This window comes from Cupriavidus sp. a3, from assembly GCF_051015765.1.
In the GTDB taxonomy this organism is placed as follows: domain Bacteria; phylum Pseudomonadota; class Gammaproteobacteria; order Burkholderiales; family Burkholderiaceae; genus Cupriavidus; species Cupriavidus oxalaticus_A.
In genome coordinates this window covers 2,368,542-2,425,793 of record NZ_CP170644.1, presented here as the reverse complement: position 1 = coordinate 2,425,793, position 57,252 = coordinate 2,368,542, and the positions used below count along the sequence as shown (strand labels likewise).

Annotated in this window: 50 protein-coding genes (2 of these 50 running past the window's edge); 20 read left to right on the top strand and 30 right to left on the bottom strand. The window is 65.0% G+C overall.

Annotation, left to right across the window (positions count from 1 at the left end):
• The 8 genes from ACAD63_RS32835 to ACAD63_RS32800 form a co-directional block, all read left to right on the top strand.
• Positions 1–21, top strand: the 3' end of a protein-coding gene (locus tag ACAD63_RS32835; RefSeq protein WP_368671143.1) for a DUF1839 family protein. It extends 963 nt beyond the left edge of the window; 21 of the gene's 984 nt are visible here — the last part of the coding sequence; the start codon falls outside the window, past its left edge; the stop codon is at positions 19–21.
• Positions 18–809, top strand: a complete 792-nt coding sequence (locus tag ACAD63_RS32830) for a hypothetical protein (RefSeq protein WP_434034333.1) — start codon at positions 18–20, stop codon at positions 807–809. The genes ACAD63_RS32835 and ACAD63_RS32830 overlap by 4 nt, the downstream gene beginning before the upstream one ends.
• Before the next feature lie 296 nt (positions 810–1,105).
• On the top strand, positions 1,106–1,828 hold the full coding sequence (locus ACAD63_RS32825; RefSeq protein WP_133097171.1) for a Crp/Fnr family transcriptional regulator: 723 nt from the start codon (positions 1,106–1,108) through the stop codon (positions 1,826–1,828).
• 179 nt (positions 1,829–2,007) lie between these two features.
• Positions 2,008–4,347, top strand: a complete 2,340-nt coding sequence (locus ACAD63_RS32820) for a polysaccharide biosynthesis tyrosine autokinase (RefSeq protein WP_255519752.1) — start codon at positions 2,008–2,010, stop codon at positions 4,345–4,347.
• A gap of 410 nt (positions 4,348–4,757) precedes the next feature.
• On the top strand, positions 4,758–5,009 hold the full coding sequence (locus ACAD63_RS32815) for an acyl carrier protein (protein ID WP_029045129.1): 252 nt from the start codon (positions 4,758–4,760) through the stop codon (positions 5,007–5,009).
• Positions 5,006–6,205, top strand: a complete 1,200-nt coding sequence (locus ACAD63_RS32810; RefSeq protein ID WP_195428023.1) for an acyl-CoA dehydrogenase family protein — start codon at positions 5,006–5,008, stop codon at positions 6,203–6,205. Before ACAD63_RS32815 ends, ACAD63_RS32810 begins: the two co-directional genes overlap by 4 nt.
• A 10-nt stretch (positions 6,206–6,215) precedes the next feature.
• Positions 6,216–7,220, top strand: a complete 1,005-nt coding sequence (locus ACAD63_RS32805) for an amino acid--[acyl-carrier-protein] ligase (protein ID WP_195428024.1) — start codon at positions 6,216–6,218, stop codon at positions 7,218–7,220.
• Between the two features lie 138 nt (positions 7,221–7,358).
• Entirely contained in the window at positions 7,359–9,950 is a 2,592-nt protein-coding gene (locus tag ACAD63_RS32800; protein WP_434034332.1) for a glycosyl hydrolase 2 galactose-binding domain-containing protein, read from the top strand.
• 25 nt (positions 9,951–9,975) lie between these two features.
• On the opposite strand, the gene ACAD63_RS32795 is transcribed toward ACAD63_RS32800, so the two are convergent.
• Positions 9,976–10,998 carry a DUF1839 family protein gene (locus ACAD63_RS32795; protein WP_371704794.1) on the bottom strand — a complete coding sequence of 341 codons (1,023 nt, stop codon included), beginning with the start codon at positions 10,996–10,998 and terminating at the stop codon, positions 9,976–9,978.
• A 344-nt stretch (positions 10,999–11,342) separates the two neighbouring features.
• Here ACAD63_RS32795 and ACAD63_RS32790 point away from each other — a divergent pair, with 344 nt between their 5' ends.
• A complete protein-coding gene (locus tag ACAD63_RS32790; RefSeq protein ID WP_434034331.1) occupies positions 11,343–11,963 on the top strand; it encodes a sugar transferase in 621 nt (206 codons plus the stop codon).
• Positions 11,964–12,032: 69 nt separating this feature from the next.
• Entirely contained in the window at positions 12,033–12,734 is a 702-nt protein-coding gene (locus ACAD63_RS32785; RefSeq protein WP_135703363.1) for a phosphatase PAP2 family protein, read from the top strand.
• A 29-nt stretch (positions 12,735–12,763) separates the two neighbouring features.
• Here ACAD63_RS32785 and ACAD63_RS32780 read toward each other — a convergent pair whose 3' ends face one another.
• The 5 genes from ACAD63_RS32780 to ACAD63_RS32760 all read right to left on the bottom strand — a co-directional run bounded on the left by ACAD63_RS32780 (position 12,764) and on the right by ACAD63_RS32760 (position 19,064).
• On the bottom strand, positions 12,764–13,432 hold the full coding sequence (locus ACAD63_RS32780) for an acetyltransferase (RefSeq protein ID WP_133097164.1): 669 nt from the start codon (positions 13,430–13,432) through the stop codon (positions 12,764–12,766).
• 86 nt (positions 13,433–13,518) lie between these two features.
• Complete coding sequence (locus ACAD63_RS32775) at positions 13,519–15,741, bottom strand: polysaccharide biosynthesis tyrosine autokinase (RefSeq protein WP_135703365.1); 2,223 nt, start codon at positions 15,739–15,741, stop codon at positions 13,519–13,521.
• Positions 15,738–16,202, bottom strand: coding sequence for a low molecular weight protein-tyrosine-phosphatase (locus ACAD63_RS32770; protein WP_135703366.1), 465 nt, complete (start codon positions 16,200–16,202; stop codon positions 15,738–15,740). The genes ACAD63_RS32775 and ACAD63_RS32770 overlap by 4 nt, the downstream gene beginning before the upstream one ends.
• A 13-nt stretch (positions 16,203–16,215) precedes the next feature.
• A complete protein-coding gene (locus ACAD63_RS32765) occupies positions 16,216–17,367 on the bottom strand; it encodes a polysaccharide biosynthesis/export family protein (RefSeq protein ID WP_195428072.1) in 1,152 nt (383 codons plus the stop codon).
• Positions 17,368–17,651: 284 nt separating this feature from the next.
• On the bottom strand, positions 17,652–19,064 hold the full coding sequence (locus ACAD63_RS32760) for a glycosyltransferase family 4 protein (RefSeq protein WP_434034330.1): 1,413 nt from the start codon (positions 19,062–19,064) through the stop codon (positions 17,652–17,654).
• Positions 19,065–19,395: 331 nt separating this feature from the next.
• Here ACAD63_RS32760 and ACAD63_RS32755 point away from each other — a divergent pair, with 331 nt between their 5' ends.
• Positions 19,396–20,748: a polysaccharide deacetylase family protein gene (locus ACAD63_RS32755; protein WP_255519747.1), complete on the top strand. Its 1,353-nt coding sequence runs from the start codon at positions 19,396–19,398 to the stop codon at positions 20,746–20,748.
• 89 nt (positions 20,749–20,837) lie between these two features.
• Here the strand turns inward: ACAD63_RS32755 and ACAD63_RS32750 are convergent, their stop codons facing one another.
• From ACAD63_RS32750 to ACAD63_RS32695, 12 genes are all read right to left on the bottom strand, one after another.
• The gene (locus ACAD63_RS32750; protein ID WP_434034329.1) at positions 20,838–22,391 is read right to left on the bottom strand and encodes a hypothetical protein; all 1,554 of its coding nucleotides are present in this window, start codon (positions 22,389–22,391) and stop codon (positions 20,838–20,840) included.
• Between the two features lie 51 nt (positions 22,392–22,442).
• A complete protein-coding gene (locus tag ACAD63_RS32745) occupies positions 22,443–23,399 on the bottom strand; it encodes a methicillin resistance protein (protein ID WP_434034328.1) in 957 nt (318 codons plus the stop codon).
• A gap of 73 nt (positions 23,400–23,472) precedes the next feature.
• Entirely contained in the window at positions 23,473–24,702 is a 1,230-nt protein-coding gene (locus ACAD63_RS32740) for an O-antigen ligase family protein (RefSeq protein ID WP_195428029.1), read from the bottom strand.
• Positions 24,703–24,986: 284 nt separating this feature from the next.
• Complete coding sequence (locus ACAD63_RS32735) at positions 24,987–26,099, bottom strand: glycosyltransferase family 4 protein (RefSeq protein ID WP_133097157.1); 1,113 nt, start codon at positions 26,097–26,099, stop codon at positions 24,987–24,989.
• 70 nt (positions 26,100–26,169) lie between these two features.
• On the bottom strand, positions 26,170–27,630 hold the full coding sequence (locus ACAD63_RS32730) for a lipopolysaccharide biosynthesis protein (RefSeq protein WP_167884558.1): 1,461 nt from the start codon (positions 27,628–27,630) through the stop codon (positions 26,170–26,172).
• Entirely contained in the window at positions 27,627–28,742 is a 1,116-nt protein-coding gene (locus ACAD63_RS32725) for a DegT/DnrJ/EryC1/StrS family aminotransferase (RefSeq protein ID WP_135703371.1), read from the bottom strand. The genes ACAD63_RS32730 and ACAD63_RS32725 overlap by 4 nt, the downstream gene beginning before the upstream one ends.
• A 47-nt stretch (positions 28,743–28,789) precedes the next feature.
• Positions 28,790–29,371, bottom strand: coding sequence for a UDP-2-acetamido-3-amino-2,3-dideoxy-D-glucuronate N-acetyltransferase (gene wbpD, locus ACAD63_RS32720; RefSeq protein WP_133097154.1), 582 nt, complete (start codon positions 29,369–29,371; stop codon positions 28,790–28,792).
• Between the two features lie 7 nt (positions 29,372–29,378).
• Entirely contained in the window at positions 29,379–30,329 is a 951-nt protein-coding gene (locus ACAD63_RS32715; protein ID WP_195428030.1) for a Gfo/Idh/MocA family oxidoreductase, read from the bottom strand.
• A gap of 18 nt (positions 30,330–30,347) precedes the next feature.
• The gene (gene wbpA, locus ACAD63_RS32710; protein ID WP_133097186.1) at positions 30,348–31,664 is read right to left on the bottom strand and encodes a UDP-N-acetyl-D-glucosamine 6-dehydrogenase; all 1,317 of its coding nucleotides are present in this window, start codon (positions 31,662–31,664) and stop codon (positions 30,348–30,350) included.
• A 474-nt stretch (positions 31,665–32,138) separates the two neighbouring features.
• Positions 32,139–33,260 carry a GNAT family N-acetyltransferase gene (locus tag ACAD63_RS32705; RefSeq protein ID WP_195428031.1) on the bottom strand — a complete coding sequence of 374 codons (1,122 nt, stop codon included), beginning with the start codon at positions 33,258–33,260 and terminating at the stop codon, positions 32,139–32,141.
• A gap of 17 nt (positions 33,261–33,277) precedes the next feature.
• Positions 33,278–34,318, bottom strand: coding sequence for an ATP-grasp domain-containing protein (locus tag ACAD63_RS32700; RefSeq protein WP_135703374.1), 1,041 nt, complete (start codon positions 34,316–34,318; stop codon positions 33,278–33,280).
• Positions 34,319–34,627: 309 nt separating this feature from the next.
• Positions 34,628–35,284, bottom strand: a complete 657-nt coding sequence (locus ACAD63_RS32695) for a sugar transferase (protein ID WP_133097150.1) — start codon at positions 35,282–35,284, stop codon at positions 34,628–34,630.
• A gap of 348 nt (positions 35,285–35,632) precedes the next feature.
• Between ACAD63_RS32695 and ACAD63_RS32690 the strand changes: the two genes are divergently transcribed.
• Positions 35,633–36,967, top strand: coding sequence for an NAD(P)-binding domain-containing protein (locus ACAD63_RS32690; RefSeq protein ID WP_133097149.1), 1,335 nt, complete (start codon positions 35,633–35,635; stop codon positions 36,965–36,967).
• A gap of 350 nt (positions 36,968–37,317) precedes the next feature.
• Here ACAD63_RS32690 and ACAD63_RS32685 read toward each other — a convergent pair whose 3' ends face one another.
• Positions 37,318–39,333: a polysaccharide biosynthesis protein gene (locus tag ACAD63_RS32685; protein WP_133097148.1), complete on the bottom strand. Its 2,016-nt coding sequence runs from the start codon at positions 39,331–39,333 to the stop codon at positions 37,318–37,320.
• A 463-nt stretch (positions 39,334–39,796) separates the two neighbouring features.
• Between ACAD63_RS32685 and ACAD63_RS32680 the strand changes: the two genes are divergently transcribed.
• Positions 39,797–41,050 carry a DegT/DnrJ/EryC1/StrS family aminotransferase gene (locus tag ACAD63_RS32680; RefSeq protein ID WP_135703375.1) on the top strand — a complete coding sequence of 418 codons (1,254 nt, stop codon included), beginning with the start codon at positions 39,797–39,799 and terminating at the stop codon, positions 41,048–41,050.
• A gap of 127 nt (positions 41,051–41,177) precedes the next feature.
• Entirely contained in the window at positions 41,178–42,212 is a 1,035-nt protein-coding gene (locus ACAD63_RS32675) for a GNAT family N-acetyltransferase (RefSeq protein ID WP_135703376.1), read from the top strand.
• A gap of 58 nt (positions 42,213–42,270) precedes the next feature.
• Here ACAD63_RS32675 and ACAD63_RS32670 read toward each other — a convergent pair whose 3' ends face one another.
• The 4 genes from ACAD63_RS32670 to ACAD63_RS32655 form a co-directional block, all read right to left on the bottom strand.
• Positions 42,271–43,203, bottom strand: a complete 933-nt coding sequence (locus ACAD63_RS32670; RefSeq protein ID WP_135703377.1) for a glycosyltransferase family 2 protein — start codon at positions 43,201–43,203, stop codon at positions 42,271–42,273.
• Positions 43,204–43,278: 75 nt separating this feature from the next.
• Positions 43,279–44,232 carry a helix-turn-helix transcriptional regulator gene (locus ACAD63_RS32665; RefSeq protein ID WP_135703378.1) on the bottom strand — a complete coding sequence of 318 codons (954 nt, stop codon included), beginning with the start codon at positions 44,230–44,232 and terminating at the stop codon, positions 43,279–43,281.
• Positions 44,233–44,934: 702 nt separating this feature from the next.
• On the bottom strand, positions 44,935–45,249 hold the full coding sequence (locus ACAD63_RS32660; protein WP_133097143.1) for a YXWGXW repeat-containing protein: 315 nt from the start codon (positions 45,247–45,249) through the stop codon (positions 44,935–44,937).
• Positions 45,250–45,330: 81 nt separating this feature from the next.
• Positions 45,331–45,456 (bottom strand): hypothetical protein, encoded by a 126-nt coding sequence (locus ACAD63_RS32655; protein WP_255519748.1) that lies wholly within the window; start codon positions 45,454–45,456, stop codon positions 45,331–45,333.
• Positions 45,457–46,033: 577 nt separating this feature from the next.
• Here ACAD63_RS32655 and ACAD63_RS32650 point away from each other — a divergent pair.
• Positions 46,034–46,171, top strand: a complete 138-nt coding sequence (locus ACAD63_RS32650) for a hypothetical protein (RefSeq protein WP_165971554.1) — start codon at positions 46,034–46,036, stop codon at positions 46,169–46,171.
• 65 nt (positions 46,172–46,236) lie between these two features.
• Positions 46,237–46,680, top strand: a complete 444-nt coding sequence (gene cynS, locus ACAD63_RS32645) for a cyanase (RefSeq protein ID WP_133097142.1) — start codon at positions 46,237–46,239, stop codon at positions 46,678–46,680.
• On the opposite strand, the gene ACAD63_RS32640 is transcribed toward cynS, so the two are convergent.
• Positions 46,674–47,993, bottom strand: coding sequence for a cyanate transporter (locus ACAD63_RS32640; protein ID WP_255519749.1), 1,320 nt, complete (start codon positions 47,991–47,993; stop codon positions 46,674–46,676). The two genes, cynS and ACAD63_RS32640, sit on opposite strands and share 7 nt — an antisense overlap.
• A gap of 10 nt (positions 47,994–48,003) precedes the next feature.
• Positions 48,004–48,471 (bottom strand): nucleoside deaminase, encoded by a 468-nt coding sequence (locus ACAD63_RS32635; protein WP_135703380.1) that lies wholly within the window; start codon positions 48,469–48,471, stop codon positions 48,004–48,006.
• Positions 48,472–48,621: 150 nt separating this feature from the next.
• Here ACAD63_RS32635 and ACAD63_RS32630 point away from each other — a divergent pair, with 150 nt between their 5' ends.
• On the top strand, positions 48,622–49,512 hold the full coding sequence (locus tag ACAD63_RS32630) for a LysR family transcriptional regulator (RefSeq protein WP_133097139.1): 891 nt from the start codon (positions 48,622–48,624) through the stop codon (positions 49,510–49,512).
• A gap of 8 nt (positions 49,513–49,520) precedes the next feature.
• Here ACAD63_RS32630 and ACAD63_RS32625 read toward each other — a convergent pair whose 3' ends face one another.
• Complete coding sequence (locus ACAD63_RS32625; RefSeq protein ID WP_135703381.1) at positions 49,521–49,712, bottom strand: hypothetical protein; 192 nt, start codon at positions 49,710–49,712, stop codon at positions 49,521–49,523.
• Between the two features lie 267 nt (positions 49,713–49,979).
• On the opposite strand from ACAD63_RS32625, the gene ACAD63_RS32620 reads away from it, so the two are divergent.
• Positions 49,980–50,675 (top strand): phosphoribosyltransferase, encoded by a 696-nt coding sequence (locus ACAD63_RS32620; protein WP_135703382.1) that lies wholly within the window; start codon positions 49,980–49,982, stop codon positions 50,673–50,675.
• 22 nt (positions 50,676–50,697) lie between these two features.
• On the opposite strand, the gene ACAD63_RS32615 is transcribed toward ACAD63_RS32620, so the two are convergent.
• From ACAD63_RS32615 to ACAD63_RS32600, 4 genes are all read right to left on the bottom strand, one after another.
• Positions 50,698–51,279, bottom strand: coding sequence for a 3-isopropylmalate dehydratase (locus ACAD63_RS32615; RefSeq protein WP_434034327.1), 582 nt, complete (start codon positions 51,277–51,279; stop codon positions 50,698–50,700).
• A 62-nt stretch (positions 51,280–51,341) separates the two neighbouring features.
• Positions 51,342–52,655, bottom strand: a complete 1,314-nt coding sequence (locus ACAD63_RS32610; RefSeq protein ID WP_368671144.1) for an aconitase/3-isopropylmalate dehydratase large subunit family protein — start codon at positions 52,653–52,655, stop codon at positions 51,342–51,344.
• A gap of 2 nt (positions 52,656–52,657) precedes the next feature.
• The gene (locus ACAD63_RS32605) at positions 52,658–53,707 is read right to left on the bottom strand and encodes a tripartite tricarboxylate transporter substrate binding protein (protein WP_133097134.1); all 1,050 of its coding nucleotides are present in this window, start codon (positions 53,705–53,707) and stop codon (positions 52,658–52,660) included.
• A gap of 90 nt (positions 53,708–53,797) precedes the next feature.
• Complete coding sequence (locus ACAD63_RS32600; protein WP_133097133.1) at positions 53,798–54,580, bottom strand: GntR family transcriptional regulator; 783 nt, start codon at positions 54,578–54,580, stop codon at positions 53,798–53,800.
• Positions 54,581–55,291: 711 nt separating this feature from the next.
• Here ACAD63_RS32600 and ACAD63_RS32595 point away from each other — a divergent pair.
• Positions 55,292–56,797, top strand: a complete 1,506-nt coding sequence (locus ACAD63_RS32595) for a hypothetical protein (protein ID WP_195428036.1) — start codon at positions 55,292–55,294, stop codon at positions 56,795–56,797.
• Positions 56,798–56,985: 188 nt separating this feature from the next.
• Positions 56,986–57,252: the 5' portion of a hypothetical protein gene (locus tag ACAD63_RS32590; protein WP_133097131.1), read on the top strand. It continues 168 nt past the right edge of the window; only the first 267 of its 435 coding nucleotides appear in the window; the start codon lies at positions 56,986–56,988; its stop codon lies off the right edge, out of view.

Below are 57,252 nucleotides of genomic sequence, written 5' to 3'. Positions count from 1 at the left end.
TTCGGCGAGTATGCGCCATGACCGCCGCTGCCGAGGCCACGGGCCGGCGAGCCGCCGCCCTCATTCCGGCCGCCGTTCCGTCCGTCGACGTCACACCCCTCACCGCCTTCACCGACGTTGCGGGGCGCGCGCCTTGCGGCCCGTGGCGATGGCTGCAGACGCTGCCCGGCGCGGCACCGTCGCCCGCGGTGCTCGACGATGGCGCGTGCTGGCTGCCGGCGCCGGTGCCCGGTTCGGTTGCGATGGCCATGCAGGCGGCGGGCCGCTTGTGCGAAGGCGCGCCGGTGCCGCTGCACTGCCACGACTACTGGTACCGGCTGCGTTTTGCCGGACACGGACCGCGGCTGCTGCGGCTGCGCGGCCTGGTTCGCGGCACCGAAGCGTGGGTCAACGGGCGCCAGGTGATTGCCGTGGATGATGCGATCGGGCATGGCACTGAACTGCACGAGTTGCACGCACCGCATCAGTTGTACGAGGCCGCGATCGAACTGTCGGGCATGAACACGATCCACCTGTGCTTCCGCGCGCCGCGCGTGCTGCATCCCGCCGCGGCGGCAGTGCGTGGCTGGCGCTGCACGGTGGTGGCCGCCGCCGGCCACCTGGCCGGTTTTCTTCCGCGCGCCTTGCCGTTGGATGAGGTCGGGCCATGCCAGCCCGTCGAATTGCTTGCGCCCATCACGCTCTTTACGCCATTTGCGCCCCTTCCGGCACCGCTCGTTTCCGCCGGCCGCCCCGCGCTTCCACCCGTCTCCGACTTTTGCAGGAGGGCCCGGCACCTGCCGGCGCCGCTGCAGCGCGCTGCACGCTGATTGCGCCGTGGCCGGGCATCCGCTCGGCTTTCCGGCCAACCTCCCGATGGATGAGCGCTTCCCAACCATTCGCCTACTGTCGCAGCGCCTCGCCATGACGCTAAATAGAGTCACTGGCTTGCAGTCAGCGCCGCAGCAGGGTCAACGGCGCAGCCAGGCAGTCGGAAACCAGTCATGCCGGTCCATGCCGGCGCTGAACGGGGACCGGCAAGGCTGAAGCCCGTTTTCCCGAGTGGCGTTCGCCGAGCCGGCTGGACGTTGTTCCCGAAAACGGGTTTGGACAGGGGGTACGAAAAATGATTACGCATCGGTCGGAACTGCATGTCAATCACCTGCTCAGCGCGTTGCCGCGTGGCGAGTGGGAAGCGCTGGCCCAGCATTTCGAGCTGGTCCGGCTGCGCGCCGGGGAGTTGCTCACCGATTCCGGCCAGCGCATCGTCCACGTCTACTTTCCAACCACGGCAGTGGTTTCGCTGCTGTCGCTGCTCGAAGACGGCGCGACCGTCGAGATCGCCGCGGTCGGCCATGAAGGGCTGGTCGGGATCCCGGTGGTCACCGGCGGCGACACCATGCCCAGCCGCGTCGAAGTGCGCAGCCCCGGCCTGGCCTACCGCATTCCCGCACGCATGCTGCGCGCCGAGCTGCCGCGCCTGCCCACGCTGCAGCGCGTGACGCTGCTGTACGTGCAGGCGATGCTGACGCAGATCGCACAGACCGCCGCGTGCAACCGCCACCACTCGCTGAACAAGCAGCTGTGCCGCTGGCTGCTGCTGGCGATCGACCGGCTCAGTTCCAACGAGCTGGTGATCACGCAGCAGGTCATCGCCAACATGCTCGGCGTGCGCCGCGAAGGCGTGACCGAGGCCGCGGGCAAGCTGGAGGACCTGGGACTGATCCACCACAGCCGCGGCCATATCACGGTACTGGACCGCTGCGGCCTGGAGAAGCATTCATGCGAATGCTACAAGCTGGTCAAGCGCGAATATGACCGGCTGCTGCCCGCGCTGGCCAGCGCCTGAACGGCGCTGCCAGCTGCCCCTGGCGGCGTGAGGTGGCCACGCGCGGCGCAGGACGCCGCGCTGATCCCATTTGAGGAGCGGTACCCGTGAGCAGACTGTCATATGCCAGTGCACCGGCGGAAGGTGCGGCCCCCCGGCGCGAAGCCCAGCCCGCCAGCACGCGCCAGGCGCGCGCGCTGATGGACCATATGGGCTGGATCGTCGCCGCGGGCGTTGTCGGCGCCGGCGTCGGCGCGCTGGTGGCGCTGTCCGAGCCGCCGCAATACCGTGCGCAGGCGCTGGTGCAGGTGGAGGGCCGCGACGGCGGCGTGCGCAGCGTGGCGCAGACGCAGGGCGCCGCCGGCTTCGACGCGGGGCTGCTCAAGAGCCGCGCCGTGGTCGGGCCCGTGGTGGAGCGGCTGCGCCTGGATATCACCGCGCAGCCGCTGCGCGCGCCGCTGGTGGGCGCGCTGGTCGACCGCTTTTCCACGCCCGGCCACGTGCGCGGCACCTGGCCCGCAAGCCAGGGCTATGCCTGGGGCGGCGAACGCCTGGTGGTCGACACCATGACCGTGCCCGAGGACCTGGTGGACCAGCCACTGGTGTTCGAGACGCGCCGCGACGGCGCCTACCGCCTTTTCGACCATGACGTGCTGCTGCTCGAGGGCCGTGTCGGGGAGACCGCCAGCGGCAACGGCATCACGCTGCGCGTGGACCGCATCGAGGCCGCGCCCGGCACGCGCTTCGCACTGACGCGGCATGACCTCGCGCGCACCGCCGAGGCCGTGCGCAAGGGCCTCCAGGTCGAGAGCGAAGGCGCGCAGATGTCCGCGAGTCAGGGCAGCGCACCGGCGCAGCCGGGCGGCACGGTGCGCGTGGGCTGGCAGTATGCGGACCGCCAGCTTGCTGCCGAGCTGGTCAACGGCGTCACGCGCGCCTATATCGACGGACAGACCACCAAGCGCCGCGAGGACGCCGCCGGCACGCTGGCCTTCCTGTCGAACGAATTGCCGCGCGTGCAGGCCGAGCTGACCCGTGCGGAAGAGGCGCTGACGCGCTACCGCGCGCGTACCGGCTCGATGGCGCCCAGCCGCGATGCGCAATCGTTCCTGAACAACAGCATGGAGTACCAGCGCCAGATCGCCGCGCTGCGGCTGGAGCGCACACGGCTGCTGCAGCGCTTCACCACCGAGGCCAATGAAGTGCGCATGGTCGACAGCCAGATTCAGCAGATGACGCGCGAGCGCGCCGAGATCGATGCGCGCATGCAAAGCCTGTCGGCCTCCGAGCGCGAATCGGTGGCGCTGACGCGCGACGTCAAGGTGGCCGAGGACATGTACATGGCCCTGCGCACCAAGGTCGAGCAGCTGTCGCTGATGCTGTCCGACAGCTCCAGCCAGCTGCGCGTAATCGACGCCGCGATCGCGCCGGTGACGCCGGTGGGGATCGGCACGTGGCCGTTCGCTTCCGTGGGCGCGCTGCTCGGGCTGTGCCTGGGCGTGGCCGGCATCAACCTGCGCCAGCGCCTGCGCCCGTCGGTGGCCAGCGCGGCTGATGCCGAAGAGCGGCTTGGCATGGCGATGCTCGGCGACATCGCCTTCAGCAACGAGCAGGCCGATCTGGAGCGCCAGATCGAAACCAAGCGCAGCCTGGGCATTGCCGCGGGCTTCACGCTGCCGACCGAGGCGCGCCTGGGCTGGCCCGAGCCGGGCACCGAGGTGATCGATGCCGTGACCGCGGCCGCGCCGGAGGACAAGCGCGCGCGCGCCGAACGCCTGCTGCGCCAGGGCCTGCACGACCAGTACCTGCTGGCGCGGCGCGCGCCGCATTCGCTGGCGGTGGAGGGATTGCGTACCTTGCGTGCGGCGCTGCACTTCGCGCTGCGCGATGCGCCCAATTGCCTGGTGGCGATCACCAGCCCGGCCAGCGGCGCGGGCAAGACCTTTACCGCGGTCAACCTCGCGGTGCTGTTTGCCGAGGCCGGCCAGCGCGTGCTGCTGATCGACGCGGACCTGCGCCGCGGGCGCGTGGCGGACTGGTTCGACCAGCCGGTAGAGCCGGGCCTGGCCGAAGTGCTGGCCGGGCGCGCCGCGATCGCCGACGCGGTCAGGCCGAGCGTGGTCAGCGGCCTGTTCCTGCTCAACCGCGGCGCGGCGCCGGCGAATCCGTCCGAGTTGCTGATGCTGCCGGCGCTGGCGGAAACGCTGCGCCTGTGCGCGGGCCGCTTCGACCTGGTGCTGGTCGATACTCCGCCGGTGCTGGCGGTGGCGGATGCCACGCTGGTGTCCAACCTGGCAGGCTCCACGCTGGTGGTGGTGCGCGCTGACGTAACCGCGGCGGGCCAGGTTGACGACGCCCTCAAGCGCCTCGCGCATGCCAACGCGCGGCTGGCGGGCGGGATCCTGAACGGGGTCATGCCACGGCGCAGCAACAGGTCGGACTTCAATACCATCAATCCCTATCTGGGCATGCCCTTGCCCAAGGCGGAAGCGAAGCGCCCGGCATTGACCAGGCAAGTCAATGGAGCGGAGAAAGCCTGAAGCTGGAGCTCAGGGTCGCGGGACGTGCCAGTTTCTGCGCGACATACGCACGAGCGCATGCAGCAACGCCGGCAAAGCGTTACGCAGAAACGGGTACGTCCGCATCGCGTGACGGCCCTCGGTCGGTGCCGCCTCCGCGCGGAGCTGCTCCATTGGTAGCGCTATGGCAAGAAGATCCTGACAGGGTCTTCGCCCCGAGGCCTGGATGTCCCTTCGTGCTTTCCCGCGCAAAGACCACGCATTGCCCTCGCAACTGCAGCCGGGCTTCTCCGCCCGGAGCTCGCCGTGCCCGGGCAGCCTTGCAGGCGTGCCGGCACCGCAGCCCATTGGTACGGAAGCGTACCGATTCGAGCCCGAAGTTCAGGCTAAATGGCTCAACACCATGCTTCCCCAAAATCTGGAGTCCCAGCATGAGAGCAGCCATACGTACCATCCTCTCGGAAGTGGCTCGTCTGAACGTGCCAGTTGAATCGTTGGACGACCACGCCGATCTGTATGAAGCAGGACTGTCGTCGCTGGCGACCGTGCACGTCATGATCGCGATCGAGAACGCTTTCGGCATCGAAATCCCCGATCGCATGCTGACCCGCCAGCTGTTTCGCAGCATCGGCGCACTGGCGACGGCAGCCGAGCAACTCAAGAATGAGCAGGAGGCGGCATGAGCCCCGCGCTTGCCAGCGTTGAGCTGGCACCTCCGCGCGCCGAGATTGCCGATGCCGCGCACTGGCTGGCGGCGGCCAGGCTGGTCGCCGCAGAAGCAGCACGGCATGCAGACCAGGTCGACCGGGACGCAAGCTTTCCCTGTCAGGCCTTCACGGTATTGCGCGAGCACAAACTGCTGGGTGCCATGGTGCCGACTGACCTTGGCGGTGGTGGCGCGCCGCTCGAGACGATCGCGGCGGTTTGCCGCGTGCTCGGCGCCGCCTGCGCTTCGACGGGCATGATATACGCGATGCACCAGATCCAGGTGGCATGCCTGGTCAACCATGCCGGCAACAGTGCATGGCACGCGCAACTGTTGCAACGGCTTGGCGGCGAACAGTTGCTGCTCGCATCGGCCACCTCCGAAGAGGCTATTGGCGGTGCGTTGCGCAACAGCGGATGCGCGGTCAACGTCGACAACGGCAACCTCCATTTGCTGAAGATGGCGCCAACCATCTCCTATGGCGCCCACGCTGACGGAATTCTCGTGACGGCACGTCGACACCCCGATGCCGCGCCCACGGACCAGGTCATGGTGAGCGTTCTGAAGCCGGACTACACGCTGGACAACCTCTCCGCATGGGACACCCTGGGCATGCGGGGCACGTGCAGCAACGGCTTCCGGCTCGAAGCGCGCGGCCATACCGATCAGATCCTGCCGGTGCCGTTCGGCGAGATTGCGGACGTTACGATGACCCCCGTGTCGCATATCCTGTGGTCTGCCGTGTGGACAGGCATCGCGGCGGACGCGGTCCAGCGTGCCAAGGCACTGTTCCAGGGCCAGGCCCGTGCCCGACCCGGCACGCTGCCGCCATCGGCAACGCGCGTGGCTGAGGCCGTAGCCATCATCCAGATGCTCGATGGCCGCCTGGAGCTGGCGCTCAGCCACCAGCGCCAGCGGCAGGCAAGGCAGGGCGTGTCGGCGATGTTCAGCCTGGCGGCGGAAATGAATGGTCTCAAGACCAGCGTGTCGGTGCTGGCGCTCGAGGCAGTCCAGATCGCGATGCTGGTGTGCGGCATGGCGGGCTACAAGCATGGCACGCCGTTCAGCCTGGGACGCCACCTTCGGGATCTGTGGTCGGCGCCCCTGATGATCAACAACGATCGCATCCTGACCAACACCGCCAATCTGCTGCTGGCGGACCGGACTGCCTGAGGATCCGAGCATGGACGACACCAGCAACACTTGCACGCCCGACGAGAACGCATCACCTGTTGCGGGTGATCATTTTTTCCACGCCGTACCGGTGCGGGATCCGGACCTCGGCCGTCGTGCCTACCGGCAGGCGCTCATCGATGCCCGCGTGCTCTTTCCGACCAAGGTCGATGGCATTTATGGTCGCAGCGCGCTGTTCGAAGGCATTGCCGATGGATTGAACCTCGCCATCGGCAAGCTCGGAGCCGACCAGCATGCGGAAGTGATGCGATTTCCTCCCGCGATGCCGCGCGAGGATTTCGAAGCGAGCGAATACCTCAAGAGTTTTCCGCAACTGGCGGGGACGGTGCATTGCTTCTGTGGCGGCGAACGGGAACATCACCGTCTGCTCGCCCGTGTGGAACACGGTGAGGACTGGGCGGAGCAGCAGCGACCGACCGAAGTGGTGCTGGCACCCGCCGCGTGCTATCCGGTCTACCCGGTAGTGGCCGACCGCGGGCCGATGCCCCGTGGCGGCCTCGTGGTCGACGTGCTGACGTATTGCTTCCGCCATGAGCCCTCCATCGACCCCGCACGCATGCAGATGTTCCGCCAGCGCGAGTACGTGCGGCTCGGGACAGCCGAGCAGATTGTCGAATTCCGCCAGACATGGATGGAGCGTGGCCAGAAGCTGGCCAGCATGCTCGGGTTGCCGCACGAGGTGGATATTGCAAACGATCCGTTCTTCGGTCGTGGCGGCAAGATCGTCGCGGACAGTCAGCGTGAACTCAAACTGAAGTTTGAGCTGCTGGTGCCGATCAACGATGGCGCGCCCCCGACCGCTTGCATGAGTTTCAACTATCACATGGATCATTTCGCCCATGCGTGGCCGCTGCGCACCGATGACGGGGCGCTGGCCCATACCGGCTGCGTGGGCTTCGGCATCGAGCGCCTGACGCTGGCTTTACTGCGCCATCACGGCTTCGAACTGGCGCGCTGGCCGCAACGCGTGCGCGATGTGCTCGGAGGCATCTAGTCCAACGCCGCGAGCATTCGATCGGAACCGCGCAGAGTGTTGCCGGCTGATGCCGCTGGAGCCAATCTGCGAGGCAGTCGGCTGTGATCCGCCAGGCTGGCATCCCGGCCCTGCCGGGTTACGCGATGAAGGCAGTCCATGATGTCCCAAGGTTACCCGGACACAAACACCTCGATGCCTGATCCGGAGTCATTCCCTGACATCCGATCGGGCATCCCCATTGGCAACGCCGTGCTCGGTGGCGAGTGGACGTGGATACAGACGGACGCCGGTGCAGCCGACAGTCCGGCGGGCCTGGATGGCACGGCGGGCTGGCTGCCGGCCCCGGTTCCTGGCACGGTGGCCAGCGCGCTGCGCGCCGCCGGCCGCTGGGACGACTCCGCGCCGCCGCCACTGCACCTGCATGACCATTGGTATCGTGTGCGCTTTGCCGGGCGGGGCAGGCACGTGCTGCGCTTTAACGGACTCGCCACAGTGGCCGAAGCCTGGCTCAACGGAAAACTCGTGCTGGGTGTTCAGCATATGTTCGCCGCGCACGAGGTCGAGGTCGACCTGGACGGAGACAACCTGCTGTATCTCTGTTTTCGGGCGCTGCATCCATGGTTGCGCAAGCGGCATGGCGCAGTGCGCTGGAAGCCCAGAATGATCGTGCCCCCCACCTTGCGTACGGTCCGCACGACCCTGCTTGGCCATATGCCGGGCTGGTGCCCGCCGGTGCATGCGGTGGGGCCCTGGCGTTCCGTAGAGTTGCTCGATCCGGCAAGCGACGACATTCTTCACGGCGTGCGCGCTGACATGTCGGCGCAAATGCCGGAAGGACACGGCGTCGTCTCGCTGCGGCTGCATTTCCCGGGGGCAGCGCCGGCTTCGGGGTCGTTCGAGGCAACAGACGGTGAGGGTTGCCGCCATCCCGGCACACTCTCGCGCATTGACAGGCACACCCTTGCGGGCACGCTACGGGTCGAACAACCGAAGCTATGGTGGCCTCATACGCACGGCGAGCCACACCTCTACCGTGTCGATGCAACCGTCGACGGGCGCGCCATCGAATGCGGCCGGGCCGGTTTTCGCACGGTATCGCTCGACGGTGCGAGCGCATCGGCTTCGTCCGGGCCTTCGCGGTTGTCTGAGCCGTTTGCACTGTGCATCAATGGCGAGCGGCTGTTTTGCCGCGGGGCCTGCATTTCCAGCATCGATTTGCCTGGCCTCGCAGACACTGATGAAGCCTCCCGGTACTGGCTGACGCTTGCGCGCAACGGCGGCATGAACATGGTGCGCATCAGCGGTGTCACGTGCTATCCGGGTGAAGCCTTCTATCGGGTTTGCGACGAACTGGGCTTGCTGGTCTGGCAGGATTTCATGTTCGCCAACTTCGACTATGGCAGCATCGGACCCGGCGTTGGCCTTACCGATGACTTCCAGCGCGAAGTCACCGGGTGGCTGACATCGACCCGGGCGCATCCAAGCGTTGCGGTGCTTTGCGGCGGTAGCGAGGCGGAGCAGCAGGCGGCAATGCTGGGTACCTCGCGTGGCGAATGGAAGCAACCGCTGTTCGAGGAGTTGATCCCGGGCCTGGTTGCCGCGCATCGTCCGGACGTGGTCTATGTCAGCAATTCGCCAACCGGAGGGGCCTGGCCGTTCCAGCCGGACAGCGGTGTCTGCCACTATTACGGCGTGGGGGCCTACGAACGTCCGTTGACGGATGCGCGGCTGGCACAGGTCCGCTTCGCCTCCGAATGCCTGGCCTTTGCCAATGTTCCCGGTGATCGAACGCTGACAGAGCACGGACTGTTGCTGCCGCTGTATTCCCCGCGCTGGAAAGCCACGGTGCCGCGCGACGCGGGTGCACCGTGGGATTTCGAAGATGTCCGCGATCACTATTTGCGCGCCTTGTACGATGTGGATCCGCCGCGCTTGCGGTATGAGCAGCCCCAACGCTATCTGATGCTGTCGCGGGCGGTGACGGCGGAGGTGATGACCGAAGTCTTCAGCGAATGGCGACGGGTGGGATCGGGTTGTTCCGGCGGCCTGATCTGGCAGCTGCAAGACCTGACGCCTGGCGCAGGCTGGGGTATTGTCGATGCGTGCGGGCGCCCCAAGTCGGCATGGCATGCGCTACGCCAGGTCTGGCAACCAGTGCAGGTGCTGATTACTGATGAGGGGCTCAATGGACTGCACCTGCACGTGCTGAACGAAATGCCGCAGCCACGCTCTCTGCTGCTGGTCCTTCGCTGCCTGCGTGATGGCGCGATGGTGGTGGCTGAAGCCCGGCACAGCCTGCGGCTGCCGGCGCGCGGGTCGGAGCGTATCGAGGCGTCCGCACTGCTCGATCGCTTCTTTGACTTCACGTATGCCTATCGCTTCGGCCCGCCGACGCATGACGTGGTACTGGCGACGTTGCTTGCCGGCGACAGCGGCGAGCCACTGAGCCAGGCGGTGTACCTGCCCGACCGCCGTGCCACCGCGCTCAAGGCGCCTGGGTTGCGGGCGCAGCTAGAGCAGGTTGGCGACGAGTGGTGGCTGACGGTGTCAGCGGAGCGCTTCGCGCGCTGGGTGCACATCGAGGACGTTGCCTACCAGGCTTCGGAGAACTGGTTCCACCTTGCACCGGGAAGCAGCCGGCGAGTTCGACTCGTGCACGAGCGCAAGGGCGCGGCGCAAGCTGTTACCGTTCCCTCAGGCGAAATCTACGCTGTGAATGCTGACCATCCGCTTGGCTATGATGGTTAGCGACGCCTGCCGGTCGCGTGCTGGCTCAGCCGAAAGCCGATAGCAGTCCTGCCATGGCCTTGTCATGGCAGGACTCCAGGCTATCCAGGCAGTCCGCGCAGAGGTCGGCGCGCCGGCGTGCCACTGCCCGCGCCAGTCGGAACTGCAATACCTTGCTCTCGGTTGCGATGGCGCGTGCGTCGTCTGCGACGGCCAGGGGCGTCTCGTGCCCATGCTCGCTTAGCCAGTACAGCCAGTGATGCAGCATCTCGAAGTTGGCGCCCAGCTGGCGCGGGAAGTTGAAGGTGTACAGGTGAAAATAGGATTCGTCCCTCGCCAGCAGGGCGTCCATATGCTTGCCGAACACCTGTCGCCAGCGACCTACCGGATTGCCTGCGGGGCGCCTGGCGAGGTGGTATCGCATCAGTGCCACCGAAGCATCGACCAACGCGGACGATTCGAGCGGAGGCCGCACGCGTTTTGCATATTCAGCATAGGGGAACAGGATGTTTGCGTTGCCTGCGAGCTCGGGCAAGAGCCGCATCAGGCCGCGATAGTCCTCGCCCTGCGCGTTGTGGTAGCCCAGGCTGTGGTAGTACCAGACACGCTCGGCCTGGTTGTCGATACGGTTGATCGCTATCGTGGTCTTGACGTGCTCGCGCCGGTAGGCGGTGGCATGCGTGTCGGGCAGGTAAAAGCTGTCGACTTCGACCAGTGCGGTATGACCGCGTTCGACCTGCGCCGTGACGTGTGCCTGCAGCGTGTCATAAACGGCCATTTCCTGCACGCTGATCCCATACAGCGTTTCCAGATCCATCTGCGGGTACTTGAAGAAGGTGAAGTGATCGCCTTCAAAGTCTTGTGCAACGGTGAACGCGAGTCCTGCGCGCGGTTCGAGCCCCCAGCCATGCAGCAATTCCACCCACAGGTCGATATAGCAATTGGTTTCCTGCCAGATGGCTTCGGAACCATGCAGAGCGTGGGGATGCGCGGTCGCCGGCAGGGCGGTTCTCAGCCCGCCTCCACCTTCGCCGCTTGCTGTCGAGACTTTCATGTCGGTCCTCTGCACCTTTCATTGTGCTGGCTTGCGTACGGACTTCCGATTCTGGCGTGACGGCACCTGCCATTCGGTGCGCTCTCAAACAGACTTGAAGAACTGGTGAGGCAAGCCGAGGAAAATGGGTCGCGGGAGTGCTCGCTGGCGCCGTGGCAGAGCCGGCGGCTGAAGTGTGAGATAGCCAACGGTGCAAAGGGGCGCCGCGGGGCATAGTCACTGCAGGCAATCCTCCGCATTGAGTGCCCGTGGATGGATCGTTGCCATGGGCAAAGCAACCGAACCAAGAGCATGAAGCCTGTCAGCGGCGCTCCCCTTGCGCCATGCCCAAATGAGTGCGGTTTCTCGGAGCCATTGTGATGAAGCGCATCTTTGATGTTGTCCTGGCCTTGCTGGGCATGCTGCTGCTTGCCATTCCGCTTCTGCTCCTGGTTTGCGTAGTGCGCGTGCGTCTGGGCAACCCGGTTTTCTTCCGGCAAATCCGGCCGGGGCTTCATGGCGAACCATTCCACATTCTCAAGTTTCGTACCATGACGGATGCTCGCGGACCGGACGGCGAACTGCTGCCTGATCCGGAGCGGCTGACCAGACTTGGGGCGTTTCTTCGCTCCACCAGCCTCGATGAGCTGCCGGAGCTCTGGAATGTACTCAAGGGTGACATGAGCCTGGTTGGGCCACGGCCGCTATTGATGGAATACCTGCCACGCTACTCTCCAGAGCAGATGCGCCGCCACATGGTCCGTCCCGGCATTACCGGACTCGCACAGATCAGTGGACGCAACGCGATCAGCTGGGAAGAAAAATTCCGGCTGGACGTCTGGTATGTGGATCACGTTTCGGTGTGGCTGGACATCGTGATCTTGTGGAAGACCGTCATCAAGGTAGTAGCGCGCGAGGGGATCAGTGCCGCGGGAGAATTCTCCGCCCCTCGCTTCATGGGAAGCAAACGGAGCGCCTCGGATGCCGATATCGCGCGATGAACTGGAAACGGGTGGCGACATACGCCGGGGCGCACGGGTAAGCGACCATTCGACAACTTGAGGCTCCTGATGCAGCTATCCTGGATGCTCATTGTCCATAGTGGCGGCGCGTCACTGGCGGTCCCCCTGGCGGGCCTTGTTGCGCTCCGTCTGGCCTACCTGGGATTGTGGGAGCGCGCGTGTTACTGGCTCATGTCGCTGGTGGGCGGTGCAGCCGTCATTCTTGCAGGGAAGCTGGCGTTCGAATTCAATGGGTGGTCAATGCCATCGGTGAACGTGTACAGCGTAAGCGGGCACGCCATGCTCACTGCATCGGTCTACCCGATGCTGGGCGCGATACTGGGATCGGCATGGGGCAAGCGAACGGCCAGGATCGGCCTGTCTGCCGGTGTACTCGTGGCCGTACTGGTGGCGATTGCCCTGATCGTCGGACACTATCACACGCTTGCTGAAACCCTGATCGGTATGACTGTCGGATTTGCCGTGGCGTGGATCAACTTGCATCCATTTCGTCAGCCCGCTCGTCAGCGTGCGCGCCCCGGTCGGACGCCGATGCTTGCGAGGCTGGCGCTTTGCGGGTTCCTGTTCGTCTTTGTGCTGGCAGCGACACGTCCCGTCAAGGGTCGATTGTGGTCACATGGAATGGATTGGTTCGGCGTCACCGAGCGCTATTCCAGGTACATCGATACCGATCCGGTCTCCGGCCAGATCGTGGTGACGGTCGTGAAATGCCGGGTGCCGTCGTACCGCGTATGTTCTGAAACCTTTTGAGCTGGGCCCCGAGCTGTTCGAGCTGTTCATCACTGATCGCGAATCAGGCGTGAGGTCATCTGGAAACTGCCGGTAGTGATGAACTGCCGGTCCTTGGCGCTGGTCGAAACGCAGGTGTGAGAATCGACAACGCATTCCGCGCCGATGCTGACGCCCGGAAAGAGCGTCGCGCGTGTCCCCAGGAAGCACCGCGGTCCGATGGCGGCGTTGCCGTTGAGGACCGCATGAGGAGAAAGCACGGAGCACGCACCCACCCGGGCACCGTGCCCAATTCCGCTGGAGACATTGGCCACCACGCCGTCCTCCACCACCGCGCCCCGGCTGATGACCGCAAACGGAAAAATCAACGAGCCGACGCCCAGGTGGGAGGAGGGCGAGACGAGGGCCGTACCGTGGACATAGATCGGAACCTCGATCCCGCTATGCAGGAGCCATGACAGCACCTCTTGCCGTGCCAGGGTGGCACCGATCGCTACCAGCACTGCCTGGCGCGGCGTTGGCCGGTACTGACGAATCGACCCCAGATGTGGCAGGTCTATGCCCTCCGGAACCTTGTCTGGCGTGTCATCGATGAAGCCCGCTACCGTCGGTCCGCCGCACAGCGCTTCTGCCTGCAGATAGTCATAGAGTTCCAGCCCAAGTCCGCCTGCGCCGGCGATGACCACGGACGAGACGGCATCCGCATGAACGAGTGGCATGACTTGTTTGCCCTCAGCGAAGCAGAGTTCGAGTTCAGCGGCCGACGGCTGGACGGAAACTACACCAGCCGCCGCCGTCGCCCTGGCTAAGCCCGCTTGGTCTGTCCATTGCCGTAATCGGCGAGATAGCGATACTTGCCAAAGTAGCTATGGGACCGGTACCAGCGACCCTCGATCAGAAGCCCGTTGAACAGCACGCCCTTGACATCGGCGCCAGCCTGCCGGATCGCGCGTTGCGCCGCAACCAGTTCGCCGGTCGTGGTCTTCTCGGCGCGCGCCACCAGGAACACGGCGCCAGCCTTGCCTGCCAGGATGCCCGCGTCGGCAGCCACAAGCACTGGCGGCGTATCGATCAGCACCAGGTCATAGCGCGCTTTGAGCTGCTCAAGCACGGAGTCCATGGCGGGGCTCAGCAGCAGATCTGTCGCGTGTGGTGGTTGCGAGCCGGTCGGTATGAAGTCCAGGCCGGGCACCACTTGCCGCTGCAATACCTGCTCCAGCGGCGCGCCCATCAGCAGTTCCGTCAAGCCAGGGCCGCGCTTGACATCAAAGGAACTCTGCAGGCTACCGCGGCGCAGGTCGGCATCAATGAGCACCACGCGGCTTCCGGTCGCGGCAATTGCGGCAAAGTTAGTACAGACAAAGGATTTGCCGACGCCCGGGGCAGGCCCGGTGATCACTACCGTCGGGCTGTTGCTCCCGGCCATGGCGAAACGCAATGCGGTACGGAAGCTGCGCAGACTCTCCACCGTGGGATCGTCCGGTTGCTGGAGTGCCAGAAGGCCGGCGCCGGGTGACAACTGTGACTGTTGTTTGCTGAAGGGGATGGTCGAGTAGACAGTCATCCCTGTCTGCCGCTCGATCTCGTCCGGGTCTGCCACGCCGCCCTCGAGCGTATGGCGCACGAAGACCACCAGCAGACCAGCAACCAAGCCCAGCGCGAGCGATAGCCCGGCAATCAGCGCGCGGTCCGGCCGGACCGGCTTGAGCGGTACCTCCGCCGGGTCGACAATCCGCGCCGTTCCTACCTTGCTCGCCTTGATCAGCTTTAACTGCTGGACCTCGTTCAGCAGGGACTGCAGCAGCTCGGTGCTGACCTTGACGTCGCGCATCAGCCGCAACACGTTCTGCTCCACGTCCGGCAGCTTCTGGATCCGCCCGGACACTCCGTTCAGCTGGGCGGTCAGGCCGGAGATCTGGCTGTCGACGAGTGCGACGGCCGGATGAGTTGAAGTAAAGCGCGCAGCCAGTTCCTGGCGCTTTTGCTGCAACTCCTGCAGCTTGGTCTGAATCTGCACCGACTGACCCAGGATCAGCTTGGACTCCTCGCCGAGGTCGATCGTGCCGCGTTGATTGCGCATCGCGTTATATCGGGTCTCGGCCGTGTCGACCTGCTGCCTGAGCAGCGGCACCTGCTGCTCGAGAAATGCGAGGGACTTTTCGGCTTCGGCGGCTTTGCGGCGGATGTTCTGTTCAACATAGGCATTGCCGACTTCGTTGAGGATAGCCGCCGTCATGTCTGGCGAGGCACCTTCCAGAGCCACGCCGATCACGCCGCTATCCTTGCCGCGTTCGCTGATCGTCAGCTTCTCCTGCAAGCGCGCGATGCCAGCAGCGCGCGCCAGGCGACGCAGCACGAACTGGGTACCGGGACGCCCGTCCAACTGGCTTACCAGCATGGTGACCGCGCCGTTGGCAGTGGTGATCGTCAATGGCGATCCCACTTTGCCGGTAGCCTCGACATCGTCGCTGGCAAACCGCACCCTGTACTCGTTGTCACCCAGCGCGGTCAGCAGGATCTTGCGCTCCTCCATCGACGCAGGAACGTCGAGTTGGGACACGGCAATCGATTCATGGCCCCACGCAAAGCCACCCCATCCAAACAGCCCAGGGTGCGACCGTTCAGGATTGAAGCTGGCGATTACCGGGCCAATCACGGGGAAATAGCGCGGTGCGGCTTCGATATACAGGTGCAGGTTGTCGACAGCCTTTCCGACCACCATCCGCGAGCGCAGGAGTTCAATCTCCGCGGAAGCGGCGGGTTTGGCATCGGGTCCCGGTGAGATGGAGGCTATGAGCTTGCTGACGTGGCTACCACCCGAGTCCTCCACTTGCACCGTCATGTTCGTGCGGTAGACGGGCTTGGCCAGGAGGGCATAGGTAAGGCCGACCACGAGGACCACGCCGACGACGGACAGGAAGGTCTTTCGATAGCGGGCCAGCAAATCGAGATAGGCGGTAAAGTCCACGGCCGATTGATGCTCGTCCCCGCCAGCGGGAGCTTGATCCCCGGTACTGACCGTTCTCATGATACCTCTCCTTGAGCATCAGTTGGTGCAACCTCTGCCAGCCGTGCAGACCATGAAGCAATGCCCTGCTTGATCAGTTCCAGAACGATATAAAACATGCTTGGCGAGCATCCGTACGGATCCGGCACATCCGTGGACGTGGATTCGCAAATCCGGTGGGTCTTCCCGCGTGCCAGCGGGAAAACCCGTTCAAGCTCGTCGCGTTGCTCGCTGTCCATCACGAGGATCAGGTCCGCAGCTGCCACAAGTGCGTCGTTCACAGCGCGGGCGCGGTGACTGGCAATATCGAGGCCCTCGCGCGCAAGCAGCCTGACAGCGCTTGGGTCCGCGGGTGCGCCGACCGGCGGAGCGAGTCCGGCCGAAGCTACCTCGCATGCGGGCAGAAGTTGGCTCAGCAGGCAGGCCGCCATGGGGCTGCGACAGACGTTGCCGATGCAAATCACCAGGATCGAGCGAGTCATGTTTCGCATCCCGCTATTTGATTGCCGTGGCAGTACTGAACACAGGCTGCGTGCTCGGCAACAACTGGTTGATCACACGGCTCCAGCGGACCACCTCACGTGCGTCCACATAGACCACATCTTTCGGTTCCAGCTCGAAGCCCTCGGCGATAGCCAGCGCCGCCGGAGAGTTGCTGTTCAGATGGAAGATGTTGGGTTCGCCATCGGCCGCCTTGCGGATGACGTAGATCTGTTCCGCATTGGCCGAACTCGGATTGACACCGCCGGCATCGCCAAGTGCTTCGTTCAGTGTCATCCGTCCATTGCGCATGAGCAGGGAGGCCGGGCGCACCACTTCGCCGGTGACGAAGATCTTGTTGTCCTCGCGCTGTTCCACGCGGACGATGTCGCCCGAGCGCAGCAGAATGCGGGACGGATCAATACCCCTGGCAAGCAGCGCAGGAATGTTGACATACCAGCTACGCTCGCCGCGGGTAACGCGGATGCGGCTGTTGTCACCGGTCAGATTCAGCACGCCGCCGGCGCGATTGAGCGCTTCCACCAGCGTCATGGGCGCGTCATCGATGGCCTGCATGCCAGGCGTCTTGACTTCTCCGTCAACATAGACACGCTGGCTACGAAAGCCGAGCACCCGCACCGTCATCTGGGGGTTCCTGACCACTCGCGACAGAACCCGCGCCATCTGGTCGCGAACCTCGTTTGCTGTCTTCCCACCCACCTTCATGACGCCGGCGTAGGGGAATTGGATATCGCCCTGTGCGCTGACCACATAACCCGGCACGTTGGCGCCGCCGCTGGACTGCGGGATTTCGAAGGCGGCGCCGATGCTGTAGGTCTGCGTGGGAAACACCAGTTCCGGATGGTCCCACACCACGACCGAGATGATGTCGCCAGGGCCGATCTGATAAGGCCGCGGTGTGGCGAACAGTTCTTCGACCCGCTCATTGTCTGTACGAACCTTGCTGCGTTGGGCTTTCACCAGATCGAGGGTGATCGGTGTCACCTTGGGTACGACATCGGGACCGATTGCGCTCACCACTGCATTGGTGCCGAAGTACATGCCCGGCGAAGCAGAGCAGGCTGCAAGCAGGCCGGTGGCGACAAGTATCGACAGACTGGAAGCGATGTTGTGGCGATGGGTAGCCAGGATGATTCGGGAATGCATGCGCCAATTGACTGGTCTCACGGCGGTCTCCTTACTGATGGCAGCGGACAACGCATCGCATCTGCCATGCCCTGATGCTTTGCATCGTAGGAGGGGCAGCTCCATGCTTCGGTGCGTTGTCGCACGTTGAATGTTCGGACGTGAAAGCTGTACTGCCGCGAGCGCCAGCCTTCGCCCAGTGGGCCCCTCCGTTCGCTGCATCTCGCTTCCTGCAGTAAAGGTGCAAAGGCCAGCACTGGTCTTCCAGCCCGTGTGCAATGCACGGAGCCTCGATATCGACCAGGTCAGGACACCGGGTTGGCCTGAGGTCTGCATGCTTCGTCCAGCACACCAGCCAGGCGCTGCGCCAGCAGCTGGAAGCTGTGGTTGCGCTCGACATATTCGCGGCCGGCGCGCCCCATACGCAGGCGAGCCTCGAGCGGCGCTGCGGCGATGCTGATGATGGCGTCGGCAAGCGCCTCCGGCTGCTCCGCGGCCACTGTCAATCCCGCCGTCGAGTCGGCCACCGGATTATTGGAGGCATTGGAGGCAATGACGATGGGCCGGCCCGCAGCCAGGTAGTCAAACAGCTTGTTCATGCTGATGCCGTACCGGTACAACTGTGGCAGGTCGCGCACGGCGATGACAAAGGCATCGGCCTCCATTGCCACAGCCGGAATGCGGGTCTTCGGTACGGGGGGCTCAAAGATGACATTGCACAAGCCGAGTTGCTGCGCCTGCGCCATCAGCGCAGGCTTGAGGCCGCCATCTCCAACCATGCGCAGGATGATGTGCCGCCCCTCTGGCCGCTGCTGCACAAGCTTCATTGCCTGCAGCACATTGTCCAGGCCGTTGGCTTGCCCGTGGGCGCCGAAATACATCAGCGTAAAACGCTCGGACGGCGCGACGGTGCGTGCAGGCGTGGGCGGCGGGAACAGCGACAGGTCCACGCCGTTGGGTATCCAGGTTATGCGCTCTTTCGGGATGCCCAGCGGCGCGATGTACTCCCACGCGTGCGGCAGCAGCACGACGATGCGAGTGGCACGCCGATACAGCCAAAGCTCGAGCTTGCGCAGCGCCCAGGTAAGGAAATCCCCTTCGCGCAGGCGACCCATGTCCACGAGCGTCTGCGGCCACAGGTCACGCACCTCGAACACGAACGGGACCTTGAAGCGGTGCGCCAGCAAGGCGCCCGCCGCCGCGGCGAAGGGGTGTACGCTGGAGCCGATCACCACGTCGGGACGCGGCAGGCCACGCGTGGTCCGCCGCCGCAAGGCGCGCCAGCTGTAGGCCAGCATGTTGAGGATGCGGCCAGCGCCATTGCCTTCGTATGTGGGCGTACGTACCCAGAGGAAAGACACATCGCGAATACTGTCAAGGCGCGACAACCTGCCCGCCTCCAGATGCCGTTCCCTTGCGCCGACCGTGTTGGCCGCGATAACGGTTGCCTGCCAGCCGGACGACCTCAGGTGCTCTGCCAGGTGGAAGTGTCTCGTACCGCCGGGGCTGCTGCCGGGTTCCAGGGCATAGTGATTGAGAATCCAGACGTGCTTCATGGAGGGACCGGATCGTTGGATGCTGGCGCACATGTCATTGGCGGGCTTCGCCCGGTTGGCCGACCCGGCCCGCAGGGTGGGCCACCAGGGCAGACGCGGGCCTGACAATAGCTGATCCTGCCGCGACCGCATGTGGACGCGCAGGGCCATGGTCAGGGCCATGGTCAGGGCCGGATGAGTACTTTCCCATCCGCCCGAATACATCTAATCAGAGTCCGACGCCCCGTGAAAGCGCATAGCGTGGCCCAGACCACACTGCCCGGCATCGCACCGCGGCAGCCTCGCGGGTGCGGCAGGAAAGCGCGCGCGCCTTGCGTTCGGCGTCACACCCAGCTTCATTGCGGGCACGGTAGCGAGTCCCGATAATCTTCTCTGTCAGCGCAGTCGGCTGTGGCTCGGCCATCCGGTTTGCCATGTGCTGTCCATGCCCTGCTCAAAGCCGTGCACAGACGTCGTTCAATCAGACGCCGGCATTCTCACTCTGGAATTCCCTATGAAGCACATGACTGAGGAAACCCTCTCCTGGCTGCAGCGGATTCTCGCGGAGCGGTTTGGCCATGGTTTTCAGTTGCAAGGTACCGACGCGGGCTTTGTCCGCTTGAGCCTTGCTGGTTGCGGCGAGGGATCGATCGAGATTGCCGCTGACCCCGTCACCTTCAAGCGCGCGGACTCGGCGCTCGCCTTTACAACCTGGGATGCACTTGCCGAGGGGTGGCAGACGGCCCTGCGCGGACCTTTGCCGGCGCCAGGCCTCGCGCGCGCTCCGTCGCCGCTGATCGAGTCGACGCCGGCTGGCTATCGAATCCACTATGACGTTCTCGGTCTTTGCTACTGGATGCTGTCGCGCCAGGAGGAGGTTGGCCGCACCGACCTGGATAAATACAGGCGCTTCCCGGCGAGCGGCTCGCATGCCCACAGGCATGGCTACCTGGAGCGACCGGTGGTGGATGAGTGGTTGCATATCCTTGGGCAGGTGATCAGGCGACAGTGGCCAGAACTGCAGCTCAGGCAGCTTCGGCCCGGCATGAAGGTGTCGCATGACGTGGATGTTCCCAGTCGTTATGGTTTTGGCTCCGCGGCGCGAATGCTCCGCCGCATGGCCGGCGACATTCTGATTCGCCGGGACGTACGGAGCGTGCTGCAGGCCCCGGTCATCAGGATGAAGACGCGCACCGCGCTGCATCCCGGCGATCGGGTCAATACCTTTGACTGGATCATGGATGTTTCCGAGCGCCATGGACTGGTCAGCGCCTTCTACTTCATCTGCGGCCGCACCCACCCAGGCATGGATGCCGACTACGAGCCGGAGCATCCTGCGATACGCGGATTGATGCAGCGTATCCATGCCCGTGGTCATGAGATCGGCCTGCATCCGAGCTTCAATACCTATCAGGCCCCCGGCGCGGTGCAGGCGGAGGCAATCCGGCTGCGGCGGGTATGCGAGCAAGAGAAGATCGAGCAGGAGGTCTGGGGCGGACGCATGCACTATCTGCGCTGGGAGCACCCGACCACGATGCTCGGTTGGGAGCAGGCGGGCATGACCTACGACAGCACGCTCAGCTATGCCGACCACGCCGGATTCCGCTGCGGCACCTGCTTCGAATATCCGGCCTTCGATCCGGTGGCAGGCAAGGCCCTGAACCTGCGCATTCGCCCGTTGATTGCCATGGAAGGCACCGTCATGGGTTATATGGGGCTTGGAACCGGCGAGGCGGCATGGAGCAAGTTCCGGGAGCTGAAGGACACCTGCAATGCGGTGAATGGCTGCTTTACCATGCTGTGGCATAACTCGTCGCTCGGCAAAGCCGAGGAGCGCGAGTTGTACCAGGCTGTCGTCGCCCACTGACAAGCTGTCGCGTCAGCGAGCCACGATCGCCCCACCCCTGCCGCCCGGCCGCGCGCGATGGAAACGAGCGCGGCGGTTGGCTCGTCCCTTCAGCGCGCGCCGCCGCGGCGCACCAGCGTAGGCCAGAACATCATCTCGGCAAGCATGCGCCCGCTGTCGCCGGGCTGCCTGGCAAAGCCGGGGTAATGGGCTGCAACGAAGTCCCGGTCTTCCTTGCGCGACGACTGGGTAATGTCGTACAAGCGCACACCCAGCGCGTGCATGGCTGGCCAGGTTGCATAGCCACCGGTGGGGAATGACTCAGACAGGCCATACGGTGGATAGCCCTCCGCGCAACTGCCGGTACCGTTGTCGTAATTCACCCGATACCAGCCGTTGGCGCCACTGAAGTAGTTGGCGAACAGGGGGCGAGCCCGATCCTGATTCCAGACGCGAAGACTGAACTGGCGTGCAAAGGCAGCCATGGTGTCTTGCGAGGGCAAACTCGCCGGGTCTATACCGTAGACCTGGACCATGGCCGCACGATTGCGCTCGATGGCATCAAAGAAATGTACCAGCCGTCGTGCGTGGCTGATGTCCCAGCCGATGTTGGCGACCGGCGCGAAGCGCTCGGCTGGAATATGCGTCTGCGCCGTGACCAGCTCGGGTCTGGCCGGATCGCGCTTGCACACCACGGGCTTGTCCCGCCCGGTGTAGGAGGCATACCGGTTTGTGTCATAAAGCCGCCAGAATCCCGCATCAAGATCGGCCACCCTGATGCCCTTGCCGGTCTTGCCCTCCGGGTCAGGAAGCGCCTGTACAGTAGTACGAGCCGCAACCAGGCGCAGCAACAAGTCCAGGTGTGCTTTCATGGTGGCAATACTGCCGTCATTCAGGCCCATCGCCTGGGCAAGCCGAGGCCGCGCGGCCAGCATGCCGGCCAGATCCGCGTAGATGGCAATCTGCCAAAGCTCCTTGTCGGTCAGGAACAATTCCGACGAGGTATTTTTTACATCCTCCGGCCTGGCGGCGATCCGCTTGCGCAACGCGTCCTGCGCCGCAGGCGTGTTCCAGCGTTCCAGGTGCTCGCGCGCGATGCGTGCCGTCTGCTCGACAAAGTCGTTGGGAGCCCCCGTCCGAACCTCGCGGCTCATGCCGTTGGCAAGGCTGCTCGCGAAGGCCAGGAACTGGGTGCTGTTGAGCAACACCTCGGTATTGCGCAGCCGGATGCTGTGGCTGCACTCGGGGCCACCGCGGCATATCCAGGCCCGCCCTGGCTGGTCGCCGGGCGCGGGTGCAAGCTGTGCATAAGTGCTGGCAACCAGGCCGGCCAACTGGGCCTGGCGCGCGCTGCGCTGGCAACGTTGTGCCATGGCCAGCAAGTTATGAAAGAAGACCTCTAGGTGATATAGCGCATAGGTGTCGCCTTGCTTCACCAGCCGTTCCGCGATCAGCTGCTGTTGCACGAAGACGAACCCGCCTTCGTCCCAGCGGCGCCAGACCAGGCCTTCGACAGGGCCACCGCATTCCAGCGCGGCCGGCATCACACCGCCAGACTGCGCCTGCGCCGCTGGCACGGTACAGGCCAGCAGTACAACCAGGCTACCGGCGCGCAGCAGAGCGCGCGCAAGAGGTCGACGGGCGCGTGCGTTGTGCTTGCTCATGCCAGCATCTCCTTGTAAAAGCGCGGGCGCTTTGCTTTCCCGGCGGCACGGCTATCGGGAACGCATGAGCTGATACAGCGAGAGCGCCCTGGATGGTGTCTTGGTAATGAGGAAATACGGTCTCTGAACAGCACCGAAGCCTCGGAAGAAGCGTTCCACCGATTCCAGCATGGAGCCAGAGAAGTCATAGACCTTGGTTACCGTCGAGGCGAACCTGATGGTTTCCCAAATGCAGTAGCTGCCGGCTCCGGTATTGGATGGCATGTCCCGGTTTGCGCCTCCCATCAGGCCATATGCGCTCTGCTCGTCCCACACGAGATAGGCGCTGTAGTGAGGCCGTCCCTGCTCATCCTCGACGATAAAGATCCTGCGTCTGCCCCGCTCCTTGCACGCAGCGTCGATTCGCCTCGCGACGTTATCGGAATAGCCTCGGCGCCATCTTGGGTCAATGCCGACATTGCGGTTCAGTGGCAGGAATTCATCAATGTTGTCGGTGTGGCGCACGCGAAGATTGAAGCGGTCGCTTGCTTTCCGGATGTCCTGTTTCACCGTGGGTTGCATGGCGCTCCAAAGCGATGTCTCGTCACTGAGGTCCGGAAGAATGTAGGTATATCTCGTGGTCTGCCGATAGCCTTTCCAGAAGAAGGGCAGCCAGTTGGTATTGTTGTAGTCCCAGGCCTGCACGAAATGGTCGAACCTCGGCAGTTGTTCGATCAGATTCGTCATCAACTCCTTCTGTTGGCTCAGTAATTTTGTCGGCTTTGCATCCTTGCACGCGAGCCATGGTCCCAATCCGTTTCCGGCGGGAGGCTGGGTAAGGATGACAAAGCCATACCTTGTCTTCTTGACGTAGGGCATGGCTGCGATTACCTTTCCTGCCCGCTCCACCAGGGCCACGCTCCAGCGGTCGGCCCCGACCGTCGCGTCAAGCCACCAGGCCCGGCTGGACAGCGGGATTGAAAGTTCGGTCTCGCAGAGCTCCCTGTATTTGCTCTGATTGATGTCCATACGCCTCAATCATCGATGAATATCAGTTGCCGCTGTACAGGCCTTGCCTGGTGACCAGACTGGCGGATACCTGTCAGGATCGCGCAGCTTGCTGACCTGGGCACCGCGCAAGCGCAGGCCGGCTGCCCGCCCGCTCGCGCTTGCGCAGTGCGCAGGCCATCGCGCCCCATGCCAAGGCGAAAATCGGGTCGTTGACGGATTTGGCGGTGGCCGCCAAGGTCACGGTATAGACGCTGAATGCCAGCGCGAGCGCAACTTCCGGATTCGCGGCGTAGCCCTTCCTGGCCAGCCTGGCTGATTGCACCAATGCATAGCCGAGCAAGAGTACGAAGCCCAGGAAGCCCACCAGCCCGAAGCTGACCCACGCGGAGAGCGCGTTGTGCGCGTAGCTCCCGATCTCGCCGAGATACAACTGGGAAGCGTAGCTGCCGAGCAGCGGATGCTCTGCGATTGTCCTGACCGCGTACTGCTGCAATTCGTTTCTTGCCTGATAGGAAGTCGATTCCCTGATCTCCAGAAGCTGGAGGATGCGCGAGCTGCCTTCGAAGACCTGGAAGCTGACAGCCAGATAGGCGAGTCCGGCTATGCCAAGCGGAACCCAGACCAGCGTGGTCCGCGATGCGCCGTCCCGAAGCCCGAAGAGAACTGCGGCTACGACGAGGAAGGCCATGAACTCGCTGCGCGCCCCGAGCAGGAACAACAGCGGTACGGCAATCACTACCACCAGTGCGGCACGCAATCCGCGATGCAATGCGAGCGCTGCCAGGGCGGCAATGGCGGCAGAACGGGCCAATCCCTGATAGCCGGAAACCCGCACGGCGTCACCGGCAATCTTCTCTGTATCGTAGAACTGGCCATTCGAGTTCCACGCGGCGATGGCCAGGAATACGGGCAGTGAAATAGATATTATCCAACGCAGCCACTTCTCGTTCAGATCGAGGTTCCTTACCGACATGTAGACCACCAGCCACATGAGTATCGTGCTGAGGTTATACATATAGAAGTCGAAGGACTCCTGCACTCCTGTACCAAGCAGGTAGTGCAGGCTTGACCATGCCAGGACAAAGAGCACATACAGAACGAAAGCACGATCGATAAACAGAGTCGGCTCGCGCCCGCGTACCAGTGCACCGAAACCGAAAATCACCAGCGGGATGCCGAGGACTACCGACATGGGGCCGAAGAAGCCACCCAGCACCGGCGGAAAAAAGGCGCCGGCCACCGCGGTGTGGTAGTAGAAATAGCCCGGAAACAGCGTGAGGAAGACTACGCTGCCAAAGAGCGAGAGGTTGCCGTGCTTCATGACCGCTCTGCCGCCTCCCTGTTAGTCGTCATTGCGGATTCCGGATCGCCGTCCCCTTGCAGTCCATCAGCCAGTGAAAGTCTGCCCCCCAGGCAAGCGGTGGATCTAGCCTTTCCGGATGCAAGGCTCAGCCACGGATATCCGCTCGCGCTCCATCCATCTAATCAAATTTGCCGCTACTTTGATAGCGCAGTGCGTGAGCCAGCCCACACCGGACAATGCGCAAGCCCGAAGCCAAAGCCATTCCTCGGCCGAGTCGCTGAAGCGGCGAACCGGCCACGCACTTAGGCCAGGATCCGCTCGTAGAAATGAAACAGCTTGTCCTGCTCGTTCGCCCAGTTGTATTTCCTGGTCACGGTGCGGCGGCCGTTCTCGCCCATGCGGCGCGCCTCATCGGGATGCGTCACCAGATAGTCGACGGCATTGGCGATTGCCTTCGGATCCAGCGGATCCACGCACAGGCCGCTTTCGCTTTCCTCGACGATTTCGCGCCAGAGCGGAAAATTGGAGGCAATGGGCGGGATCCCGGCCGCCATGTACTCGAACATCTTCACGGGCAGTGCATCGAGAAAATTGATGAGCGGGTGCAGCGTCACCAGGCCGGCCACCGACCGCGCCAGCACGCCCCGCACCCCGTCCCGGTCCAGATAGCCGAGTTCGTTGACGCGGGACCAGCCGCTGGCCGCCCTCACCTCCGATTCCAGTGCCTGGTCGCCGAACCGGCCGGCCAGATTCAGTCGCGCCGCGGATTGCACCTGCTCGAGCGCCATGACAGTCTCGCGGATACCGCGAGTTGAGCTGATGCTGCCGACATAGCAGATTTCCGCTCGCTTGGATTCCCACTGCACCGGGCCGCCAAGTTCGCCGAGAATCGGGTAATTGTTGATGTCGACGGTGCGAGGATTGATCGGCAGGAAATTGTCCCTGATAAAGGGGGTAGCCGCGACGATGCCGTCGAATTCGCGACAGGCACGTCTCTCGTATATGGCAAAGGCACCCGCCAGCGCGCGCAATCGCCTCGGCCCCAGGTAGGGTTTGCTGAGCAACTGGCGGGGCACGTCCTCATGCGAATCATAGATGACGCGTTTACCCATCTTCTTCAGCTTCAAGCCAACGGGAATCAGCTCGGGGTCGTGCAGGTGGTAGACGTCGGCATTCAGCGTGAGCGCCCGGCGCAGCACGCGTGTCGTGGTCCGGAAGACGCGGTTTAAGCGCCCCGCCGAGCCGCCGACATCGGTGATGAAAACCCCGTCCCGGCTTTCATCCCCTTCGCCGTCGGCCACCACCAGCGAGACCCGATAGCCGTTGGCCGCCAGGCTACGGCAATGCTTGAGGAAGATGCGGTCATCGTAGCGCGGATGAACCGAGGTGAGGTGGGCTACGTTAGCAACTTGCACTTGAAACTCCGTCTACAACGCCACGACATGCATCCGGCACAGAGATGTCTGGTCCGCTAGCGGATCGAGGCTACCGTCGTTCATCGTCAGTTCGCGTCGGGCGCAGCGTGCGCCGCATCCAGAACGCAGACAGGGCCAGGAAGTAAGCGGCAGAAACCAGGGTCCGCCAGTCGGGTTCGCCGCTGAACAGCAGTATCGAAGGCAGTGCCCAGGCGCAGAAGACCAGCAAGCGCCCCGCATCGTGCGTCACCATTGTCTTGAGCCTCACCCCCACTCGCGACATGAACAGGGTAAGCATCCCGAGATAGGCAACGGCGCTCACTGCGGAGAAAACGGCAATGCTGGGGTCCGCCGGAACGCTGAATCCGTAACAAACTGCCAGCGTGGCAAGACGAATCGCAAAGGTGCTGAACTGCGCGATCAGTTCCATCTTCTGCAGTTCCATCACATCAGGGAGGCAGGAGAGCGGCGAGAACTGGAACTGGAAATAGATCCAGGGAGCCATCCAGCGCGCATAGTGGCCGGCCATGCGCCACCGTTCGCCGAACACGGCCGCGAACAGGTCCGGCCCGGCGCAAACAAGCAGCACCAGTGCCGGAACGCCGGCATTGGCCAGCTTCCGGCGCAGCGCCTCGGCCGCCTCGGGCAGGCGACCGGCCCGCATGGCGGCCGGCGCCTGGGCGAAAAAAACACTACCGATCGCCGCGCCGATCAGTGAGATCGGCGCCGATACCATGCGCAGCGCGAAGGCAAAGTGGCCGACTACGGCAGCGCCGAACAACGCCGAGAAGATCAGCGGCACCAGGTGCACGCCCGCCACATTGAATGTGGCTGTCCAGGTGGAGTACAGCGGAAAATCCTTGTAGCGGCGCGCAAGGGCCACGATGCGGATCAGCTTCACGTTGCCGCCCCGCCTGCGGCGGATTTCCCTGATCGCATAGAACAGTCCGCCGGCGCCATGTCCGATTACCGTTCCACCCATCAAGGCCAGGACGCCGAAACCATAGCCGCCCAATTGCACCAGGTTTGCGATCACGGACCGCACCAGCCTGGTCTGCGCCAGCTGGCCAAAATACTGCATCCGGACCATCCATCGCTCGATCACAGTGTAGAGGCCGACCGAAGCAACGCCGAAGGGGAGCAGCCAGAGAGCGCTGGCGTCGATTGACCAGTTAAGGGTCAGGATCAGCGATTCGCCGAAGAACAGCACGCCGAGCGCGCAAAGCGCGCTGGTCGTCGCCACGCACAGCAGGCATAAGGCCACCAGGTTCTCGGCATCGCGATCGCTGGCGGGCAGGGCGATTGACAAGTCATAGCGCAGGCAGGCGACAACGCCGAAGAACGCGAGCAGGCCCGCGAAGACCGCCACGGCGCCAAAATCCTGCGGAGAATAGAGGCGCGTCAGAACTGGCGAGACCGCCAGCGTAAGTATCTGCGCGGCGGCCTGCCCGCTGACCAGCACGCCAATGCTTCTGCCGACACGGGGTTTCTCCGCCGTGCCGGGGTCCACGGCGAGCGCCTGCTTGTTCAAGGCACGACTCGCTCTGGCTGGCACATGGCATGTCGGAGAATCACTGAACAGATAGCCTGCTGGCTTGCCATGTCGAGGTACGGATGCATCGGCAGGCTCAACACCTCACGCGCCAGCGCGTCGCCGACCGGCAGGCGGGCCTCGCAGGCGGCTACTGCGGGCTGCCGGTTCAGCGGCAACGGATAGTGCACGACAGTGGGGATTCCGGTGGCTTTCAGCACATCCTGCAAGGAATCGCGATCCGGGACACGGATGGTGTACTGTGCCCATACGCTGAGGTTGTGGGGTTCGACATGCGGCGTGGCCTCGAACCCCCCCTGGCGCAGCAGTTCTCCGTACCGCGCCGCCACTTGCTGGCGTAGCTCGACCTCCTCATCGAAGATCGTCAGCTTTGCCAGCAGGATGGCCGCCTGCAATGTATCCAGGCGACTGTTCACGCCAACGCGGACATGGTGGTAGCGCCGGTCCTGGCCATGACGGGCGATCTGGCGCATCGCCTTGGCCAGGTCTTCGTCGTTGGTGAAGATCGCTCCGCCGTCCCCGTAACAGCCTAGTGGCTTGCTGGGAAAGAAGCTGGTACAGGCAATCGTGGACAGATTGCAGCTACTGCGGCCCTTGTAGGTGGCACCGAAGCTCTGCGCAGCGTCCTCGATGACCGGCAAGCCGTGGCGCGCGGCAATGGCATTGATGATGTCGAAATCGGCACACTGTCCATACAGGCTGACCGGGATGATGGCCCTTGTGTGGTCGGTGATCGCCGCCTCGAGCGCCGCGGGATCCAGGTTGCAGGTGCGCGGATCCACGTCCGCATAGACCGGCTTCGCTCCCAGCAAGGCGACGGTCTCAGCGGTGGCAATATAGGTAAAGCCGGGCATGACGACCTCATCGCCGGGCCCGATGCCCAGCGCCATCAGGGCAATCTGCAGTGCGTCCGTGCCGTTGGCACAACTGATGCAGTACCGGGTGCCGGTATCGTGCGCAAGCCGCTGCTCCAGCTCCTCGACCTCCGGACCGAGAATGTACTGGCCGTGCGCCAGCACGCGCTGGATGCCGGTGTCAATCCTGTGCTTGATGCGGGCTTGCTGCGCTTTGAGGTCGATGAACTCGATCATGGCTGATTTCCTGTGCAGACGGCATGCGGAGGGGACTGGTCACTGCCTCAGTCTGCGGCCTTGCGCAGTGTTGCGCCGTCCAGGACGTAGCGCTGCCCGCTATTCCGGCAGACGGCCTCGCCCTCGCCGCGCACTGGCAGGTCAAGCTGCTCGCCGAATTCGCTCATCCAGCCGACCTGCCGTGCGGGAACGCCGACCATCAGCGCATAGGCAGGTACGTCCTTGTTGACAACGGCGCCTGCGCCGACGAACGCATATTCGCCGATAACGACGCCGCAGACGATGGTGCAATTGGCGCCCAGGGTCGCGCCCCGCTTCACCAGCGTGTCGCGGTACTCGTTCTTGCGCTCGATCAGCGAGCGAGGGTTGTAGACATTGGTGAACACCATGCTGGGGCCGCAGAAAACGCCGTCCTCCAGCGTGACGTTATCGTAGACGGAGACGTTGTTCTGCACCTTGACGTGGTCGCCGATGACGACGCGGTTACCGACGAACACGTTCTGGCCGAGCGAGCAATGCCTGCCGATGCGCGCACCGGCACAGACATGGACAAAATGCCAGACGCGCGATCCTTCGCCGATCTGGGCTCCCGCGTCGACGATGGCCGATGGGTGTACCTGGTCCGTCATCACAGCCTCATGCAAGAAGTTGCTGCAGGAAAGGATGGCCCTCGTTGTCGCTGGGCGCCGTGGCGCGTGCGGAACGGATTGTGCTGACCGTCTCTACGCAGTGACGCGCGTCGTCCAGGCCGTAGCCCCGGCCCGCGAGTATCTCCCGGTAGCTGGTGGTGTGCAGGTCGGTGAAGCCTTCCGAAAACTCGATCTCGGCACCGTCCACGGCGATCGAACGATAGGTCGTCTTCTTGCCCTTCACCGTGGCAGGCAGGTCATTGGCATCGATCGATAGAAACCAGCGCACGCGCGCATTCTCGTATTCGAGGTAGCCTGCAGCCTTGTTGTCCGTGCCATAGTGCACCACATTGCGTTGCAGGCTGCCAAAGATGAAGTGCAACATGTCATAGAAGTGCACGCCAATGTTCGTGGCCACGCCGAAGGATTTGCGCGTGTCGCCTTTCCAGCTTTCCAGATACCACTTTCCGCGCGAGGTGATGTAGGTCAGGTCGACCTCGTGCTTGTGCCCGTTGCGCTCGCACGCAACCTTCTCCTTGAGCGCGAGGATTGCCTGGTGATGGCGCAGCTGCAGGATATTGAACACGCGCCTGCCGGTCTCGCGTTCGACGAGCGCGAGTTCATCGAGCAATGCAGGTGTCGGGACCAGCGGCTTCTCGCAGATCACGTCGCATCCGAGGCGCAGGCCGGCAGAGATATGCGACTGGTGCAGGTAGTTCGGCGAGCAGACGGAGATGTAGTCCAGCGCTGCGCCCGGCTGGCGCCGCAGGCGCCAGGCATGGTCATAGAAGCGCTCGAATTCGGTGAAGAATTCGCTCTGTGGCGAAATGCTGTCGAGGATGCCAACTGAATCGTTGATGTCGTACGCCGACACGAGCTCATTGCCCGAATCCTTGATGGCGGTCATGTGGCGTGGCGCAATGTAGCCGGCCGCTCCGATCAGTGCGAATCGTTTCACGCTAGCGCTCCCATGTGCTCAGGCCTTGACAACATTCGCGTATGACGCGCGATACTTTCCGCGGCTGTCGACGAGGAGCTTCGCATGCTGGCGGATGAGAAGATAGTCGAAGGCGTCGTGATCGGTGGCCAGCACCACGGCGTCGAAGCCGCAGAGCGATTCGCCGTCGAGCGGCACGCTCGACAGCTCGAAATAGTGCTCGCGCATTTTCGGAAACACCGGGACGTGCGGGTCGCTGTATGCGACCGTCGCGCCGCGTGCGCGAATCTGTTCCATGATCTCGACCGAGGGCGACTCGCGCATGTCATCGACGTTTTTCTTGTAGGCAATGCCCAGCACCAGCACCCGGCAGCCTTTGAGTGCCTTGCCCTGCTGGTTCAGTCCGTCCACCAGCCGGCTGACCACGTACTCCGGCATGGCCTTGTTGACTTCGCCGGACAATTCGATGAAGCGGGTGTGCAAGCCGTATTCGCGCGCCTTCCAGGTAAGGTAGAAGGGATCGATGGGGATGCAATGCCCGCCCAGGCCCGGCCCGGGATAGTAAGGGGTGAAACCGAATGGCTTGGTTGAAGCGGCGTCGACCACTTCGAAGATATCGATGCCCATCCGCGTGGCCACGATCTTCATTTCGTTGACCAGGCCGATGTTCACCGCACGATGGATGTTCTCGAGCAGCTTGGTCATCTCGGCGGCCTTGGTCGAGCTGACCGGCACCACGCGGTCGATCGCCACTTCGTACAGCGCCATACCGACCTCGCGGCAGACCGGCGTCTGGCCACCGACGATCTTGGGAATGCTGCGCGTTTCGAATTTGCCATTGCCCGGGTCTTCGCGCTCCGGCGAATAGACCAGGAAGATGTCGCCGCCCACCTCAAGCCCGCCTTCCTGCATGCGAGGCAGCAGTTCCTCCTCGGTCGTGCCGGGGTAGGTGGTGCTTTCCAGCGACACCACCTGTCCGGCGCGCAGGTACTTCTTGATGGCGTCCGCGGTGTTGATGACAAAGCTCATGTCGGGTTCACGATGCTTGTTGAGCGGCGTCGGCACGCACAGGATGATGGCATCGCACTCTCCGGCACGCTCGAAATCCGTAGTGGCCTCGAACCCGGTCTCGCGGGCACGGGCGATGCTGCGTGCGGGAATATGCTCGATATAGCTCTGGCCGGCGTTGAGCTTGGCAACCTTGCCCTCGTCGATGTCGATACCCAACACACGGAAACCGATTGCGCAGTAGCGCAGCATCAGGGGCAGCCCGACATAGCCCAGGCCGACGATGCCGATAATGGACTCCCTGTTCTTGATCCGTTCGATGAGATCTTTGGCGATTGGGCTCGACATGATGGAATCAGAAGGTTTGTGGTTGAAGCCGATCGAATCGGACTGACTTGCGAGGTGACAGCGCTGAACTGATGAACCGTGCTCCGATTGTAGAAATTCGCCGACCGCCGGATATGTGGGCATTGTTGTCACCCACACACATTGCTGCACATACACCTGCGATCGGGCGCGTCCCAGCGCCGGTACTCGTCGCGGCGTGCCGGGGAGCCTTCAGACTAGCGATTGGCAATTGAAGGAAACATCGTTCCAACGGGTATCGTCCATTCGACTGAGGCCGTACCACGCCATCGCGCGTGCGGTGCGCGACAGGCCAGCAATGTGCGAAACCGCACGGATGCTGGCAAGGTGGCATTCCCGGAATGCGAGCAATGGGGGATCGGAGCTGCCGCGAATCCACGCGCAGCTGCTACGGATCGGCGCGACCTGAGCGCAACGCGCGTCGACGCAATAGGCACTGCCACAACAAGCAATCCCTCAGGGATTGAGGAGCGAACGCAGGTACAGGTATGTCAGCAGGATGCGCGAGGGGGTCTTCTGGATAAAGAAGTAAGGCTGCTGTCTGGCGCCGAATGCCCTGAAAAAGCGCTCGACCGGCTCCAGCATCGACCCTTCGAAGTCAAACGTGCGCGCCACGCCCGAGGCGTAGCGGATTGCTTCCCACATGCACAAGCTGGTCGCCCCACTGGTCCGGAGCACTGGATCTGAGCCGCCCATCAGGTAATAGGCGACTCGCCCGTCCCAGACCAGATAGACGCCGGCATGACGACGGCCTTCCTTATCCACGGCAATGAAGAACTTGCGTGCGCCTCGCGCCGCACACGCGGCGTCAAGGCGGCGCACGAAGTCGTCCGTGTAGGGTATCGCCATGCGTTGCCGGGAGAAGACCTGCCGGTTCAGCTTGATGAACTCGTCGATGCCAAGGTCGTCGCGCACCTGAAGACCATGGCGGGAGCCCGCCTTGCGGATTTCGGCTCTGATGTTGTGCTGCATGCCATTCCAGAGCGCTTCCGGATCCGACAGGTCATCGAATACGTAGGTGTACTTGGTGGTCTGACGGAACCCCTTCCAGGCAAAGGGCAGCCAATTGGTCTGGCCGGGATCCCAGTGCTGCTGGAAATGGTCAAACCGCGGGAGCTGCCCGATCAGATCGTCCATCAACTCCTTCTGCTGGCCCAGCACTCTCGCCGGCTTGCCATCCATCGGGGCCAGCCACGGTCCGGACATCTTGGCCAGTGCCGGCTGGGCAATGACTGAAAACCCGTACATGCGCCGGGGGGCGTAGGGCAGGCTTGCGACTATCTGACCGCCGCGCTCGACCAGCGCTACGCTCCAGTTCCCGGGGCCGGCGGTGGCGTCCAGCCACCACGCCTGACTAAATAGCGGAATATTCGCAGTATTGCAGAGCTGGCGGTAGCGGGCTTGTGCCGCGTTACCCGCAACCTCCGTGTCAGCGACCTGCCTGACGGGAGCAGTGGCTCCGCTCGCCGCTGGAGCATTTAGTCCGGGGTGGTGGTCAGCATCCCCTTGACGGCTGGGGTCGGAAGTCGGCCGCACCAGGTCCGTCGCGGCACTGGCAATCCCATTCGCGCTGTTCATCGATTCCTTCCATGCCGTTAGCCGGCTGATGCTTCCATGGCAACATGCTGCTCCGCCAGTTCGCCGACCCTGGCCAGGTAGGCGCACTTGAACAGTTCGATGCCGGCCTGATAGTGGACTTCCTGGCCGTGCTGCCCGCGCACGCAATTCAGCAGCACTCTTACCAGGTTGGCTCCCGCCAGATGGGTAAAGGGGTAGCCGCCTCCAAATCTTGGATTCAGCTCCAGGAGATACTGGCGCCCTTCGCGCTCGATCACATCGCAGTCGACATTGCCGATATGTCCCAGTTCATGGCTGATGCGCGTGGCGATGTCGTCGAAAGGCCCGCTTTCGACCGTGATCGCGCGATCGGTCTCTCCCGCGCGCATCGACAGCTTCTTGCGCACGGCAAATCCGACCGGCCTCGCTTCAAGGTCGTTGAAGATATCGAGTCCGTACTCCTGGCCCGAGATCCATTCCTGGATCATCACCGCCGCATCTGGCTGTCCCAGCCTGGCAAAAGCCGATTTCCTGCACATCCGCTGGCAGTAGGCATAGGCGAAGCGAAGCTCGTCGAGGTTCTCGACGAACAATATGCCAAAACCTGCGCTGCCCCAGCGGGGTTTGACCACCAGTGGGAAAATCTCGGTTCCCGCCGAAATTGCATCTTCGGCGCTCTCCAGCGTGGCATAGCTGCGCGGCGTCGATACTCCGATAGATTCGGCAAACTGCACAGTCAGGAACTTGTCCGCGCACAGATTCACCACCTCTGTCGACGAGATCACCGGTATCGTTCCGATCTCGCGAAACCGTTGTGCGTTCGCCGCAAGGAGCGGAAGTTCCAGGTCATTCAGGGACAGGATGGCGGAGACCCGATGCACCCTGCACAGGTTGAGCAGGAAGTCGATGTAGTTATCCGCATCAAGCCCGGGCGCCAAAAAAAACCTGTCGCACGCGCTCGCAGCCGGCGCGCCGCCATTCATGTCCACTCCAAGCACCAGGCCGGCGCCATTCAGCTCCGACTTGAAATACTCCGCCAGGTAGCGCCTTCTACCTATGCACGTCAGCAGAACGTTCATGTTCACCCCAATGCCATTCCAGTCACAATGACCCTGTCGTAGCCCAGCAGGCCCCGTCATGCAGGCCTTCGGCCGTTTTCGTTGGAATAGTGCCTGTATACCGGCATTTTGTTTTCTGCTGCCTTGAGTCGTGGCTTGCCGACCGCGCGGACGCCTGCTGCCCCCGATGCCCACGCTCAATGTCTGACATATGTCATCTAATCAGAATGGCCTGCCCGAAAGCAGCGCGATACGTGCGCAAGTTCACGAAGTGGCGACACGCCTCTTGTACCGCGAGCGGGAATGTGACATTCAGCACGAGAAGAGTCATCATGCGATGTGAATCGGAACGTCTTCGTTCGCAGCGGGCCGGGGCACGCTCGCCGCATGCTGAACACCGGGACTGCCTGTGAACGTCGGTACCTCGATGTCCCCTGCTGCGTTAATGCCCTGGCGGCCGACAACGGTGCCTACCGTGCGCAAGAGGATCTTCAGATCCAGCCAGAAAGAGTGGTGGTCCACGTACCAGGTGTCCAGGCGAAATTTCTCTTCCCAGGTCAGGGTGTTCCGCCCGTTCACCTGTGCCCACCCGGATATGCCGGGGCGGACCAGAAGGCGGCGAGCCTGGTCGGGTGAGTAACACGGCAAATACTTCATTGGCAGCGGGCGTGGGCCAATGACACTCATGTCCCCCAGCAGGACGCACCAGAACTGGGGTAGCTCATCGAGGCTGGCGCGGCGCAGGAATCTGCCGAACGGCGTGAGCCTGTCGTTGTCCGGCAGGAGATTGCCATCCGGGCCTCGCTCATCCGTCATGGTTCGGAACTTCACAACCCGAAATGGCCTGCCGTCCAGGCCCGCCCGCGTCGGTCGAAACAGCACCGGACTGCCTAGCTTCCAGCGCACGGCACCCGCCAGGAGCAGCAGCGGTATTGCCAGCACAAGCAATGCCATGGAGGCGAACACAATGTCAAACAAGCGCTTCATGATCGATCCGTCCAGTCTGTCACGCAGAGGAGTTCATTGCCGCCGTCCGACGGATTCCGAATTTCCGCTCTGAGTCTTATCTCACCAAAATCGGCTCGTTGTGTGAAGCAGCAAATGTGGCCGAGGCCACGTTCTGCCGCGCCACTGGTCATGCCAAAGTCGGGGCGCCGCTGTGATCGAAAAGGAGTGTGCGGGTCCGTACCGATGCACCGGAGGGCAGGTTTCAGACTGCCGTAATCTGGCTGGGCGCGTGATCGAAGCAACCGACGACGGCTGCATGGCGCGCAACGCTGCTCCGGAAGGCGCGGCTTCGCAACCGCCAGGAAAACTCAAAAGGGAAGAGCAATAATGTTCTCATCCACGGATACGGTTATTGTCGGGGCCGGCCCCTATGGTCTGTCGGTTTCGGCCTATCTGAGCAAGGCCGGCGTGCCCAATCAGATTCTCGGGGAACCAATGCATGCCTGGAGAAATTTCATGCCGCCGGGGATGCTCTTGCGCTCGGAACCGTTTGCCTCGAATCTCTACGCGCCGTGGAAAGGCTATACGCTGGAAGAATATTGCCGTCGTAATCGCGTCGCGTACCGACAGGTCGGATTGCGCGTGCCGCTGGAACTCTTCGTGGACTATGGGCTGTGGTTTCAGTCGCGACTGGTCAGTCATGTGCGCCCGGTGGAAGTTGTCGACATGCACCGCAAGGAGGGGCTCTACCGGCTGCTTCTGAGCGATGGCAGCGCCATGGCGGCGCGGCGCGTGGTAGTCGCCCTGGGCCTGAAAGGATTCGCGCAGGTGCCCCCGGCACTGCAGGCCATGCCGAAGCCTTACGTGGTCCACTCCGGCGAGTTCGGAAGCCTGGCTTGGGCGAAAGGCAAGAGTATCGTTGTTGTCGGCGGGGGCCAGTCGGCAATCGGGCTGGCTGCGCTTTTTGGCGAACTCGGAGCTCGGGTTCGGCTGCTTGTGCGCGGCGAGATCAATTGGGGCAGGGAGCCGCGTGTCTCCGGCGGTGGTGTCACAAGGCTGCTCCGAGGGCGCGTCGGCCTGGGACGTGGTTGGGATTCCAATAGTCCAAGTGTGCTTTTGATGTCCTTCCTGTTGTCCGAGCACCCCGCCTTCTTCCACATGATGGATCTCCAGCGCCGCCAGAGGTTGCTCGACACGGGTTGGGCACCGTCTGGGGCGTGGTGGCTGCGCGATCGCGTGGAGGGCAAGGTTGATATCCGGACCCAGAGCGAAATCAGGGATGCCGAACTCAGGGACGGTCAGGTAGTCCTGCAGGTCTCGAGCGCGAATAATGTGTCCCGAATCAGTGCCGATCATGTTGTTCTGGCCACAGGGTTCAAGATTGATATGGCCAGGCATTCCTTCCTCTCCCAGGAGCTTCAGGATTCGCTCTCACTCGTTTGCGGCGCGCCAAGCCTGACGCGCAATTTCGAAACCAATCTACGCGACCTGTACGTGGTTGGACCCGCGGCTGCGCTGAGCTTCGGGCCCGCACTGCGTTTCGTCTATGGCGCGAAGTATGCGGCGCCACACCTGGCACGGCACATTCTCGGGCGCTTCAAGGAGGACGGGGATCATCGTGTCCAGCCATCGGCCCGAGAACCGGAACTGGACCAGGAACACAGTGGAAGCCGTTTGCATGGGCAAACCATGCTTCATGTCTCCGACAACAAGGCGAAATAGCGTCGGAATCCCTGGCTTTGTCCATCGGGCGCCGTACTGGATCTTCGACAGTGCGGCGAACAGTGTCGTGGCGTCATGACGGATGATGTCAGGCACGTCGCAAGCCAACGATGCCGCGTGCGTTCTCCACGAAGCACGGATAGCCGCAGGCAGGCTTGACGGCTGGCGCGTGCGCTCTGCACGCACCAGACCCGCGCAGCACCACCCTGCCTGACGCTCGGAACGCTCGGAAATGCATGGCCCTCGGACCAGGCGCGCGCTCAGCTGTGCCGAGCCACACGGGGCCGTGCAGGACCTGGCTCGGCAATTGGGTTACTGCGTCGCCGTCCCGGGCACCTGGCCGGCCGCCTTCAGCCAGCCTCGCTCGGATTGGACAATGTTGGGGGCTGCAGGTCCACGCCGACTTCCGGGGACGGGTTCCGGCGCGATGTAACGCCGCGCAACGGCGGCGGTGCGGGTGCCAGCACCTTGCGGGCGGGCGAATCCAGAGAGCTGTAGGGGGTGTACTCGGAGACCAGGCTCTGTACGGCGATCTGGATCTCCAGCTCGTCGCGGGTGTCGCAGGCTGCGAGCAGGCGCTGGAGCTTCGCCTGCAACTCTGCGGCTTCGAGAAACGGTTCGTTCGAGCACATGATGCGCTCGTGACCGCTGGCCGTCACCTCGCCGCCGATCAAAAGCTCTTCAAAAAGCTTCTCGCCCGGGCGCAGCCCTACGACTTTGATCTCGATGTCGCCGGCAGGGTTCTTGCGCGTCTTTTCCACCAACCCGGACATCTCGATCATTGTGCGGGCAAGGTCGATGATGCGGACCGGCTTGCCCATGTCGAGCACGAACACTTCGCCACCTTTGGCCATCGCGCCGGCCTGTATTACCAGCTGTGCCGCTTCGGGGATCAGCATGAAGAAGCGAATGACATCCGGATGCGTAATCGTGATGGGCCCGCCCGCGCGGATCTGCTTGCGGAACAGCGGCACCACCGACCCGGATGAGCCCAATACATTACCAAAGCGCACCATCGAGAACGTAGTTCTCGTATTGGGGCGGGCGGCGGCAGCCTGGAAAACGAGTTCTGCAATCCGCTTGCTTGCGCCCATGACATTGGTAGGGCGGACCGCCTTGTCGGTGGAAACCAGCACGCAGGTCTGAACGCCGAAATGATCCGCCAGGTCGGCGACGGTCTGGGAACCCAACACATTGTTGCGAATGCCCTCCGGCATGTTCACTTCGACCAGCGGCACATGCTTGTAAGCCGCGGCGTGATAGATGGTGTCGACCTGCTGGCCGCGCAGTGCCGCGGACATTGCGGTGGAATCGCAGACGGAGCCGATCCGGGCATCGATCTGCAGTTCAGGATAGCGCTGCCGCAGCTCCTCTGCGATCGCGTAGAGGGCATATTCGGAGTGGTCGAACAGGATCAGTCGCTGCGGTCCCTGCGTGGCGATCTGACGGCATAGCTCCCTGCCGATGGAACCACCCGCGCCGGTGACCATTACCGTCTTGCGTAGCGTGCACTTGGCGAACAGGTCTTCACGTGGGGGGACGATGTCGCGGCCCAGCAAGTCTTCCACGCTGATGTCACGGATGGACTGCACGGTGATCTGCCGGTCGACCAGTTCGAGCAGGGTGGGCACTGTGCGCACGCTGACCGCATAGTGGTGCAACTTCTCCACAAGCTGGCGGCGGCGTTCTATGGGCAGGGTCGGCGCGGCCAGCACGACTTCATTGATCGCGTACTTCTGGATCTGCGCGCGCATCTGGTTGCTGTGATGGACGGGGAGGTCGGCAAAGATCTTGCCCTCGAGCGCGAAGTCGTCATCAAAGAAGCAGACCGCCTTGTGACGCAGGCTGGATCGCATGGCGATGGCGAGCTGGAAGCCCGCCTCGCCGGCTCCAAATATTGCCACGCGCAGAGGCGCTGGCTCGGCCTGCACCTGCCGGGACTGGAGCGAGCGCATCAGCAATGCACGCGCGACAAAGCGGGAGATTACGACATAGGAGAAAGCGATGAACCAGTAGATCAGCAGGCCGGTGCGAGGCAGCCGGTCGAGGTGCACCAGGAACGACAGCGCATAGGTGATCCCGATGATGCAGGCCAGGCTGGTGCCAGTCGTCCAAAGGACTTTCAGGTCGAAATACCTCACGACGGTCCGATACAGGCCGCTGAGCGAGAACACGGGAATCGTGCAGGCCGCAATGATCAGCGGCGGTGTGATGCCGTACTGGGCCAGCAACTCGAAATTGCCGACGCGCAGGAACAAAGCGAAAGCAAAGCACAGCGGCAGCGCAAGCAGGTCAGCCGATATCATGAGCGCGACCTTGCGGCGTCGGGGCAGCGCAATCAGCCAGCGCGAAAATAGTCTGGTCATTTGCCGGAACCTCCATGCACCGCAGGGTGCAGGGACCTGGTGGCGACCAGGCTGCGACAAGGATGCCCTACTGGCGGAACGAACAAGAATGGCTGCACACGGTTTTGCATTGTCTTGAGGCTTCTTCTGTCAATGGCTTCCGATTTGCCCGTTGGCCCGTCCGTTGGCCCGTCCGTCAGCCCGTCAGCCCGTCAGCATGACTGGGTGCTTCGGCACCACTCCAGACTGAAGCAATTATTGTTGCTGGCGCTTCTCTTGCAACACCGCAACGTGGGCTTGCGTACGCAATGGGCGCCGGCGCGCGCCCTCACCATGGCGCCTCATCTGAGTGTCCTAGTCCACATGGTGGCCTTCACGTGCCAATGCAAGTCTGGTTAGATGATGGCATTCCAGCGGGTGCTTAGTTGACACCTGGCCTGCGCGGCAGTACCCGCTCCGACTTCCATTGCTGAGGTGGACGACCATGCTGGATACCAGCTTTTCTCCCTGGCCAAGTTTCACCGCCGACGAGGCGGCTGCCGTCCAGAAGGTGCTGTTGTCTAATCGTGTGAACTACTGGACAGGCTCCGAATGCCGGGAGTTCGAGGAGGAATTTGCCAGTTGGGTGGGGACGCCGCATGCAATTGCGCTGGGAAACGGGACGCTTGCGCTCGATGTCGCGCTGAAGGCGCTAGGCATTGGCCCAGGCGACGAGGTCGTGGTCACGCCACGCACGTTTATCGCCAGTATTTCATGCGTGGTGAATGCGGGTGCAACGCCAGTCTTTGCCGATGTCGAGCTTGCGAGTGGCAATCTTTCGGCAGCGACGATCGGCAAGGTGCTGACGCCAAGGACACGAGCCATCATCTGCGTGCACCTGGCCGGCATACCCTGCGACATGGACCCGATCATGGCGTTGGCGCGCGAGCATGGCATCAAGGTGATCGAGGATTGCGCGCAGGCACATGGCGCGCGCTACAAAGGGCGCTCGGTTGGCGCAATTGGGGATGTGGGCGCCTGGTCCTTTTGCCAGGACAAGATCATGACCACCGGCGGCGAGGGCGGGATGGTGACGACCAGCGCAAGAGACCTCTGGCTGCGCATGTGGTCGTACAAGGACCATGGCAAGAACTGGGATGCGGTCTATGGGCGCCAGCATCCCCCGGGATTCAGGTGGTTGCATGAGTCCTTCGGTACCAACTGGCGCATGCTGGAAATGCAGGCGGTGATCGGGCGCATACAGCTTGCGCGCATGAAGCAATGGACGGCGCAGCGCGCTGCCAATGCGGAGGTCATTGCCGGCGCGCTTCGGCAATGCGCTGCAGTCTGGCTGCCCGCCTGCCCACCTGATGCCCGGCCTGCGTGGTACAAGTTTTATGCATTCGTCCACCCGGAGTTGCTCAGGGAAGGCTGGAGCCGTGACCGCATCGTGGCCGAGATCCAGGCAGCCGGGGTGCCCTGCTATGTGGGCGGCTGCTCGGAGGCTTATCTCGAGAAGGCGTTCGATGACACTGGCTGGCGTCCGCCGTGTCGGTTGCCCAATGCCAGATTGCTGGGTGAATGCAGCCTGATGCTGCTGGTACATCCCACCCTGACCGAGGCCGAGATTGCCCTGGCTGCGCGGGTGGTGCGCGAGGTAGTCCTTCGTGCAACCCTGCCGACGGGAGCAAGGCAGGACGTGGAAGGCGTGGCGATGCACGATGCGGCTCGGGATTGCGCCGGCGCCATGCAGCGATGATGCACCGGCCAACGCTGATCCGGCTGGACACCGTGGGGTCCCTTCGTGCTGGTGCGCCAGGTTTTTTTCGCGTGGGAGGACAAACTGTGCAGACCGGCAGGCAGCCTGAACCGCAACCTGTGACGTCATGAAGATCCAGCTGCTCGCTCCATCAGACACCGCCTGGGGTGAGGTGCTGCGGCGCCGCTGTCACGACTGCTACCACATGCCTGGCTGGGCGCGTGCGGCGGAGTTCGGCGACCGTGGCAGCGCAGGGGCGCTATATGCCCGCGACGGTGAGGCCGAGTTGCTGCTGCCGCTGGTAAGGCGCGCCATTGGCTGTGGGGAGTGGGATGCCGTCTCGCCCTACGGCTACGGCGGGCCGCTCCTGAGCGAGGGCGCCGGGCAGGACTTTGCCGATGCCGCACTGCGCAAGGCTATCGCCATGTTGCGCGCCGATGGCTGCGTGTCCTGGTTCATCCGTTTGCATCCGCTCCTCAATTCAAGCTGGAACAGCGCAGTCGGCGAGGTGGTGGATCAAGGCCCTACGGTCACGATTGACCTGACCAAGAGCGAGGCCGCGCACTGGCGCGACACCGCGCATGGTCACCGCAGCGATATCAACCGGGCCATGCGCGCCGGTATCACTGTGCGCATCGACGAGTCCTTTGGCGCGCTGGGCAGCTTCCTCGCAATGTACAACGCGTCGATGCGGCGGCTGGGGGCACCGGCATTCTATTACTTTGATGAGCGCTACTACCACACACTGCGCCATGAACTCGGTGACCTGCTGAAGCTGTTCGTCGCCGAGGAGGCTGGCATGCCCATCGCCGCAGCGCTGCTTACCGTGGCGCCGTCGTCGGGCATCTTGCAGGGGCACTTGTATGGCGCCGACGATCGCGCCCTGAATCGCCAGCCGCTGAAACTGCTCATTCACGCGCAGCGGCAATGGGGCCGCGAGCACGGATATCGCGTGCTGAACCTGGGCGGGGGGCGTGGGAGCAACGGGGAGCAGGATTCGTTGCTTCGCTTCAAGCGAGGCTTCTCGCCTGACACCCGGATGTTCCGCACCCAGCGCCTGATTGTCGATCCCAAGCGCTACGCCGCGTTGTGCGGCGGTGGCAAGGCTGGCGAGCAGGAGTTGGCGGACCTGCGCGGATACTTTCCGGCGTACCGGCGCTAGTTTGATCCCGGAGTGGGACGCAGAAACGGGTACGCTGGCGCACCCTGCGCGGCGCCACTCAGGCCATGGATCCCGGCAGGCTCGTCCCGGCTGCTGCGCCGCGCGCCTGCGGCAGCCGGTCGGCGCGCAGCAGCGCCCACAATTTCCGTGTCGTGTCCCACGCCGGCACCGCGCCATGCCAGCCTGCCTGGCGCACATTGCGCGCCAGCATATGTGGCAGCGCCACCGCCAGGAACAGCGCCGCCCTGACCGGACGGTGCTGGCTGCGCCCGTGGCGGCGGTAGGTCACGTACAGGCGCGACGCCGCGCTGGCCGGCTCGGTGTCCTCGTCATGGCCGACGGAGACCATGTACTGATTGACCGCGCTTGGTACCAGCGCGATGCGGTGGCCGAACTCGTACACCGCGCGGCTGGCGAACTCGCAGTCCTCGTAGCCTGCCGCGAGCTGCTCGCAGAAGCGGATATGGTCGAACAACTCGCGCGGGAACACGGTGCTGTGGAGCACCACTGAGCACAGCCGCTCGCCATGGCTGTAGTCCAGAGACGGGTAGCCCAGAAAGGCTGCCTTGCGCGGCTTGCCGCGCTGTCCCTGGCACATGTCCGTGCCCGTCACGATCAGCGGTGTGGCGCAGCCCGATGCCGTGCGGTGCATGTAGTCGTCAGCCAGGCAGTCGGCCATCTGCTGCAGGAAGGTTGGCCCCAGCCGCGTGCGGTCGTCCAGGAACAGCACGTGCGAACCGGTGGCAACGGGCAATATACGGTTGCGGTTTGCGGCCCTGGTGCGGCGCGGACCTTCCAGATAGGTGATGTCCGGATAGTCGCGGCGCATCATTTCGCGCGTGTCGTAGCCGTGACTGTCGTCCGTGACGATCAGCTGATGCGGCGGCATGGTGGAATCGGCTACCGATTGCAGCGTGTGCCGCAGGCCTTCAGGTTGGTCGCACGTGGCGACACACACCGAAAAGGTCGGCATGAAAGTGCGTGCCGGCATGTTTGACCCCCTGTGATCCACAGATCCAGGCACTGCGCCGGCCCGTCTTGCGCGGGTACGGCGCAGAGTCTGGTGTTACAGCGCCGTGCTGGTGGCCTGGAATGCGGCGTCGCCACCACGGGATGCGGCTAGCGGGCGCGCGCTGCTGTCGCGCGAAAAACGTTCGTCGCCGCTGACCCACTCCAGCGTCGCGCCGCGCTGCAGGGCGGCGTAGACCGCCTCGCCCTTGTTGCGCACCTTGAGCCGCTGGTACAGCGTGCAGGCGTGGCTTTTCACCGTGGCCACCGAGATATTCAGCATGCGGCTGACCGTCTTGATCGGATAGCCGCGTGCCAGCAGCACCAGCACTTCGTACTGGCGCGGCGTGATCTTGAGCATTTCCGCTTCGCCGTAACTCGGTTCTTCCTCGCCGATCGGCATGGCGCCGGCGGCGTCTGGCGCGGGCAACGGCTGGCCGGGCCTCAGGTCGGTCAGGTCGCGCACCGCCACGGTAGTGCGCGGCGTGCTGCGCTGCGCGCTGGCGCATGAGGCGAGCGAAAGCGATTCGGTGGGCAGGTTCGCCGGCAAGGGCAGCGGCGCGGCCGAGGCGAGCGATTGCACCGCCGGCATGGCCGAGCGCGAGGCGGAAGGCGTGGTCCCGGTTTCGGCCGAGAACAGCAGGCCCTGCACGCCGGAGATGGCCAGGCGGATGGCCGCCTCGATTACCGCCAGCGAAGCGGTCTTCGGCAGGCAGCCGCACACGCCGCGGGCGCTTTCCGGATTGGGCACGTGCAAGGGCAGTACGTCGGCCAGGATCAGCACGCGCTGCGGCTGCAGCACGGCCTGCGCCTGTTCGAGTTGTGCCCAGCCCGGACCGGATTCGGCGGGCATGCCAAACACGAGCAGGTCTGCATGGTGGTGCCGGCTATCCAGCCTGGCGATGTCCGCGGGCGCGATGGCTGCCACCTGGGCGGATTCCTGGATGTTCTCGAGCATCTGCAACAGCCCGAGCCGGAGCAGCGGATGCTCCTCGATCAGCAACGCGTTCATCGACTTCACTCCCCGTTTGCTCGGGAGCGGACTGCGGGGCGCTTTGCGTATGGAGGGCAGTGCAGGACGTCAGCCACCATTGGTGCCTGACCGCGTGTGTGACCCCCATGCTTCCATGCCCCGGCAGTTCCGTTCTTCTGGATGGAACTTGTCGATGGCTGGATGGTTGACCCGAACCCGAACCCGAAAGATTCTCGCTCCTAAATCGGCTTAAATTCATCTTATGGGCTGGTTGAGTGGATTGCAAGCGAGCGGATTTGGGACGAGGCAGGGTGGGAATGACAGACGCGTCATAATCCTTTAAGAATTCACCCAAATGCGCCATGCCAGGTTCCGCAAACGCCGCGCTGGTGCCGGGTCCGGGCAGTTTCACCGATGTGACAACCGAAATTAAATTGGTTGCAGCGTTGAAACAGATCGCATTATCCAAAGCCCTCGTGAGAGGGATTGGTAACCCCATCGTGGGGTGTACGGAATATATCGCCCATGCAGGTGGCGCAATAATGAAACGGCAGCTTGATACGGGGCTTCGTAATATATCTGCACGATTAATGACGCGCTCGGGCGCATGGCCTAGTGCTTCTGGATGAGGAGTGGCTACACCCTCGGCATGAGACCTGGGAAGGCTGCTGCACCGGTCTGCACCCGGCTTGCCACCAACTGCATCAGACAAGGTGGCAAGCCGGTTTCGGGCCTTGTCAGTCAGCGGGTCCAGTAGCCGGGGCGCATCACCCAGCCGTTCGGTCCGCGCACCCAGCGGTCGGGCACGAAGCGGTGGCCCGGGCGTTGCGCCTGCCAGTAGCCGGGGCGCCAGTCGTAGCTGCCGCGAGCGCCGACCCAGTGGCCGGGCACCCAGACCTGGCCGCGGCGCGCGGCGGGATGCGGCTCATAGCGCGGCGGCGGCGGATGGCCATAGCCGTGGGCGACGGCCGTGGGATGGGCTTCGGCGGGCGCGATGAGTCCGAAGGCACCGCCCGTGGCGAGGACGGCTGCTGCAAGCATGAGCTGGCGTTTCATGGAATGGCTCCTTGTGGGCGGTGGTGGTCAGGCAATCAGGCAAGCGATCATCAATCTCAATCCGGGGATCAATCCAGGGGATCAATACCGGTCGTAGTGATGGTGGTAGCGGGGCGGCGGGCCGCCCCGCGGCGGCACGACGATGCAGGCGGAAAGCAGTGCGGCCGTGGTCGACAGCAGCACGACCAGGGAAAGGGCTCGTTTCATTTCTGGGCTCCTGGCGGGATCGCGTTGGACACGGCTTCAATGTAGCGACCGGCCCCCTCGCTGCGTGCTTGCACTTGTAAGGCTGTCTCACATGGGGCTTAATCGGGCGCGATCGGGCGCGCGCTGCCTGGCGATGCCTGCGCAGCCTTGTACGGCAAGGCGCCGCACGCCGGAGCGGCACCGCGGATGGGTGCGGCCAGCCCTCGGGTGGCGTAATGTGACGTTACATCGGAAATAAACCTAGCAAGCAAGCGCGTGCGTCGGGAGGCCGCCAGCGTGTCGGCCGGGCGGCCGGCGCACTGCCACTTCTGACGCCGAAACGGGTACGGCCGGCGCCGATGCCGAAGCCTTGCCTGCAGTCCTTGCCGGGACCGGGACGGTGCAGCATGCTTCAACATGGCTCGCGCTGCGTGCCGGGCTGGCTCGTCACGGTGCGCGCGGGATGCCAGTACGGCCGCTCCGGGGCATTGCGCCAATGGCATGAAGCTTGCGCGTGGCGGAGTGCCAGACGGAGTGCCAGACGGAACCCGGTCGGGCCAGGAAGTGGAATCTGCCACGTGTGCTTGAAGGAGGCGCCATGCCAATCATGCTCATCGTGCTTGCCTTGCAGTTTTTGCAGGGGCTGTCGCCACCCGCCGCTGCGCTGTTTGCGCTGCCGCAGGAGCTGGAGACGCCGGATGCCACGGCCACGGTCGAAACCGCGCTGACTCGCTGAACCTGCCGCCAATGGGCGGTGGCGCTCCGCATGGCTTCCATCCACGCCATAGCCATGGAGGCAGCATGAACCGCAGCGACGTCACCGATCTCATCATCGAAGCCAAGGTCAGGCGCGGCATTACCTGGGCGCAGGTTGCCGAGCGTGTCGGCCGCAGCAAGGAATGGACGACGGCCGCGTGCCTCGGCCAGATGACGTTCGACGAGGCCGGAGCGCGCGCGGTGGCGGAGATCTTCGGGCTGCCGCCCGAGGCCGAGGCCTGGCTGCGCGAGGTGCCGTACAAGGGCTCGCTGCCAACGGCGGTGCCGACCGATCCGTTGATCTATCGCTTCTACGAGCTGGTCAGCGTGTACGGCACCACCTTCAAGGCACTGATCCACGAGGAGTTCGGCGACGGCATCATGAGCGCGATCGATTTCCGCATGGACCTGCAGCGCGAACCCGACCCCAACGGGGATCGGGTGCGCATCGAGATGTCGGGCAAGTTCCTGCCCTACAAGACCTATTGAGGGCTTACGGGCTTGTCGTCGATTGTCGTCGACGGCCTGGCCGCCGGCGCCGGCGCGGCGTAGGCCGCGCCAAAGCTGGCCGGGTTCAGGCGCAGCGTCAGCACGCCCACCAGCGCGGCGCAGCCGAGGTGGTACCACCAGCCCGCGGCAAAGCCGCCGGTATGGGCTTGCAGCATCGCGGTCAGCCACGGCGCCAGTGCCGCCAGCAGGAAGCCGCCGCCCTGCATCAGCGCGCTCAGCGCGCCGGCGCTGTCCGGGTCGGGCAGGTGGTCCAGCGCCACCACCAGGTACAGCGCAAAGCAGCCGCCCAGCCCGGCGCCGCCGATCACGGCCCATGCGTACGGCGCTGCGTCGGGCCAGAGCGCGAGCCCGGCAAAGCCGGTCACCTGCATCGCCAGCGCCAGCAACATCCACGCGCGCCGGTCGACGCGCCGTGCCGCCAGCGCCGGCAGCAGCAGCGCCGCGCCGGCCTGCGCTACCGCCATCAGCGCCACCAGCGTGCCGCTGGCGGGTGCGCTCCAGCCGTGGCCCTGGTAGAACGGCGCCAGCCAGGCCACCAGCGAGGCATAGCCGCCATTCATCACGCCAAAGCATCCCATCAGCAACCACGTGCGCGGCCGGCGCAGCAGGGTTCGCGTAATGGCTGCGGACTGGCCCGCGGACTGGCTGCGCGCCGCCGCGTGGTCCGGCAGCCGGTCGTTGCGATGCGCGCGCGGCAGCGCCACCCAGGCCAGCGCGAGAGCGGCCAGCGCCGGCAGCGCCCACAGCGCCAGCGCCTCGCGCCAGCTGCCGGACAGCGCCGTCACGTAGGGAGAAAGTTGCGCGCCCAGCGCGCCGCCGCCCATCAGCGCGGCCGAGTACAGTCCCATCACCGGGGCCACGCGGCCGGGGAATTCCTGCTTGACCAGTCCCGGGCAGGCTGCCTGCACCACGGCCACGCCCAGCCCGCACAGCGCCGCCGAGGCGATCAGCCAGCCGGCGTCGGTCACGCCGAGGCGCAGCGCGCAGCCCGCGCCCAGCAGCGCCAGCGCGCCCAGCACCGCGTTGCGCGCGCCCAGGCGGGCGCGCAGCGCGGGGCCGAAGAACGCGCCCACGCCCATCAGCAGCATCGGCAGCAAGGTCAGCCAGGCCATGCCCTGGTACGTGAGCCCGGTGCCGGCGCGGATCGACGGCGCGAGCGGCCCCACCGCGGTCAGGAACGGCCGCAGGTTCAGGCCGATGCCTGCCACGGCGGCCAGCACCAGCCAGCGCGCCGGGGCCCTGCCGCCGCGCGCGCACGCCGCGGCGCCGGCTAGGTCGGGCGCCTGTGCCATGTCCGCCATGTCAACCGCGCGGAGCGTGCGGCGCGCGCGGGCCGTAGAGCTGGGCGGCGGACAGGTCTACCGGCAAGCGCGTCAGCGGCAGCGGGGGCGGATCCAGCGGCAGGCGCAGCGCCTGGTAGGCGGCCTCGCTGGACAAGCCGAAGGGCGCGGCATCGTTGTTGTCGAAGGCGTAGTAGACCGCCTGCACCCCGGCCATGGTCATCGCCGCCAGGCACATCGGGCAGGGATGGCCGCTGGCGTAGACCACGCTGCCGCGCAGGTCCGGACGGCCCAGCTTGCGCGCCGCGGCCCGCACCGCTTCCATTTCGGCGTGGGTGGTCGGGTCGTGGCTGTGCACGATGTCATTCACGCCGGTGGCAACGGCCTGGCCGTCGATGGCCAGCACGGCACCGAACGGACGACCGCCGCGTTTGCGATTGGCCGCGGCAAGGCGCACGGCCTCTCGCATGAATTCCTGGTGAGTGGTCATGGTTTGCGCAGGGATCCCGAAAAGTGAGTCCACGCTCGCAAGTCTTGCGGCATGGCAGGTGGCAGGCTGCACACTGTACGCGGGGGCTTGGTGATTGGGAAATTAAATGATGAAATCGCCGGCAGTGGAAAACCCAATGGAAAGCCGGCCATGCAGGACCCCCGACTCGATCCCGTGCTGTTGCAGAGTTTTGTCGCCGTGGCGGAAAGCGGCAGCTTTACCCGCGCAGCGCAGCGCGTGCACCTGACCCAGTCGACCGTCAGCCAGCAGGTGCGGCGGCTTGAAGACCAGCTCGGCTGCGTGCTGCTGGACCGCGGCGGGCGCTACGTGGTGACGACGCCGGAGGGGGAGCGGCTGCTGGGCTACGCGCGCCGCCTGCAGCAGCTGATGGCCGAGGCGGTCGGGCAGTTGCGCCAGAGCGCCGGCCAGGGCGAGATCCGCATCGGCGTGCCCGAGGATTTTGCCGCGCGGCCGCTGACGCCGGTGCTGGCCGGGTTTGCCGACGACTGGCCCGGGGTGCGCCTGGAAGTGACCAGCGGCATGAGCCACGAGCTGTGGCAGCGCTTCCAGGACCGCGAGCTAGACCTGGTGCTGGTCAAGCAGCGCGTGGCGCAGGCGCCGGGCATGGCGAGCTGGCCCGAGCCGCTGTGCTGGATCGACAGCCGCAGCCGCCCGGCGGTGGCGCGCGATCCGGTGCCGCTGGTGGCCTTTCCCGCCGGCGGGCTGTACCGCGGCGAGATGACGCACGCGCTCGACGCCGGCGGGCGGCGCTGGCGCATCGCCTTTGTCAGCGCGAGCCTGGCCAGCATACTGGCCGCCGTGGCGGACGGGCTCGGCATCACGCTGCTGCCGCGGCGGCTGGCCACGGCGCATCACGAGGTGCTGGATGGCGGCGGCTGGCCGGCGGCGGTGCCGGACGTCGAGCTGAGCCTGCACGCGCAGCCGGACCTGCCGGCCCCGGCGCGCGACATGGCCGCGCGCCTGGCCGCCCTGTGCGAGCGTGTCATGAGTTCCGGCGCGGCGGCGCCGGACGCCGGCTAGCGCAAGCGTCAGCCGAAGTATTCGTTGTAGTAGCGGGTGCAGGTGCCGGACGGCCGGAAGGTGTACGGCAGTTCGGCCAGCGCGGCGGCTTCGAGCGAGCCGAAGGGGATGTCGGGCGCGTTCAGGCTGGCGGCTTCAGTGGTGTCGGATTGATGGGCGGGATGCTGGGCGGGATGCTGGGCGTGGGCTTGCGAAGTCATTTTTGCGGTACGTCGAAGGCCGGACGGGCCGGCGATTGGCAACGCATCCATCCTAATGCGCCCGGGCCTCGCGATCAGCCCCCCCGCGTTGAACACACTGTTGCGCAATCGCGTCCAATCGCGGTGCCTTGTGAGACGTTGGCGGCGGATGAATGCAACTCGCCGGTTGCGCGGACGCCTTCCGCGGCAAGGTCTATATTGGCCGTGGGGCACCATCGTGCGGTGCTCCGGCCGGGAACCTGCCGGCCAGCCAACCGGGAGCGCGCAATGTCAGTCCCACCGTGCTTTGCCGATCGCCGCGAAGCCGGCCATTACCTTGGCCGCCGCCTGGCGGAGCTGGGCTTCGGCGCCGACAAGCTCGACCAGCCCGCACTGGTGCTGGCGCTGCCGCGCGGCGGCGTGCCGGTCGCCTTCGAGGTGGCGCGCGCGCTCGGTGCGCAGCTCGACGTGCTGCTGGTGCGCAAGATCGGCGCCACCGGCTACCCGGAGCTGGCGCTGGGCGCCGTGGTCGAGGGCGATGCCGCCGGCGGCGGGCCGCATACGGTGGTGAACGACGATCCCTGGGCGCGCCGAGCGGTGGAAAGCGGCAGCTTCGATGCCGAACGCGGGCGCCAGCTCGACGAGATCGCCAGGCGCCAGCAGCGCTATCGCGGCGGTGCGCCGGTGCCGGCGCGGGCCGGGCGTACCGTGATCGTGGTCGATGACGGCGTCGCCACCGGCGCGACCATGCGTGCCGCATTGGAAGGCGTGCGCATGGCGGGCGCCGCGCGGGTGATCGCGGCCACACCGGTCGGCGCGCAGGAAGGGCTGGCCAGCCTGGAGGCGGCCGCCGACGAGGTGATCTGCCTGAATACGCCGCCCAACTTCGGTGCGGTTGGCTCTTTCTACCTGGATTTCACGCAGACCAGCGACGACGAGGCGCTCGGGCTGCTGCGCCAGGCCACCCCCACGCGCGCGGGCTGACGCGCCGGCGCCAGCGTCAGTATCAGGCCCGGGCGGCCAGGCGCCGCTTCAGGTGCGGAACCAACCCCCCGGCGCCGAGGATTTCGCGCAGGAAGCCAGGGATCGGCTCGCACGCCACCGTGCTGCCGTCGTCCAGGCGCAGCAGCGCCGTCTCCAGGTCCAGTGCCACCCGGGCGCCGTCGGGCAGCCGGGCGGCCTCCGCGCACACCAGCACCGGCAGTCCCAGGTTGATCGCGTTGCGGTAGAACAGCCCGCCGAACGACTGCGCCACCACCGCGCCCACACCCAGCTCGCGCAGCGCCTGCGGCGCTTGCTCGCGCGAGGAGCCGATGCCAAAGTTGGCGCCCGCTACCAGCACATCGCCCGGCCGCACGCTGCCTGGAAACTCGGGGCGCAGCGAGGCCAGGCAGTGCCGCGCCAGCACGGGCAGCGGCGATTTCATCAGCACGGCGGGAGCCATGGCATCGGTGTCGACGTTGTCGCCGAAACGCCAGATGCGGCCGGCCGGCGTTGGGGCCGTGGTTTGGGCCGCGGTTTGGGCCAGTGTGGGGGCCAGTGTGGGGGCCGGTGTGGGGGCCGGTGTGGGGGCGGTAAGGGCAGTCATGCAAGAGGTCAGGCCCGCCTGCGCGGGGCACGTGGTCAGGCCGCGTCGCTATGTCTATGTCTTTATGGCAGCAAGGTGCGCGGGTCGGTAATGCGGCCGGTGACGGCGCTGGCGGCCACGGTCATCGGCGAGCCCAGCCACACCGCGCTGCCGGCATCGCCCATGCGGCCGGAAAAATTGCGCGCGGTCGAGGCAATGGCGCTGCTGCCGGCCGGGAAGCGTGCGGCGCCATAGCCCGCGCAGGCGCCGCAGGCGTTGGCCAGCAGGCTGGCGCCGGCCTCGGCCAGGATGGCGAGCGTGCCTTCGCGTTCGGCTTGCTGCTGGTCGCGGCGCGAGGCGGCGGCCACCTGCAGCTTGACACCCGGCGCGACCCTGCGTCCGCGCAACACGCGCGCGGCCATGCGCAGGTCTTCCAGCTTGGCGCCGGTGCAGGCGCCGAGGTAGGCGATCTGCACCGGCTCGCCGGCGGCCTGGTCGACCGGCGCGCTGTTGGCCGGCGAATGCGGCGCGGCCACCTGCGGCGCCAGCGCCGCGGCGTCGAAGCGGTGGTGCGCCAGCACGGGCGCCTGCGCGTCGGTGCGCCAGTGCGCCAGGTCGATCTGCGCCAGCACCTGCGCCGGCACGCCGGCCTGTGCCAGCCAGTCCAGCGTGACCGCATCGGGGGCGACCAGGCCGGTCTGCGCGCCCAGTTCGGCGCTCATGTTGGCCAGCGTCATGCGCTCCTGCATCGGCAGCGCGGCAACGGCGCTGCCGGTGTACTCGATCGCTTCGTAGCGTCCGCCGCCCAGGCCGAGCGTGGCGCACAGGAACAGGTTGATGTCCTTGGCGCAGACCCCGGCTGCGAGCACGCCGTCCCATTCCAGCCGGATCGTGTGCGGCACGCGCAGCCAGATCTCGCCGGTGGCCAGCACGCCGGCCATCTCGGTGGCGCCCACGCCGAACATATAGGCGCCGAACGCCCCGCCGGTCGGGCTGTGGCTGTCGCCGCCGACGATCAGGCGGCCCGGCAGGACGTGCCCGCGTTCGGGCAGCACCACGTGGCAGATGCCTTCGGCATCGATCAGCTCGGCGCCGGCCTGGCGCGTCCAGTCGCGGGTGAAGCGCAGGATCGATTCGGCCTGGGCATCGCCGCCCGGCACGAAGTGATCGGTCACCACGACATAGCGCGACGGGTCCCACACGCTTACGCCGAGCTCCTGCAGCAGCGGCGCAACCCGGCGCGGGCCGCTGGAGTCGTGCGACATCGCCAGGTCGACCCGGCAGATCGCCACCGTGCCGATCTCCGCATAGTCCAGTCCGGCGGCGCGGGCGACCAGCTTCTGGGCCAGCGTCGCCGGCCTGGCCGCCGCCTCCGCGCAAGGGGAGTCCGCAGGCACGCTCATTCCGGCGATGCTCCCGAATACTTGACCACCGATGCCCAGCGCTTGACGTCCTGCTTGACGAAGGCAGCAAATGCCTCGGGCGCCATGCCCACCGGCTGCGCACCGTCGTTTTCCAGGCGCTTGCGCACCGAGGGCGACTCCAGCCCCTTGCGCGCCGCCTGGTAGAGCGCCTGCGTGAGCTCCGCAGGCATGCCGGCCGGGCCGAACAGGCCGAACCACGCGCTTGACTCGAAACCCTTGACGGTTGCGCCGATCGGCGCCGCGCCCGGGAACTGGGGCATCGGCGCCGGGCTGGTCACGCCCAGCACCTTGAGCTTGCCCGCGCGCACGTGCGGCAGCACGTTGATCGTGCTGGCGAACATCAGGTCGCACTGTCCGGCCAGCACGTCGGTAAGCGCCGGCGCGGTGCCCTTGTACGGGATGTTGACGATATAGGTGCCGGTCATCATCTTGAACATGTCGCCGGCCATGTGCAGCGACGAGCCGACCGAACCGATGGCGAAGTTCAGCTTGCCCGGCTCGGCGCGCGCCAGCCGGATCAGCTCGGGCACGTTGTTGGCCGGCAGCTTCGGCGTGGCCACCAGCACGCTGGGCACGGTGGCGACCAGTGTGACCGGTGTGAAATCCTGCACGGGGTCGAAGGGCAGCTTCTTGTACAGCGTGGCATTGATTGTGTGGCTGGTGAAGCTCATCAGCAGCGTGCTGCCGTCCGGCGCGCTCTTGGCGACCAGATCGGCGGCGATATTGCCGCCCGCGCCGGGCCGGTTCTCGACCACCACGGACTGCTCCAGCAGCTGCGACATCTCCTGGGCGATGGTGCGCGCCAGCGTGTCGGTGGTGCCGCCGGCGGGGGCGCCCACCAGGATCCGGATCGGCTTGCCGCCAGCGACCTGGCCCTGCCCCTGGGCAGCGGCGCCAGGCGGCAGGATCAGCCCGCAGGCGGCCAGGGCGGCCAGGCCGGAAACGCGGCGCAGCGCGGTGCGGCGCGCGGACACAGGCGGAGACTGACGGGTCGGGCTGGACGAAACCAGGCGGAACACTGGCATGACGACTCCTCGCTAGATGTGATCGGGAGTGCGCAGTATCGCCCGACTCGGGTGCCCGCGCATCCTTTGGCTTGCGGCGCGCGGGCAGGCTCAGTCGCGCAGGCCGGGGCGGGTCTCGCTTTCCACCCAGACGTTGGCGCTGTCCACGCCGGCGGGTGACAGTTCCATGCGGTATTCGTAGCGGTCGGGACGGTACTGCCCCAGCAGCAGCTGCACCGGGCGCCCGCCCTGGTCCTTCACCACCCGGCGCACCGCCAGCAGCGCGCCGCCCACCGGCACGTCCAGCAGCGGCGCCACCACCACGTCTGCCAGGCGTGCCGACAGTACCTGGCTGGCACGGCCCAGCTTGACCCCGCCGGCCTCGAGCAGGCGCAGCACCGGGGTTTCCTCGAGCGCCTTGCGCGAGATCGGGCGGCCCAGGTCCGCGGGCAGGTAGACGGTGATATGCGACAGCGGCCGGTTGCGGTAGTGGCGCACGCGCACGATCTTGATCACCGGGTCGCCCGGCTGGAGCTGCAGCGACTCGGCCACGTCGGGCGTGGCGTGGACTTCGTCGATCGAGATCACCTTCACCGACGTTTTCTGGCCCATGTCGATGATGTTGTCGAGCAGGCTCGCGCCGCGTTCCTCGGTAGCCGACGCGGGACGCACGGGGTGCGGGTTGACGAAGGTGCCGAGCCCACGATGGCGCCGTACCAGGCCTTCCTGCACCAGCCGGTCGAACACGCGGCGCATGGTCACGCGCGAGGCGTGGAACTGCTTGGCCAGGTCGATCTCTCCCGGCAGGGGACCCTGGCCGAAGCGTCCTTCGACGATCTGCTGGCGCAGTACCACGTAAATCTGGTGATACAGGGGAACGACGGCTTCACTCATGGTTTCCCTTGTGGAGAGATGACAAGTCTGTAATGCCTCTAATGTACTTTAAATCAGACATAGAGCCTAGCACGGACAGCGGCTGAGGCGCTTCGGATACAACGTGTGCGCGCGCCGCTTCAGCATGACATCCGCATCGCGCCAAGCCAGCGGCCGATCACACGGCGGCGCTCGTGCGCGTGCCGGTGGCGCCCCGCCGGGGCCAGGCGAAGGGCTTCCTGAGGAACGCACCGATGACCGGAATCTGGCGGCGAAAAACGGACATCGCCGCAATGTGAGGCAGCCCACATGGGAGACGACGGCGGCACCTCGGGAATCGTGTTTCAGGGCCGATACGTGGCATGGCGCATCGGGCAACTCCCAAGGCGATCAGTAAGCCATTGAAATCTAATTAATTTTTTTGGAGGGGTGGCGAAGCCCCTGAGCCGCCTTGGGGGGCGCTGTCACACCGGTGTGACATGTCGTTTGGCGTGCACAGCAGGCGGGCCCCCATTGATGGCGCAAGCGGCTAGAAAGTTCCCCCGGCTGGCACCGGGCAGGCCTTGTATCACAAGGGTTTGCCGCCTCACGTGGCGAACCTGGCACCGATTATGCGCTAGGGGTGGTCGGTTTGGCAGTTGCCGGACCTGAACCTCCAGCCGTCGTTCCGGACGTGAGCGCCGGCCGGAGGCTGAGCCGCAGTGACACTGTGAATACTCCTGGGAGCTAGGAATGAAAAAGACCTTACTGGCGTCGGCAATTGCCATGGCATTTGCGGGGCAGGCATGGGCCAATCCGATCAACCTCAATGATGGTGTAAGCGGGGGGGGTGACAACAACCAAACGGCAACGGCAAGCTCGACCCAAAGCGGCGCCGGCGCATCGGCAAATGAGTTCTCGAAGGCCATCCAGAAGAACGACAACAGCACCGACAACAGTACTGACACGCGGACCACCACGGTCACGAAGACGAAGAGCAAGACCAATTCCGACAACCGCCTGAAGGCTTCGGCTGACGGCATCGGGACTGCGGCGGCTGTTGGCGGCGCCGCATCGTCCAGCATCGCCAGTTCGTTCAACAAGACCACGGCAATCGCGCTCAGCAAGCTGAATGGCACCGTGAGCGGCAACAACATCTATGGCATTGGCAACGTTGCCACGAACACCGGTAGTGCCAACGGCGGCACCGGCTACGGTGGCAAGGGCGGCACGGGCGGCGCCGGCGGCACTGGCCAAGGTGGTTCGGGCGGCGACGGCGCCGTCGGTGCAGTGGGCGGTAGCGCCACCGCAACCAATGGCAGCGCCACGGCTGGTTGGGCCAAGGCAGGCTCGGCCAAGGCAGGCGACGGCGGCGACGGCGGACGTGCCTCCAACTGGGGTGCCAATGGCGGCGACGGCTATGGCAAGGGCGGCAGCGCGCTTAGCGCGGCAGGCGCTGCGGGCGCCAGCGGTGGCGATGGCTTTGGCAAGGGTGGCGGTGCTCTGAGCGCTTCGCTCGGTGCAGGCGGCCGTGGCGGCAGCGCCGGTGCAATCGGCGGTGATGCCCTGGGGGCCAGCGGAGCCCTTGGCGGTCTGGCCGGTGCAGCCGGCGGCTCTGGCGGCTCGGGCGGCAGTGCTAACGGTGCGGGTACCGACACGGGCGGTGCAGGCGCTGCGGGTGGCACCGCAGCCGCGGCCGGGACCAACACGGCTGGCGCCGGCTCTGGCACGGGCGGCGGAGCGGGTGCTACCGGTGGCGCAGGCGGTTCCGGAAGCTCCGGCGCGACGGCGACCGGTGGTGCGGGCAGCGGCTCCGGCGGCGCCGGCGGCACGAACACCGCGGGCTCGTCGTCAACTGGCGGCGCTGGCTCGGGCACTGGCGGTGCCGGTGGCACGCAGACGGCTTCCGGCGGCGGCGGTGGCGCTGGTGGTGCGGCATCTGCAGGCAGCGCCAGCACCTCGGCCTCGAACGGCAGCGCTACCACGGGTAGCGGAGGCGCCGGCGGCTCAGGTGGCGCTGGCGGTGCAGGCACCGGCGGTACCGGTGGCGTTGGCGGTGTCGGCAACGGCGGCGCCGGTGGCGCTGGCGGCGCTGGCGGATACGTCGTCGTCACCACAGGCGACTTCAACATGTCCAACCTGATGACCAGCGTCGGTCAGTCCGCGGCGGGCATCATGATGGCGAGCCAGAACAGCGGCGCAGCCTCGCTGACGCAGATGAGCGTGAACGTGCAGGCCAACGTCAACGCTGGCCCCTGATACGCGCAGACTCGGCCCTGCCTGAGCTTCTTGCGAGGGCGGGCCGGCACTTCGCGATGCCATGTCGGCAGGACCGGCGCCCGCATCCTGTGTGCGGGCGCGCGGGTCCTGTCACGTCCACGCAAGCCTATATGCCTTAGTGCCGCCCGGGACAGGGTACGTGCACGAGGCCTGGGGAGGATGACACCATGCAATCGGTCCGCATTGCCGTCAGTGCGTTTGCGACGGTCCTACTTGCCTGTCCTGCACTTAAGGCAAGTGCAGAGCCGCCAGGGCTGGATGAGGCCATGGCAGCCGCACGCAGTGTTGCAAGCATCCCTCAGGAGACTGTTGCTCACACGCAACCTGCAGCTCCAGCCGATACCACATTGTTCGGCGCGGTGGCGAAAGCTGTACCTGTGACTAAACTAGACGATATCCGCGGTGGTTCGGAGGTCACTGTCAACGACATGCGC

Bases quoted from the DNA above. Each gene is read 5' to 3' on its own strand.
- ACAD63_RS32830 (WP_434034333.1), top strand. From the start codon at position 18: ATGACCGCCGCTGCCGAGGCCACGGGCCGGCGAGCCGCCGCCCTCATT.
- ACAD63_RS32825 (WP_133097171.1), top strand. From the start codon at position 1,106: ATGATTACGCATCGGTCGGAACTGCATGTCAATCACCTGCTCAGCGCG.
- ACAD63_RS32820 (WP_255519752.1), top strand. From the start codon at position 2,008: ATGGACCATATGGGCTGGATCGTCGCCGCGGGCGTTGTCGGCGCCGGC.
- ACAD63_RS32815 (WP_029045129.1), top strand. From the start codon at position 4,758: ATGAGAGCAGCCATACGTACCATCCTCTCGGAAGTGGCTCGTCTGAAC.
- ACAD63_RS32810 (WP_195428023.1), top strand. From the start codon at position 5,006: ATGAGCCCCGCGCTTGCCAGCGTTGAGCTGGCACCTCCGCGCGCCGAG.
- ACAD63_RS32805 (WP_195428024.1), top strand. From the start codon at position 6,216: ATGGACGACACCAGCAACACTTGCACGCCCGACGAGAACGCATCACCT.
- ACAD63_RS32800 (WP_434034332.1), top strand. From the start codon at position 7,359: ATGATGTCCCAAGGTTACCCGGACACAAACACCTCGATGCCTGATCCG.
- ACAD63_RS32790 (WP_434034331.1), top strand. From the start codon at position 11,343: ATGAAGCGCATCTTTGATGTTGTCCTGGCCTTGCTGGGCATGCTGCTG.
- ACAD63_RS32785 (WP_135703363.1), top strand. From the start codon at position 12,033: ATGCAGCTATCCTGGATGCTCATTGTCCATAGTGGCGGCGCGTCACTG.
- ACAD63_RS32780 (WP_133097164.1), bottom strand. From the start codon at position 13,432: ATGCCACTCGTTCATGCGGATGCCGTCTCGTCCGTGGTCATCGCCGGC.
- ACAD63_RS32775 (WP_135703365.1), bottom strand. From the start codon at position 15,741: ATGAGAACGGTCAGTACCGGGGATCAAGCTCCCGCTGGCGGGGACGAG.
- ACAD63_RS32770 (WP_135703366.1), bottom strand. From the start codon at position 16,202: ATGACTCGCTCGATCCTGGTGATTTGCATCGGCAACGTCTGTCGCAGC.
- ACAD63_RS32765 (WP_195428072.1), bottom strand. From the start codon at position 17,367: ATGCATTCCCGAATCATCCTGGCTACCCATCGCCACAACATCGCTTCC.
- ACAD63_RS32760 (WP_434034330.1), bottom strand. From the start codon at position 19,064: ATGGCCCTGACCATGGCCCTGCGCGTCCACATGCGGTCGCGGCAGGAT.
- ACAD63_RS32755 (WP_255519747.1), top strand. From the start codon at position 19,396: ATGAAGCACATGACTGAGGAAACCCTCTCCTGGCTGCAGCGGATTCTC.
- ACAD63_RS32750 (WP_434034329.1), bottom strand. From the start codon at position 22,391: ATGAGCAAGCACAACGCACGCGCCCGTCGACCTCTTGCGCGCGCTCTG.
- ACAD63_RS32745 (WP_434034328.1), bottom strand. From the start codon at position 23,399: ATGGACATCAATCAGAGCAAATACAGGGAGCTCTGCGAGACCGAACTT.
- ACAD63_RS32740 (WP_195428029.1), bottom strand. From the start codon at position 24,702: ATGAAGCACGGCAACCTCTCGCTCTTTGGCAGCGTAGTCTTCCTCACG.
- ACAD63_RS32725 (WP_135703371.1), bottom strand. From the start codon at position 28,742: ATGATCGAGTTCATCGACCTCAAAGCGCAGCAAGCCCGCATCAAGCAC.
- wbpD (WP_133097154.1), bottom strand. From the start codon at position 29,371: ATGACGGACCAGGTACACCCATCGGCCATCGTCGACGCGGGAGCCCAG.
- wbpA (WP_133097186.1), bottom strand. From the start codon at position 31,664: ATGTCGAGCCCAATCGCCAAAGATCTCATCGAACGGATCAAGAACAGG.
- ACAD63_RS32705 (WP_195428031.1), bottom strand. From the start codon at position 33,260: ATGAACAGCGCGAATGGGATTGCCAGTGCCGCGACGGACCTGGTGCGG.
- ACAD63_RS32700 (WP_135703374.1), bottom strand. From the start codon at position 34,318: ATGAACGTTCTGCTGACGTGCATAGGTAGAAGGCGCTACCTGGCGGAG.
- ACAD63_RS32695 (WP_133097150.1), bottom strand. From the start codon at position 35,284: ATGAAGCGCTTGTTTGACATTGTGTTCGCCTCCATGGCATTGCTTGTG.
- ACAD63_RS32690 (WP_133097149.1), top strand. From the start codon at position 35,633: ATGTTCTCATCCACGGATACGGTTATTGTCGGGGCCGGCCCCTATGGT.
- ACAD63_RS32685 (WP_133097148.1), bottom strand. From the start codon at position 39,333: ATGACCAGACTATTTTCGCGCTGGCTGATTGCGCTGCCCCGACGCCGC.
- ACAD63_RS32680 (WP_135703375.1), top strand. From the start codon at position 39,797: ATGCTGGATACCAGCTTTTCTCCCTGGCCAAGTTTCACCGCCGACGAG.
- ACAD63_RS32675 (WP_135703376.1), top strand. From the start codon at position 41,178: ATGAAGATCCAGCTGCTCGCTCCATCAGACACCGCCTGGGGTGAGGTG.
- ACAD63_RS32670 (WP_135703377.1), bottom strand. From the start codon at position 43,203: ATGCCGGCACGCACTTTCATGCCGACCTTTTCGGTGTGTGTCGCCACG.
- ACAD63_RS32665 (WP_135703378.1), bottom strand. From the start codon at position 44,232: ATGAACGCGTTGCTGATCGAGGAGCATCCGCTGCTCCGGCTCGGGCTG.
- ACAD63_RS32660 (WP_133097143.1), bottom strand. From the start codon at position 45,249: ATGAAACGCCAGCTCATGCTTGCAGCAGCCGTCCTCGCCACGGGCGGT.
- ACAD63_RS32655 (WP_255519748.1), bottom strand. From the start codon at position 45,456: ATGAAACGAGCCCTTTCCCTGGTCGTGCTGCTGTCGACCACGGCCGCA.
- ACAD63_RS32650 (WP_165971554.1), top strand. From the start codon at position 46,034: ATGCCAATCATGCTCATCGTGCTTGCCTTGCAGTTTTTGCAGGGGCTG.
- cynS (WP_133097142.1), top strand. From the start codon at position 46,237: ATGAACCGCAGCGACGTCACCGATCTCATCATCGAAGCCAAGGTCAGG.
- ACAD63_RS32640 (WP_255519749.1), bottom strand. From the start codon at position 47,993: ATGGCACAGGCGCCCGACCTAGCCGGCGCCGCGGCGTGCGCGCGCGGC.
- ACAD63_RS32635 (WP_135703380.1), bottom strand. From the start codon at position 48,471: ATGACCACTCACCAGGAATTCATGCGAGAGGCCGTGCGCCTTGCCGCG.
- ACAD63_RS32630 (WP_133097139.1), top strand. From the start codon at position 48,622: ATGCAGGACCCCCGACTCGATCCCGTGCTGTTGCAGAGTTTTGTCGCC.
- ACAD63_RS32625 (WP_135703381.1), bottom strand. From the start codon at position 49,712: ATGACTTCGCAAGCCCACGCCCAGCATCCCGCCCAGCATCCCGCCCAT.
- ACAD63_RS32620 (WP_135703382.1), top strand. From the start codon at position 49,980: ATGTCAGTCCCACCGTGCTTTGCCGATCGCCGCGAAGCCGGCCATTAC.
- ACAD63_RS32615 (WP_434034327.1), bottom strand. From the start codon at position 51,279: ATGACTGCCCTTACCGCCCCCACACCGGCCCCCACACCGGCCCCCACA.
- ACAD63_RS32605 (WP_133097134.1), bottom strand. From the start codon at position 53,707: ATGCCAGTGTTCCGCCTGGTTTCGTCCAGCCCGACCCGTCAGTCTCCG.
- ACAD63_RS32600 (WP_133097133.1), bottom strand. From the start codon at position 54,580: ATGAGTGAAGCCGTCGTTCCCCTGTATCACCAGATTTACGTGGTACTG.
- ACAD63_RS32595 (WP_195428036.1), top strand. From the start codon at position 55,292: ATGAAAAAGACCTTACTGGCGTCGGCAATTGCCATGGCATTTGCGGGG.